Consider the following 42284-nt stretch of genomic DNA (forward strand, 5'->3'; position numbering starts at 1 on the left):
GGTTTACCGGACGGTTACAAAGCCTGGGGAGCCAGGGATATTGCCAACATGAACGGCATTACTACCAGGCTTCACTGGACTTCAGCCCTACAAATGGCATATCAACGACGGCGAAGAAGTGTTTGTTGTGCTCGATGGTATTGTTGAAATGAAATACAAGATTAGCGGCGAGGAAAGTTCAGCCATACTAAAAGCCGGTGATATTTTCTATGCATCTACAGGCACAGAACTGTGGCGTTGTCGCAAGGTGAGGCAAGAGTGCTGGTGGTAGAGGCTGAGGGCAGTGTATAAGATAAACAATCACAAACGGCCACACAATAATGTGGGCTGAACGCATTAACGCTTACCGGTGCAGGCAGCGTTATAGCTTTACAGGAAGGTCATTATGCAACGTACTTTTACTCAGCGAGTAGCGTCCTACGTCAGGGGTGAGCTGGAAAATGCCAATCGTGCAAGGGTAGACGGTGATATTCAACAAGAATTCATTCACCTGGAACGGGCACATGTTATCGGGCAGGAATCAACGTATTGGCACGTCAGGGTCCATGTGCTGATGTTGCTATGGGCTATCCGTAACGGGGCCATTCGGGAAACCCTTGGTCAGGTTTTTCGTATTGTTGGCGCTGCGACCAAAACCGCATTCGGGTTGGTACCGCAAGGCAATACTGGCGGCGCAGATGTCAGCCCATTCAAAAAAATGCCAATAGCGCCGGATTTGGCCGCTTTGATTCAAAAGGCAAAGTCCGGGGTATAAACATTTGCGCTGCCTGGCCGGGCTTTTCCTTTTTTTGTTGCGTAAAGTCTGCGGGTACGCGCTGCGTCAGGGATACTGAAGGTCAGCATCTTACTTTTTAATTAATTCCATCAGGCGTTGAAGGGAAAAATCATAACTTTCGCGTTGGCTGTGGGTAAGGCTGAAACGGTGAAAGTCCACTTCTTTCCAGAATTCAGGTTGCAGTAACCGTGAAACCGTTTCTGCATTTTCCCGGGTTGCCAGCCCCATCTCCATCTTCACGCTACCCATATTATAGTTTTTGCTCTCGCGCCGGGAAAAATTAAGGTGATCAGATATCATCACCATAGCCCAGGCTCCCATCATAAAGTGACCGCCAACACTCGCATTGACCTTCTGTTGCTTTATGGCATCCAACATTTCGGGTAGCCAGTCAAAACCACCAATGCAGAATTTTTGCTTAAATCCCCCATTAATCAAGGCGTCTGATACCCCCAGGGCCAGCCAGTCAGAGGCTGACCAGAAAATGCTGGTGTCAGGGTAGCGTTGCATCAGGGTAGCAGTTTGCTGCTGTGCCAGTTCCCTTTGCCATTTTGCATTTACCACCTGATTTAACCTGAACGCAGATTGCGCAGTGATTGCTTGTTTTAAACCCGCCTCTCTGGAATCCGCCTCATAGCCATGAAAGCCATTTAGTCCGACTACGCCATTACGGTTTTTTTCTGCCTGCTCTTTGCACACTTTAAGCAGATGCCTGCTGAGTTTTCTACTGGCTGTTTGATTATCAATATAGATCTCGCCAATCCAGTTGCGGTGTTTTTCTCCGGGCAATCCGATTGCGTCACTCTCATCTTTTAACAGCAAGCGCTCCAGAGTAATAACATTCATGTCAGGGTACTGCGACAACAACTCAAACAAGGGCTCTCCCGAGCCAGAGAAAATCTGCAGTACCAGATAATCCGGCCTGCTCACCTGTAACCTTTTATTCAGCTCCTGATGCTGATATATCCTGTGGCCACCGCCATAAATGGTTTCTACATGAAGGTTTAAACTCTCAGCGGCCATGTTCGTATAGAGTTCAACTCTGGAAAAAAAGGGGTCTTCGGGTGACGAGGGAGAGACAAAAAGAACTTCAACAGCGTTAAGCTCAGCGCAGAACAGTAATGCAAACAGGCAGTTTTTTGCATACATAGGGGTATCTCATACTTATAAGCCAACATCCTTGCTCCAGTATAGACAGGATCATGGTTTCTGACAGTCACAGTAAAATGAATTGCAAACGGGAGCTGGAGCAAGAGTGATGATCATGAGCGGCGCACAGAATATGTATTAGCGTGACAGAAAGGGCACTCTTCACCAGGTTAACCGGCGATATAATGTTGCTGTCAGAAGCGCTGTGATTGCCAGGGTTTGTTCACTTCTGCTGGCGATAAAGAGGGCAGAAAGGGGGTAAAACAAGGCGGGCTAAACCCGCCTTGACAGAAGAGCGCTAGTTACAGGCTCCAAGATTTTCCCAGACATCCCAGGTGCCGGAATTCTGCTCCGGATTGTCACCCTGAGACCACCATTTGGCGCGGTATTTGTTATTGTTATATTGCACCTGATCGCCACCGGTGTAGACACTACTGCTGTTCCAGGCCGGCAGACCACCACAACCCTGATTATTGTCACTGACACTGACCAGCTTGGTCACACTGTGACTCAGTCCTTCGGCGTCTTCCACGGTGAGCTCAACACTGTAATTTCCTGCCTGAGCATACTGATGTGTCGGGTTGGCTGACGTGGAACTCTGGTTGTCACCAAAATTCCAGTTCCAGCTTACAACGCCACTATCATCTGTGCTCTGGTCACTAAAGCTGACCGTCAGCTCTGAAGCGCTGTGGGAGAAATCAGCCACTGGTGGCTGATTAGTGCCGTTTCCACATGGGCCCTGATCCTGCCACACATTGCTGAACACGTCAGGGCGGGCGCCGGTTGACCACCAGGTCGCGGTATATAAACGACCGTTGTAACTGACATTATCACCGGATTGATACGATGTGGTCGCTGACCAGGCTGGTACGCCGTTACATCCGTTACCGGTACCGTCGCTGACGGTGACGCTCTGACTGGTGGTACTTTGCAGACCTTGCTGGTCAGCTACTGTCAGGCTGATGGTATAGGTGCCTGACTGAGCATAGCTGTGTACCGGGTCTTGTGCCGTGTCACTGCTGCCGTCACCAAAGCTCCAGTTCCAGCTTACAACACCCTGATCATCGGTTGACGTATCGGTAAGTGAAACCGTCAGGCCGTTCTGACTCACACTGAACGAGGCTTGCGGAGGGGTATTCTGATTGCCGCCGCCTTCGAGGAACTCCGTATTAACCAGGCGGTTAACACTGCCGTTGGTGCCACTGATTTTACCTGTTGCCGCATTGGTGTATAACGCCTGTGCCACACTGGCAGGTGAGCTACTGCCATTTTTATCCAGATAAAGTGCGGCAACACCGGCCACATGAGGGCTTGCCATCGAGGTTCCGCTAATACTGTTGGTGGCGTTACTGCCGCCAATCCAGGTTGACTGAATGCTTGAGCCCGGCGCAAAAATATCCACACAACTGCCCCAGTTAGAGAAATTGGAACGGCTGTCACTGCTGGTAGTGGACCCAACAGTGATTGCTGCGCTGACTCTGGCGGGCGAATACTGGCAGGCATTGGCGTTGTCGTTTCCTGCTGCAACCACAGTGCTGACACCAGACTGAATCAGTCGGTTTGTGGCCTGATCCAAAGCAGTGGAGGCGCCGCCGCCCAGGCTCATGTTGGCTACTGCAGGCAGGGTGGCATTACCCGCGACCCAGTCAATTCCCTGGATAATGGCGGTTGAGGTGGTTTCGCCACTGCAGCCAAATACCTTTACCGAGTGCAGGGTGACTTGTTTGGCAACACCGTAAGTGGTGGAGCCGATGGTTCCAGCCACATGGGTGCCATGGCCGTTGCAGTCTTCCGGGCTGTTGCCAATGGTGGTTATCGTACTGCCGATCCGACCTGAGAACTGAACATGGCTGGTGTTAATACCGGTATCGATAACGTAGGCATTAATCCCTGCTGCTGAGTAATCATGGCGGTAACTGTTATCGAGCGGACGATCCTGCTGGTCGATGCGATCAAGCCCCCAGGTGGGATTATTCTGCACCGCATTAAGACGGAAGATTTGCACGGGTTCAATGTAATCAACATTGTCTTGTGCAAGCAGTGTGTTCAGCCCCTGCTCATCTGTAGTAATGGCGTAGCCTTGCAACGCATGGTGAAACTCGGCGCTCACCGTGCCCTGCGTTGCAGCAACAGCAGAGCGGGCTTGCTGAGTGACAAAGGTTTCTGTCTGTTGCAGGCCGGATGATTGTGGTTTAAGTACCACAATATACTGATCCGCGACCGTGATTTCAGCGGGCGTGGAGAGTAGCCTGGCTTCGGCCCAGGCCTGGCCCAGGGGTATCAGCGCCAGTGCAAGACCGGCAACTAACCAGTGTTTATAGATTGTTTTTTTCATAATATTTCCTTGAATTTTTTTTTGTTCGACTACCTTGTTGCTCAACCACTTCAGAGCACATCAAAGTCAAGCCAAAAGCGATAGATATAGCAATGCGTTTGCTAGACCAAAATCCACTGGCTATTTATTAAACGATCTATATCAATTTGAGGTGGTCTTGTAACACAAAGTTAACTTTAGTGTAACGAAATGATAACGCTGTCATTCGCGGCCGGTAAGGTATTGACTTATTTTGTATCAACAGCATATGGGCCCGTGTGCCTTAATCCTGTCAATGGATAAGGCTGTTGCAGATGGACAGAAAGAATACTCGTGTAATACCGGATTTAGCATGCTGAGAGGCACTCAGATTGCCCGAGTCAGCCCCTCAGTGATGTTACTTTTTGATTCCGAAGCAATGTTCGGGAGCAGGAAAGATGCCTGTTCTTACTTCTTTTTCAAATTGCGCAAATACGTCTTTGAGCGTGGTACTGAGATCGACATATTGTTTGGTAAATTTCGGAACATAGTCGCAGAACAGGCGAGGCATGTCTTCTGTGACCAGTACCTGTCCGTCACACTCTGCAGAGGCACCAATGCCGATCGCAGGGATCGCAACAGACTCGTGATTTTCCTCGCAGCCTTCTCAAACACCCCTTCAATCAGTATCGAGTAAATACCAACTAAATATTGTTATTACCGAACAAATGGGGATTTTATGACGTTAAGTGCATTTTGTTCCACTTTAGTTACCGAAAAAGCTGATCTCAATAGGTTTTTTCTGTTTTTTATAACACCCGGGATGGTTGTTTCTATAGGCTCTGGTGGGTCTGAAAAGGAAGAAAATCCACTTTGCTTTTACAAACGTAGACAAGAATAATTTTCAGGTATATGCTCCGCAAAAATTCATCCGCTATGTTTATATATTAACCATCAGTAAAAAGAGGGTCAGCCATGTTATACGATAATAATCTCGTTACCGAATGCCCGATCAGACAGATGATCAGGGATTTTTATCGCATCGATGAAAATCTGGCTGTAGACCATATTTTACCTGATGCTGAAGTGAACATGAGTGCGCGCAGTCGTGCCTGGGAGCGGGCCCGCATGATGGTGTTGCAGATTCGCGATGAACAGCGGGGCAGCAGCGGTATCGATGCACTGCTGGAGGAGTACTCCCTGTCCAGTGATGAAGGCGTGGTGCTGATGTGTCTGGCCGAAGCCTTGCTGCGCGTGCCCGACAAGAAAACGCAGGATGAACTGATCCGTGACAAACTGTCAAAAGGTCGCTGGAGTAGCCACCTGGGCAGCAGTGACTCGCTGTTTGTTAATGCCTCTTCCTGGGGCCTGCTACTGACCGGCAGCATGGTCAGCTATGCCGATCATCGCCGTGCCGATCATTTTGGTTTGCTGAAACGCACCCTGGGCAGAGTCGGTGAGCCGGTCATTCGCAAGTCTATGAATATTGCCATGAAGATCATGGGCCGGCAGTTTGTAATGGGAGAAACCATCGAAGATGCGGTGGAGCGGGCCCAGAACAAAGAAAAAATCGGTTATGTGTATTCCTATGACATGCTTGGCGAAGGGGCCCGCACAATGCGTGATGCCAAGCGTTATTATGATGCCTACGCCCATGCCATTGAAGTGATTGGCCGTGCCGCTGGTGGCCGTGGGCCACGGCGCAGCCCCGGCATTTCGGTTAAGCTTTCGGCCATTCATCCGCGTTATGAATTTACCCACAGAGAGCGGGTGATGGCAGAGATCCCGCCACGGCTCAAAGCCTTGTGTTTATTAGCGAAAAAGCATGATATCGGGCTTACCGTTGACGCCGAGGAATCTGAACGTCTGGATATCTCCCTGGACATCATCGAAGCGGTCTTCACCGATCCGGAGCTGGAAAACTGGACCGGCTTTGGTATGGCCGTGCAGTCCTATCAGAAGCGGGCCATGTACGTGATTGACTGGTTGCGTGATCTGACTCAGCGAGCCGGGCGCAAAATGATGGTGCGGCTGGTCAAAGGGGCCTACTGGGATACAGAAATTAAAAACGCCCAGAAAGAAGGACTGGAGCACTTTCCGGTATTCACCCGAAAGTCATCTACAGATGTGTCATACCATGCCTGCGCCAATCGTCTGCTGGATTACCGTGACACCATTTATCCGCAGTTTGCCACGCACAACGCCTATACCGCGTCTGTCATCATTGAGCTGGCTGGTGACGATAAAGAAGGGTTTGAATTCCAGTGCCTGCATGGCATGGGCGACTCTTTGTATGATCAGATCGTCAGAACCGATCATATCCAGTGTCGTGTCTATGCGCCGGTGGGCCAGCATGAAGAGTTGCTGGCCTATCTGGTGCGTCGCTTGCTCGAAAACGGTGCCAACTCGTCTTTTGTGAATGCCATTGTGGATGACAGTAAGCCAGTGGAATCTCTGCTTGAAGATCCGGTGGAGAAAACTCAGCGACTGAAACGCAAATACAATGAACAGATCCAAAAGCCCATCGCTTTGTTTGGCGATGAGCGGGATAACTCTAAAGGGCTGGACGTCACCGATATCAATGCCCTGAGCCCGCTGAAAATTACGCTGGATCGCTGGATAACCGAAAACAGTTTTAGCGAAGCCGACATACCCGACGGTCACCACGCAGTGCGCAACCCGGCTAATCGCGACGAGATTATTGGTTATCATCAGTATGATACCAAAGAGACCATGCTGGAAAAGCTGGAAACGGCGCACAGCCACTTCCAGAGCTGGTCGCAAAAGCCCATGTCGGAACGTGCCGATATGCTGCGCCGGATTGCCGATATTCTGGAAAGACACAGTGACGAACTGATCGCCATTTGTATCAAAGAAGCCGGCAAAACCCTCAAGGACAGCGTTGACGAAGTGCGTGAAGCGGTGGATTTCTGCCGTTATTATGCTGCCCGTGGAGAGCTGCTGGCCGAGGATGAGCGTCTGTCTCCCCGTGGAGTGGTACTGTGTATCAGCCCATGGAACTTCCCTCTGGCCATCTTCCTCGGTCAGGTGGTAGCCGCACTGGTGACCGGGAATACGGTGGTGGCCAAACCTGCCGAGCAAACCAGCCTGATCGCCAAACGTACGATTACTCTGATGGAATCCGTTGGCTTACCTCCGGGTGTGGTGGTAAGCGTGATTGCTGAAGGTCCTTTGGTTGGCAGTACCTTACTGCCGGATGAGCGTATCAAGGCGGTGATGTTCACCGGCTCCACTCAGACCGGCTCTTTGATTGCCCGTAGTCTGGCAGCACGGCATGGGGAACAGGTGCCACTGATCGCCGAAACCGGAGGTCAGAATTGCATGATTGTGGACTCCACGGCGTTGCCGGAGCAGGTGGTGGACGATGTGATTGCATCGGGTTTTCAGAGTGCCGGTCAGCGCTGTTCAGCATTGCGGGTGTTGTTCCTGCAGGAAGATATCGCCGATCAGGTGATTACCATGCTTAAAGGCGCGCTGGCTGAATTGTCATTGGGCGATCCGGCGTATCTGTCAACGGATGTTGGCCCGGTAATTGATAATAAGGCACTGGCAAACCTGACCGCTCACGTTGACGCCATGCAGGGTAAAGCTGAGCTGTTGTTTGAAAGCAGCATTCCGGACAGTTGCGCACAGGGAACCTACTTTGCCCCGCGCCTGTATGAGATCAAAGACATAGACGTGCTGCAAAAAGAGGTGTTCGGCCCTTGTGTGCATATTGTGCGTTATAAAGCGGCAGAGCTTAACGAAGTGATGGACAAAATCAATTCCACCGGGTTTGGCTTAACCATGGGCATTCACTCGCGTATTGATGAACGGGCCATTGAGCTGGCCAGGCTGGCGCGGGTCGGTAATGTCTATATCAACCGCAATATGATTGGCGCAGTGGTTGGAGTGCAGCCCTTCGGCGGGCGCAACTTATCCGGTACCGGCCCTAAAGCCGGCGGGCCTAACTATCTGCCCCGCCTGATGCTGGAAAAAGCCACGCCTAAGCCGCCCAAAGAGGCCACCGGTAATGAGGTGGACGAGGCCCTGGAGAGCAATGACAGGGACCGTCAGGAAGCCCGGGAGGTGATGGACAATGCCGTGGCGGCCGAGCAGCAATGGCGGTTGATGGATTTAAACACGCGGACATCTTCGGTGCGCCAGCTACTGGCGAAAATCGCCAAAGTCGATATTGTCGAAGAGCTGGCCGATGACTTAAACAGCACGCTGGCGGTGGCACGCTCGCAGCTGTTCGCCATTGAAAAGCGTCTGAAAAAGCCAAAGGTACTGCCGGGGCCAACCGGTGAATCCAACGTGCTGTATCTGGAGCCACGTGGGGTGCTGGTGTGTTTTGCCGACAAAGACGTGACCTTTGAATACTGGACATTGTCTATCGTCACCGCACTGGCAACAGGGAATACGGTGATTTCGGTGGTGTCTGATGTGTTTTACGAGGAAGCGCTGGCGTTTCGTGACAAGTTTATGGCCACCGGTGCACCACACGGGGTGTTTCAGGTAGTGCATTTGCGCCATTTACAGGCACTACTCGAAGAGCCTAAACTGGCCGGGGTGGTCATTGACAGTAACAGCGAACGTAGCGCCTATATTGCCAACCTGCTGGCCCGGCGTGAAGGGGCAATTCTGCCGGTGATCACCGCAGAATATAACGATAACCTGATCCAGCGTGTGCTCTGTGAAAAAACCATTAGTATTGATACCACTGCCTCAGGGGGGAATACCTCACTGATGACCCTGGTCGAAGATGAAGAGTTGCTTTACTGACGACAGTGTCAGGACGTTTATCAAAAAAACAGCCCCGCTTTTGCTGGGCTGTTTCGTATCACTTATCAGGCTTTTTGGTGAGACACATCAATCAGCTCGACGGTACCGTCTTCGCGCACTTCGGCTATCTGGCCGCGGGGTTCATCCATAAAGATCAGGGTGAACAGGCCTACCAGCGCAGTGGCAGCGATCACATAGAAGAAGGTGTGATAATCCACAAATGACAGAATCGTCAGAAAGGTTACCGCCCCCACATTACCGTAGGCTCCTGTCATACCGGCAATCTGGCCGGTCATACGGCGTTTGATCAGCGGTACTACCGCAAATACCGCGCCTTCACCGGATTGCACAAAGAAAGAGCAGCCCATGGCAATGGCCACCGCCAGCCATAATGGCCACTGGCCGTCCACCATGCCCATCAATGCGTAACCTGCTGCCAGGCCGGCGGTGAGGATCATCAGTGTGGGCTTGCGGCCGAATTTATCTGAAATCCAGCCACCAGCGGGGCGTGACATCAGGTTCATAAAGGCATAGGCACCGGCTACCAGCCCGGCTAATACCGGGTCGAGCAGAAAAGTTTCTGCAAAGAACAGTGGCAGCATAGACACTACCGCCAGCTCTGAGCCGAAGTTGGTAAAGTACAGAATATCCAGCACGGCCACCTGTTTAAAGCTGTACTTATGCAGCTCCGGCACGTTTTCGGTAAACACCTGTTTGTTCACCTGCCAGACTTTAACCACTTCGAGCAGGTAGAGCAGGCCCATGCCCAGATAAATAAAATTCACTACCTGCTGGCTGAGCATATCCACGCCGGCAGGCGAGAGTTTCCAGGCCAGCAGCGCAATGGCGGCATACATGGGCAGTTTCATTATCAGCAGGAAGAAGAAATCCGGCACAGAAGTCACTTCCATGGCGCCGAGGTTTTTCGGCCGGAAATAGGTTGAGCCCTTGGGGGTGTTAGACACATTGGCATAGTAAACAAAGGCAAACAGCAGGCTGATCACCCCGGTAATGCCGATGGCCCAGCGCCAGCCGTCTTCGCCGCCAAACAGCACGGCGACGGTTGGCAGGGTAAAGGCAGCAGCAGCGGAGCCAAAGTTACCCCAGCCACCGTATATACCCTCGGCCGTACCCAGTTCATTGTGGGGGAACCACTCAGATACCATGCGAATACCAATCACAAATCCGGCGCCGATAAAACCCAGCAAAAAGCGCGCTATGGCGGCCTGTATAAAGCTGTCGGCCAGGGCAAACATAAAGCAGGGGATCGAACAGATAGCCAGCAGCGCTGAATACACCAGCCTGGGGCCGTACTTATCGGTCAGCATACCGATGATCACCCGCGCCGGTATGGTCAGGGCCACGTTCAGAATCAACAGGGTTTTGATTTCATCGCTGCTCAGCCCTAAGGATTCTTTTACCGCCTGAAGCATGGGGGCAAAGTTAAACCAGACTAAAAAGCTGATAAAAAAGGCCATCCAGCTAAGGTGCAGCACTTTCATCTTGCCGGTAAACGACAGCAGATTGAATTTCTCGGTTGCCATGGGAATCTCCACAGAGTTATTAAGGATTTTCCGCTATTGTCTGCCTAATTCGCGCGGAAAAATTGACCCAGGTCAATATTTGCCGCCAGCTATATCCTATGCTCCGAAGCTATCTATTAGGGGGTAGTAGGAAAAGCATTTACCGCGGAGACGCAGAGTACGCGGAGGTTTATAGAGTCTGTTCTTCTGCGATCTTTGCGACTCTGCGTCTTTGCGAGAATCGTAAAGGCTTTTGGGTAGGAGCTATAAAAGAATTGCACCACGGAGGCACAGAGAACACAGAGGTCTTAAAAATATTAATCCTTTAATCTCTGCGCTCTCTGCGACTCAGCGGTGAATAGCTGTAATCAGAGTTTAGCCGAGACCATCAGCCAGAGTTTATCGGTGTCGGTGGCAAACTCATCGGCCTGGTAGTTAGCGTATTTGACCAACAGGCTGACTTTGGCATTGAGCTTATATCCGGCGCTGAGATTCCATTCATCACCATAGTCGATGCTGCCCCTGTCACTGTCATACTGGTGCCAGGTCAGGTTAAGTTTGATATCGCTGAGGCTGCTACCCAGCCCCAGATACAGATCCTGAATGCCCTCTGGCGGGGTATTCAAAAACTTATCCGCAAAGCCCTGAAACTTATGTAATGTCGCCAGCGGCGTAATAAAGGCGCCGTCGTTATCGGCGCCAAGATTTTCCATCCCGGCTTTAAGATTAACCCCTGCCAGTATGGTGGACACTTCCAGCATCTTATAATCGGCAGAGTAATCCTTGCTGTTGTCGCCGTTATCCTGCTGCGTGGCATAACTGGCTTTAAGGGTCAGTCCGGCCAGTTTGCCCTGATAACTCAGGCCAAGGGTCTGGGTCGATAAGGCGTGAGCTTGATCAAAATCCAGCCAGTAGCCAAAGCCAGTTAACTGATGGCCCTCGGCCAGTTGGTAGTGGCCATGCAGCAGATGAAAATCCCCCTTAAGATTGCCATTGGCGCTGTCATCACCAAAGATGCGGTTGATGTTATAGATATAGCTGTAGTCCAGTTTCAGGGTGTTGGCGGCGTTATACTGGGCGCGATAGCCATCGAAGGTCTGTTCGTTCTGCCGCCAGCCTACACCGCCCACAAAACGCTGGTCACCGTGGTTAATACGATGGCGGCCCAGGCTGAGATTCATCCCATCCCGCTGCCAGGACAAGGTGGCGAGGTTGACTTCGGTGCCGGTGGGGTCGGCCACCACAGGTCGCTGGATATGGCCATTAACGGTGGAGTTATAGGTTTCTCCGCCAATGGCGGTGACATTGTCCACCTCCAGTGCCAGCTTAAGCCCCTGATAAGCACCACTTTGATAAGCAAAACGGGTTTTCAGGGTATTGGCCAGGGCATCTTCATCGATGCCCTGCTGGTCAACAAATTCAGAGCGGTATCGGAATGACAGATCCACATCGCCATTTTGTATTGCCCCTGACAGAGACTCCTGCGCCAGCAGCGTCTGCATGGGTGCCAGGCTGAGGCCAACGGATAACGCAATAACACAAGGTTTCATGGTGATTTCCCGTAGTTGAAAGGTACGGGGGTATACTAAGTAGCGTTACCGGTGTGGTTATTTGATATAAATCAAATTCTGGCGCTGGCTATTCCCAATGCCTGATCCTTGCTACTTTGGGGGTAGCGGGGATTTTTTGGCCTGTTCTGCAACTAAGAACATTGTTTTAATCCTGGTCGAGAAAATTATGCTCCCGCTCATATTGCCAGCGCTGTTGCAGCCTCTCTGTCTGGATGGCCAGGTACATGGCGATCATACAGGCAGCCGATACCCCGTAGAGCAGCATAAAGGTCACCGAATAAAAGCCGGTCCAGTCCACTAAAAAGCCAAATAAGATGGGCAGGGTGCAGCCACCCAGCGCCCCCATGGCACCAATCAGGCCGCCCGCAGTGCCCATTTGTTGTGGGTAGTAGTCATTCACCAGTTTATACACGCTGGCACGGCCAAAGCCCTGAGCAATACCCATCACAAACAGCAGCGCGGTAAACCACCAGATATTGATACCAATATGCAGGGTCACATCTTTACTGGTGCCGTGTATGGTCATGGTGGTGGGCGGGTAGCTTAAGAAAAACAGACACACCAGACAGATCCAGAATACCGACCAGCTGACCACCCGGCCACCGTAGCGGTCCGCAAACCAGCCGCCCACAGAACGCACCAGCGACGAGCCGGCTACAAACAGCAGGGTAAAAGCCATGGCCTGTTTGATACTCAGATCATAGGCATGCACATAGTAATGGGGCAGCCACATTAACAGGGCCAGAAAGGAGCCGAACACAAAGTAGTAATACAGCCCCAGCCGCCAGATCCGTAACTGCCCCAGTAGTGGAAAAAAGCCGTTATCAGTGCGCGCAGTTGCCGATGGGATTATCGGCTGGCGCGGGCCAAGCAACCAGAACAGCAAGCAGGTCAGCAGGATCCCGGCGGTATAGATCCAGCCGGTTAACTGCCAGTGCCAGCGCTCGTCGAGTATCGGCAGCAGAATCAGATTGATCGCGGCCCCGGCATTACCCGCACCAAACAGGCCAAGGGCGGTACCCTGCTGATTGCTGGGAAAGAAATCTGCCACATATTTAATTCCCAGGGTAAAGGCGCTGCCGGCCACGCCGAGCCACAATCCCAGCAACAGATAATGCTCAAAGGTCTTTGCCTGAGGCAGCAATAGCAAAGGGGGGATCAGCAACAGCATCTGCCATAACAGCAGAGATTTGGCGGAATATTTCTGCACCCAGATACCGGCGGGAACACGCAGCAGGGCACCGGTGAGCATGGGCGCGGAGAGTAATATACCCAGTTCGGTCAGTGACAGCCCCAGGCTTTGTTGCAACGGCTCCGTGAGCGCAGCATACAGGGTCCAGACCGAAAAATTGGCGGCAAAAACCAGCGTGGCGAGGATCAGTGCGCGTACGGAAGTCGTTGAATAGGCCTGCATTGTTCCTCTGCCCAGTAGTAAATATCTATAGTATGTTAATACCATAGAGCCAGATTCAGATGAAGGTCTTTGACTTGTATCAAGGCTGATGCCGATAAGGGTGGATTTATCAGGCTGATATCGGTCATGCTGGCATTTATACCAATCCCAAAGGGTAAAGATGGGCGAGTCCTTATTACAGCTTGGCAGCAGTGCGCAGACTCAGGCGGGTGTTAAACCGGTCAATGAGGATGCCGTGGCCATTTTCTGCCCGGACAGCGCCTATCTGCAACAGGTTAAAGGGCAGGTACTGGTTGTGGCCGATGGTATTTCTGCCGCCGAGGCCGGCAAAGAAGCCAGCGCCAGCGCTGTCAGCCGTTTTATTCTGGAGTATTACCAGACCCCGGATACCTGGTCGGTCAGTCATAGTGGCGAACAGGTGTTATCGGCCATCAACCTGCATCTGTACCGCAGGAGCCATGAGTTTACCGATGAGCACAAAGGCTATCTGACCACCTTCTCGGCTGCGGTGCTCAAGGGTCGGCAACTGCACTTTTTTCATGTGGGTGACAGCCGTATCTATCTATACCGAAACGGCGAGCTGCAACAGCTTACCCGGGATCATGTGGCTAACCTGGGTAATAATCACCGCTTTTTATCCCGCGCCCTGGGCATGGATAATCTGTTGCATGTGGATTACTCCAGCCAGTTACTCGAACAGGATGATTTACTGCTGCTGACCAGCGACGGCGTACATGATTTTTTATCCCTGCAACAGCTATCAGAGGTGCTGAGCGAAGACCGGGACGCTGACAATCTGAGCCAGCAGTTAATTCAAAAGGCCCTGAACGCAGGCAGTGATGACAATCTTTCGGCGGTGGTAGCAAAAGTGCAGGCCCTGCCGCAACAGCAGGTGGATGATTTTAATGCAGAACTGACCCGTTTGCCGTTTCCGCCAACCTTGTCTCCTGGCATGAAGCTGGATGGCTACGAAGTGCTGGAGGTGTTATATAACTCTGCCCGCAGCCAGCTCTATCTGGTTAAGGATCTGCAGGACGACAGCCAGTGGGTGATGAAAACACCGTCGCCGAATTTCAGCGATGACAGCCATTACATTGACAGGTTTATTCAGGAGCAGTGGATTGGCAGTCGAATTCATCACCCGAATGTGGTGAGTATTCTTGCCCAGCAGCGGCAGCGCACGGCATTGTATTATCTGATGGAGCCGGTCAGGGGGGTAGATCTCGATGGCTGGCGTGCCAGCAATCCCAAGGCCGGTCCAAAGCGCCGTATTCAGCTTATCCGGCAACTTGCGCAAGCACTGAAAGCTTTTCACGCCAATGATGCGGTGCATCAGGACGTAAAGCCCGGTAATGTACTGATTGATGATAACGACAAGCTGATGCTGGTGGATTTTGGCTCGGTATTTGTGGCCGGGGTGGCCGAATTGTACCGGCCTATTGAACACCTCGGTGCCCTGGGCACGGCTACTTATGCCGATCCGAATTATTTACTGGGTAAAAACCCCGGTTGTCAGGGCGATGTCTACAGTCTGGCAACCCTTTGCTATGAGCTGTTTACCGGCCAGTTACCCTATGGGGAAAAGATCGCCGATTGTCGCAACTGGGCCGACTATGACAAACTGCGCTATGTGTCTGCCAGTCGTCATAATCCGGTTATTCCGCTGTGGTTTGACCGTGCCCTGGAGCGGGGTGTGAGTTTTGATCTGAGCCTGCGCTATCAGACCATTGATCAGCTAATGGCCGATCTTAATCATCCCAATCCTGAATTACTCAAAGAACTGCCCCCACCCAAAGAAGCGGGTAAGCTAATGCTGTGGAAGCTGATCAGCGGGTTCTGGTTTATCACCCTGCTGGTAGTGATTTACCTGTTTAGTCAACAGTGACGTTGTTAGCAACACTACCCCCAAAGAGATAGCCTGCCACCCCCTATAATCCGCAATCCTACCCCCACAAGTGAATTGTCCCGAACAAGGCGATTGGTAATAGTGACAAGGACGAATTTTATTAACCAGAGGATGAGCCAATGGCCAATCTTGACAGATGGGAACCGGAAGACGAGGGGTTCTGGCAAAGCCAGGGCAAAGCAATAGCAAATCGCAACCTGTGGATTTCCATTCCCAGTTTGTTGTGTGGATTTGCGGTATGGTTGTACTGGGGGATTCTTACCGTACAGATGATGAATGCCGGCTTTGATTTTGCCGCCAGTGAGCTCTTTACCCTGACCGCTATCGCCGGCTTATCCGGTGCGACTTTGCGTATTCCCAGCAGCTTTTTTATCCGCTTCTGTGGTGGTCGCAATACCATCTTTTTTACTACCAGTTTACTGATAATTCCGGCCTTTTTTACCGGTGTGGCGCTGCAAAACCCTGATACGCCATTATGGCAGTACCAGTTGCTGGCACTGCTGTCCGGCATTGGTGGTGGTAACTTTGCCTCTTCCATGTCAAATATCAGTTTTTTCTTCCCCAAGAAGCAACAGGGCCTGGCATTGGGTTTAAATGCTGGTCTGGGTAACTTCGGTGTCACCACTATGCAGGTGCTGATCCCGCTGTTTATGACCATAGGCGTTTTTGGTGCACTGGGTGGCGATCCGGTCACTCTGGTGTCTACCTCAGGCACCCTGATCGGGAAGATCCCGGCGGGCAGTGATACCTGGATCCAGAATGGCGGATTTTTGTGGTTGCTGCTGCTGGTGCCACTGGCTATTGCATCATTTTTCGGAATGCATAATATCCGCACCGATGAAGTGACACCTGACTTGCCCGGGTTACCTAAAGCTATTGTGATGATCAGCGCCATGCTACTGATTGGTCTGATAACCTCAGCGGCCGGGTTATGGCTTATTCTTCCAGAAGCCGGTAATGGTTCTGGCTGGGAAGTGCCCAAAGAAATTGTACTGGTGCTGGTGGTTGCGGCAACGGTGTTTATTCTGAAAATGCTGCCGGGTGCCATAGGTAAAAGCCTCAGCCGTCAATATCAGATCTTCCGTAACCGCCATACCTGGGTGATGAGTGTGATATACACCATGACTTTTGGCTCCTTTATCGGATTTGCGGCAGCCTTTCCGCTGGCTATCAAGGTAATTTTTGGCTTTCAGCATCTCACTGTCGATGGAGTGATGACCCACGACACTGCCAATCCGAACGGCCCCAGTGCACTGATGTTTGCCTGGATTGCGCCCTTTATCGGCGCGCTAATCCGCCCACTTGGCGGCTGGCTGGCAGATAAGTTCGGTGGTGCGCTGGTTACCCAGTTCTGCGCGCTGGTGATGGTACTGTCTTCTCTGGGCGCTGCGTTTTATATGCAAATGGCCTATCAATCCGCCACCCCTGAGCAGTTCTTCTGGCCCTTCTTTGGTCTGTTTCTGGTGTTGTTTGCTGCCACTGGTATTGGCAACGGTTCAACTTTCAGAACCATTGCTATGGTGTTTCCGAAAGAACAGGCCGGGCCGGTGCTGGGCTGGACGTCTGCGGTGGCAGCCTACGGTGCATTTTATATTCCCAAGGTATTTGGTGAGCAAATTAAAGCTACCACGCCAGAGGTGGCGTTGATTGGCTTTGCCATCTTCTATGGTGTGTGTCTGGTACTGAACTGGATGTTCTACTTACGTAAGAATGGCCAGTTCTATAACCCTTAATCCTGACTTAATAATGCCAACCGAAGGCCGCCAGCTTAGTATCTGGCGGCTTTTTCTTTAAGGAGTTCACGGTGTTCAATTACGAGAAAAATCTCGGCATGGCCTATACTGAGCAGCTGCCCGAACTGGGTCAGACATTGGCCCGGTGTATTGCGCTTTTTGGTGGCAAACGACTCTATGGTGTGGGCGGTGACTTTGCCGCCAATTTAATCAGCGCATTGCAACCTCATCTTGAGTTGTGCCCTTCCAGCAATGAAATGCATGCCGGTTTCAGTGCCTGCGCTCAGGCAGAAACTGAAGGCATGGGATTTTGTCTGACTACCTATACGGTTGGTAGTCTGCCCTGTGTTTCTGCGGCGGCGCTGGCCATGACCGAGAGCCTGCCGGTGGTGTTTATCTCCGGTGCGCCGGGCGAACAGGAAGTGGGCAAGCAGGCCATTCACCATACAGTGCACGCGCGGGCAGCCTGGCGTACCCAGTATGATAATGCGCTGCAGGCCTTTGCGGCGCTGGGTATAAAGGCTGAACGTTTACAGGGCCAGCGCAATGATGGCCAGCCGAATATGGCCGGCGAGCGCTTTTTACAGCTTTTGCATTATGCCTGGCAGCATCGCCAGCCGGTGTTTATTGAAGTGCCCAGAGATCAGGTATTCAGTAAGACTCAGGCCTTGCAGTTACCCGACTCACCGGCTCAGTTAGGTTGTGGCTCTCAGTTGCTGGCAGGCAGTGAGCTGATTGCCGGGGAAATCAGCAATCGTCTTAGTCAGGCGCAAAAGCCGGTGCTGTTTATCGGTGACGGGGTGAAACATAATCCGCGCTTGCGCACGTTGTTGCTGAAGTTCGCACAAAAGCACCATATTCCCTTTGCCACCAGCTGGTTTGCCAAGGGCCTGTTTGATGAGTTTGATGCCCTATGTCTGGGCGCGTATAACGGTGTGTTCAGTGACAATCTCAGCCGCGATTATATCGAGCAGCACGGCGATTATGTGATTGATATTGCCAGCAGCATCTATGCCCAGGATACCAATACCGCCTTCGCCACCGGCAGTCATTTTATCGAGGGTTTTGCCAATAAAACGGTACTTAAGGGCACCGCGTTGCAGGAACAGGATCTGGTGGAGCTGTTTGAACAGTTGCTGTGCATGACCCTGCCGGTGTTTGAGAATGCTTTGCCGGTCAGATCCGACACGTCAGGGCCTTTGGCCAATACCGAGAAACTGGACTTTCATAATCTGGCACTGGCACTCAACCAGCTTCAGCAGCAGGATAGTTGCCCCTATCTGTATTTACCAGAGGTGGGCAACAGTTATTTTGCCAGCTACAGCCTCAAAACCCGTCTCGGCGGGGCAGGGCGGGGCTGGCTGACCAACCCCTGGTACGGTGCCATGGGCACCACGCTGCCTTATGCCCGCCACTGTGCCAAACTGGTGCAGGAACAGCAACTTGATGAGCGGGTGGTGGTAATCACAGGCGATGGTGGCCTGCATTTTCAGGCCAATGAGCTGATTGAGATCCAAAAAGATCGCACCGCCATCATCATAATCTATATGCGCAATAATATCTTTCATCTGGGCAAAAGTGGTGACGGGCCGATTTATCACTGTAATGATCCGGCCTTTGATATTCATAAATTGATCGCGGCCTATGGTGGGGAATCGGCCCATTGCCGCACTGTGGGCGAGTTTAACCAGGTGTTTAAAGACTATGCTCAGCAAAATAAAGGGCTGAAACTGATTGAGGTACCGGCCGATCCTGACGAGCAATATCAGTGCCGGGAAATCCGTTTGCTGAATCTGTATATCAAAGCTAAGAACGGCGATGCTGATGCGCTGAAACAATGGCAGCGAGTGAGTTAGTGTAGTGGGCGTTCAAGCGCACGTTCAGACAACCACAGCCGGCCGGGTGATAGTTTTCACTTAAACCGGAACCGTCAATCCTGTTGGCATGAGGTGCTAAAACAGCTTAAAGTAGAAGGTGATCAACCCAACACAGGTCAGATGATGAAGTGGTACTTGCTCTGGAGCGTTTTTTTCGTCTTACTACTGAAAACCCATCATTGTTTTTCCGACACACCATTACCCGATGAAGCGCGGCTTGAGTCATTAGAAATACTGACCAAGACTCAGCCTGCAGAAGCTTACCGGCAAACCCAGGTTCTCTATCAGAAAACTCAGCCGGATAATTGGCAACAGCGACACAGGCTGGTCAATATCATGGCCTACCAATTGTTAATCCTCTCGGATCTGGACAAGGCAGACAGCGTGTTACTGGAATGGTTGGAGGTTGTGCCTGAAAATATGTCGCATATGCGTACCCGGGCGATGGAATTGTTGGGTGTAATCGCTTATCGCCGGGGCAATATGAACACGGCCAGGGATTACCTGGAACAAGCCTTAGAACTGGCTGAAACGCATGATGACAAAGAACGCATTATTACCGTCAATATTAATACGGCGATTTTTTTACAGGGCCTGAGTTTATTCGAGCAATCTCACGAATTGCTGTTGCGGGCTGATGAAATCGCACAACAGGAAGGTGTCAGCGATCATCTGTTAGCGGTACTCAGAAACAATATCGCCGAGTCTTTGATTCGGCTTGAACGATACGACGAAGCTACGGAATATTTGCAGGATTCTCTGGATATGCCAGAGTTTCAGGCCGATGACATCGCCTATGCCCGGCGGTTACTGGTGGATACCCTGATGTCTAAAAATGCTTTTGCAAAAGCAAAGACCTATGCTGAGCAGGCACTGGAGCGATATCAACAACGGGGTGATTTATTCTACCAGGCGGAACTGCACGTTTATTTGGCCAGAATCGCGCGACTGTCAAAAGGTTTGAATCTGGCAGAGAAGCATATTAACCGGGCACTGGATCTGGCAGAGGAAGCCCAGGCCCATCAGATTAAAACGGATGCGTATCTGGAACTGAGCGAAATAAAGTCTGCGCTGTATGAACCGGCACCAGCTCTGGCCGCACTAAAACAGCATACGACGTTGTTTAAGTCTCTGCATCAGGAACAAGCCCAGATGCAACTGATCATGCTGCGTGAACAGTTAGATTACATTTCACATCAGCGAGAGATCTCAACACTGGAAGAGGAGTTGAAGATTACTGCGCTGAACAATGAATACAGCCGACGTCAGAGTTTACTAATTATCATATTTTTATCCGTTATCAGCGCCTTTTTGATCCTTTTCTTCTGGCAACAACAAAAGAAGCGAAGACAAGCAGAGGACTTTACCGGAAAACTGCACCACTCATATCGACAGCTGCAATCAGCCCAGAAACAGCTGGTTGAGTCGGAAAAAATGGCCTCTTTGGGTAAGTTGGTTGCAGGGGTCGCGCATGAGCTTAATACCCCCCTTGGCATAATGACAACAGCCGCGTCAGTGTTAAATGAAAGCATTGAACAGATGCAAACGGCAAATAATAGCAAAACGTTGACACAAAAAGGCTTCGCAAGGCTATGCGGGCAACTGCAAACGTCTGATCAGCTTATCCGAAACAATCTTTTACGCTGCAGTAAGATTGTTCAGAACATTAAACAGCTTGCCATTGAGCCCGATGATCGCGAATTACAGAGTTTTACTCTGAATGAAGCTATTGCGGCAACCCGGGCGGAGTTACGGGATGAACTCAAAGGTATTACGTTCGATTGTGTGAATACTGATCTCCGGATTGTATGCAATGGCCATTATATGCAAATGCTGTTGCAGGAATTGTGCTTGAACTCAGTGATACATGGCTTTAACAACGGAAGCGGTAAATTAAGGATTGTGGCTAAAGTCACATCCAATAACTGGCAGTTGCTATACAGTGATAACGGCAAAGGGCTGAATGAGAATGATCTTGGCCACATTTTCGAGCCCTTTTTTACCACCAAAAGAGGGGATGGGCAGACCGGGCTGGGGCTGAACTTTGTTTACAATCTGGTGGTACAAGCGTTCTCAGGCAGTATTGAAGTGGTTAAAACTGATACCCCAGGCTTGTCGCTAAAAATGACTTTTCCCTTGGCGATGTTGTCTTCTTCGAGCGATCCTTGAGACCATATAGATAATGACAACAGTCTTATCACACAGGGTAAAACACATCAGACTTTTCTGACAAACCTCATCAGCAATGCGGGTAACAGGGTCAGATCGGCCAGCAGCGCCAGCATCATGGTCAGACCCGTGAGCAATCCGAAATAGATACTGGGCACAAAGTCCGACAACCCTAATGTTGCAAAACCGAGGGTTATGATGATGGACGTATACAGCAGTGCATACCCCACAGTTTTAAAGGTTTTCTGGGCGGCTTGCTCCGGCGGGTTGTCTTTAAGGTGCTGCTTATAATGATGAGTGAAATGAATGGTGTCATCCACCGCGATGCCCATGGCGATAGCTGCAATGGTGATGGTCATAAGATCCAGCGGAATGGCCAGCCAGCCCATGATGCCAAGGATCAGCATCGTACAAAGCACATTTGGCACTAATGCGATCAGAGCCAGACGAATTGAGCGGAACACCAGCAGCAACACCAGCGCCAGCGCCACATACACCACGCCAAGGGTCTGGAACTGAGATTTATACAGCCGCGAGAGAATATCCTGGTAAAGCACAAAAAGATTGGTCAGCTCGATTTGCGCAGGGTCAACGCCCTGTTTGCCGATGTAGGTTTTAAGGCTTTGTAAAAACTCCGCACGGTTGAGCCCCTCGGTGCTGTCCTGAATGCGCGAGCTGATACGAAGCTGTTGGTCATTGGCGCTAAGATAGCTGCCCAGTAATCTGTCGCGCAGCGATCTATCCAGTAAGTGGTACAGGGAATTAAGCTCATATTCCGTCAGTGGCTGGCCCTGGTTAATCTTCTTGGCCAGTTCGGTAAAATTAAATACTGAGGTGACATTGCCGACGGCGTCATACTGGCTGAGCAGGTGCTGAATTTTCTGCAGGGTTTGTATTGTCTGGGCGCTTAATACCAAATCTTGTTTGCGCTCAGACTCGGGGATTTTATACTCGATATCCAGCGGTGTTGAGCCGCCAAATTGCTGGTCAATAAACGTCAGTTCCTTACGGATTTGGGTGGACTCGCGAAAATAGTTAAGGAAGCTGTTTTCCACATCCAGCCGGGGCAGGCCCAGGCCACCCACCACTGCAACAATCAGGGTGCAGATTACCACCAGCGTTTTATGTCTGTTGCTGAGGGCCATGCAAACATTGAGCAAGGGTTTTAATAGCGGATTGTGCTGTTGTGTTGGTTTCGGCGGCGAAAGGCTGATCAGCACCGGAAACAGCAACAGACTGACACTGATAGACACCAGCATGGCAACAATCATCATCCAGCCGAAACTGACCACAGGCTGGATATTGCTGATCAGCAGTGAGGCAAAGCCTACCGAAGTGGTTAAAGCGGCATAAAAGCATGGTGTGGATTTTTCAGAGAAGGTTTTTATTATCAGTTGCTTATGCTTAACATCCGGAGTGCTGGCGGCGAGTTGCCGGTAATGAACTATCAGGTGGATGCAGACCGCCAGGGTGAGGATGAGTTGCAGGGCAATAAAGTTCGATGAAATAACCGTGGTCTTAAAGCCCAGCAGTCCGAACATTCCCATGGTCAGCAATACGCTGGCACCGCAACAGACCAGCGGCAATAGTACAAATTGCCAGCGTCTGAATACCAGCCACAACATCAGGCCGATAAACACGGCGATGCCGGTGCCAAACAGCTTAAGATCCTGCTGGATGATGCGGATAAGCTGATAGCCCAGCACATGGGCACCGCCAAGGTAAATATCCGCCTGCTGTTCGTAGGGGGCGACCATGGCATAGATTTGCTCTATTTCTTTGGCCCGGATCCGGTTCAGATCCTGTAACAGCGGCTCGGCGCGGGCTTTGAGAGACTCAACCTGCTGCTTTTGTTCCTCAGTCAGTTCACTAGTGAGGGCCTGTTTCTGAATAGCGATAATCTGTTTGTCAATTTCAGCCAGTTCATGGTCTTGTTTAAACAGGATCTGAATGGCGGTCGCGTCCTGCTGTTGATTGACCAGTAAGTCTTCATACAAAGGGTGGTCGGTGAGGATGCTCTGCATTTGCTGTGCGGAATATTGCCGGCTTTGCCAGGTCCAGTCGTCGGGGTCGAGATCCGTCTGTAACCCCTCCATGGCCTGCAGCAACGGCACATTGAGGATCGAGGTCACCGCATCAACCCGTTCAAGCTGTTGCAGTTTTTCGCTGATCTCGCTGAGGTCACTAAAGGTCTTGTCGCTAAAAAGAGGATGATTTTCAGGTTTATAAGCCAGCAGAATAAATTCCTGCGGATTGAAGCGCTGGCTCATTATCCGGGATTTTATATACAGTTGATTGTCGTTGGTCAGTAGGGTATCGGCAGACGCATCGATACGAAAATCCTTGATAAAATAACCAATACCGCCACAGGCTAAGATAAAGGCCAGCAATACCCATATCGGATGACGAATGAGCCAGGAGGCAAAAATCTCGCGGTTATTCATCTTCTGTTCCGGGTTCGTATTGCTTATCTCTCAGGAGCCCTTGTAAGTACTGATTCCTGAAATAGCGATAAGGATCTTCGCTCTGGGCTTTCAGCTCTTCGTATTTGAGCAGGCTGGGCACGGACTGCTGATAGCCGTTAAACATTTGCCAGTAGCCGGTTTGTGGACGGTCAGCAATAGCTTCCAGAGGCGTGATCATACTTTCGGTAAAAGTAGAAAAGCCGCTGCGAAAATCACTTTGTCCGATAAACGGCAGCACCAGAAATGCGCCGTAACCCACATCATAATGGGCAAGGCTTTGCCCCAGCGTCGATTTGGCTGGCGGCAGTTCTAACCAGTGGGTTGCCGGGTCAAACAGGCCAAGCAAACCTACAGTGCTGTTGATCAAAAAGCGGCCGAGATTGCGACCGGCCAGCCCACCTTCGCCCTGCAGGGTATGGTTCAGGCTGTTCCAGGGTTCACGAATATTGGCAAAGAAGTTGGATACACCGGTGCGAACCGGAGAGGGAAGATAGCTGTAACCCCGGGCAGCAGGTATTAACGCATAACGGTACATCACATCATTAAAACCAAACATCGCCCGGTTAAAGCCTTCCAGTGGGTCTTCAAACTGCTGTTCTGAATAACCCACCACCGTAGGCTCAAGGGTGTCGGTGCCCTCTGGTGTTGCCACCACGACCGGATCGTGAGCCGTGTCGACACTCTGGGAAGAAGCCTGCTCAACAGGAGATTGGCTGGCACAGCCAATGGAAAAGAACAGAAAAACCACTACTGTCAGTGTCCGGGAACACTTTTCTGTCAGATAAGAGAGGGGAAACCCGTGTCCTGAATTTTCCATGCTCTGACCGGTTATAGTGTTTAGCTGTAATCCATCATGTCAGCAAAGGTCAAAATGGTCAAATTCCCAGTATTGACGGTAATCTGAAGGCTACGATTAAGGGCAGCTGGTTTGTAGACAGAGTGCAAAAACTCAGAGGTTACGGGTTAATCCGGAACCTGGCCATGCACTGTGATAACTATCGTTCGATCTGAAGCATGATTACGATGTTCGCACAGATAAATACCCTGCCATGTGCCCATATTGAGTTTACCTTTGGTGACGGGAATGTTCAGGCTGCTGCCCAGAATACTGGCTTTAAGGTGAGCCGGCATATCGTCACTGCCCTCATAGTCGTGCTTATAGTAAGGCATATTTTCCGGCACCATCTGGTTAAAATGGCTTTCAAAATCCTGACGCACGGTAGGGTCGGCGTCTTCGTTAATGGTCAGGGAAGCCGAGGTGTGCCTGATAAAAACATGCATCAGGCCCATCTCAAACTTTACCAGTTCAGGTATCTGGCGCAGGATTTCATCGGTGATCAGATGAAAGCCCCGGGATCGGGCTTTTAGCCGGATTTCTTTTTGTATCCACATAAGCGATATCGCTGTTGTCTTAATGATATCGCTAAGAGTGACGCAAGTGCACCGCTCAGACAAGGGCCTGCGCACTATATAGATTAAAACCGATAACCGGCCTGCAGCGTGATGCTGCGTCCCTGTTCTGTATAAACACTGTGCATGCCCACCGGTGCGAAAGACATATCTGTTGAATAATTGATCGTGGTTCTGTCGGTCAGATTTTTACCCAGCAAAGCCACAGACCAGCCGTCAATATAGTCTGCCAGGGCGATGCGCAAATTAACCTTGGCGTAACCAGGCTGAGCGGTAAACGGATTCAGATCATAGTTTGTAAAGTGCTGTGATTTAAACTGGGTTTGCAGGTTAACGTTCAGTTCCATGCTGTTACTGATTTCAAGAAAGTACTCCAGTTCAAGACTGCCAGACCATTTTGGTGCAAAGGCGCCGGTCTTGCCGGACATATCGCAGGACTGGCCATCGGCCGAGACGTTATCCGGGGTGTACATCAGGCTATAAAAGCACTTGGCGCCTTTAAATTCATCCCAGGTAAAATCCAGCCAGGCGAGATTGCCGGATAAACGCCAGTTGTCGGCAAACAACCAGCGACTGTCCAGCTCAATACCGCGGCTGGTAGATTTACCGCCGTTTTTAACAAAAAAACCCGCGCTGCCATCAAAAGTGGAGGTTTGCAAGTCTTTGAATGACATATTAAACAGGGCCAGATTCAAATCGAGGTTACCGTCATCAAGGGTTAGTTTGGAACCCAGTTCATAGGCAACAACGGATTCATCTTCGAATTCCCAGTCTCTGGCGACATTGGCTCTGGCGTCAAAACCGCCAGCTTTAGTGCCGGTGGACACCGAACCATATACCATACCGTTGTCGAATTTATATTTGATGTTTAATGCCGGTGAAAAAGCGTGCTCTGTGCGCTCACCGCTGACGGCATGCTGTTCCAGCTGTAGCTCATTGGCCAGAATGCCAAGGTACATTTGCGACGGCAGTTGCTCTGGCAGGCCCATTGCCCTCAACATTGGCGGCACATTGACCAATACCTGATCTGAAATGGCTTCACCGCTGGATAACTCGACCAGACTTAACTCACGGCTGGCGTGTTTGTCTTCTTCTGAGTAGCGCAGGCCCAGGGTCATAAGCCATTGCTGATTTAATGCGTAGTCAAACTGGCTGAACACAGCCCAGGTGTCTGCATCGTTTTGATAGTCTCTGGGTCCTAGGGCGTTAAGGGGGTATATCCGGTAGGCCTCAGCAAAATCCAGTTGTGCATCCTGAAAGTAGACGCCGGCGATAAAATTAGACGGTCCCTGCCAGTCGGATGTCAGTCTTAGTTCCTGGCTCAACTGGCGGTATTGTTCATTGTTGTACTGCCGGTATACCAACGGCGCAGGACTGTCGTCTCCATCACTGGTCAATGCCAGCTCATAGCGCTGCCAGCCGGTGATAGAGGTCAGGCTGAGATCGTCCATCTGCCAGTCAACCTGCAGTGTCAGATGATCGCCGTGGTAGTCTGTGCCTTCATCTTCACCGAGATCACGCAGGCCTTTTTGGGTTACCTCGTCAAGTACATACTGGCCGGGATCGCCAAAATACTCTGGCAACGGCTCACCGGATAAATACACCGGCTCTGCCACGGCCTGCGCATTGCGTACTCCTTTTGAGTCTTCGCGATCAAACTGGTAGCGCAACAAAACTTCAATCTCCTCACTGGGTTGCCAGGCCAGAGAGAGCCTGCCGAGTAAAGAATTACGGGCAACCTCATCCCTGTCCATCAGGGCATTATGCAAAAAACCGTCTTCATTGATGGTTTTTAAAGCGATGCGGCCCTGCAGGTTGTCCGCCAGGCTATTACCAACAGCTGTTTCCAGGTTATAACCGTTACCGAATTCCAGCGCGCCATTGAGGTAACCACGCAGATCATCACTGGGTTCGGCAGTGATAATGTTTAACGCACCAGCCGTGGTGTTTTTGCCAAACAGTATGCTTTGCGGCCCTCGCAACACTTCGATGCGCTGGATATCCAGAAAGCTGCTGCGCATCAGCTGAGCGCGGCCCCGGTAAATGCCATCCACATAGGTACCGACAGTTTGTTCAAAGCCCTGATTAGAGCCTGAGCCAAGGCCTCGCATATTGATGGCAAACCCCTGGCCGGTCTGGCCCACTGAAAAATTGGCAATATTGGCAGAGAGTTGCTCTGCAGTGGTTAAATTCTGTTCGATTAACGCACGGGCCGAAACAGTGGTAATGGAGATGGGAACCTCTTTGAAACTCTGGCTGCGTTTTTGCGCCGAAACCATGATCACTTCCAGACCATCCTCTGCGGCGGGTTGTATTTGCTCAGCCCAGGCGGAGCTCATTGCCATAGCGCTAGCCAGAGCAACTACAGTTCGTTTGGTGCGGATTCGCATAATTAATCTCCAGTTTACTGCTGGCCGGTATGGCCTGTAATGGTATTCATAGGACGAGTGTCCAATTTAGTTTTAAATGTTGGTAAATGTCAACAACATGTAAGTAATTTGTTGTAGACGGGTAAATGGAGGCAGGGCTTAAGCGACTTGACTGCTGTGCGGGCGTTGGATAACGTCCTCGTTTACCCAAGCCTGTAAGAGCTGACCAGCCAATGAGCAATACGGCAGTAAAAGACAAAAAAACCGCTAAGAGTGAAGCCACCCGCGGTAAGATCCTTGAGGCAGCCCTTGATCTCATCGCCCAGCGGGGGTTGCCATCACTTTCTCATCGGCTTATTGCCGGTCGGGCAGGGGTCAGGTTATCCCTGACAAGTTATTATTTTGGCTCCCTGGACAATTTGATCGAAGCCGCATTTGATGTATTTGTTGAACAGACGCAACCCTACCGGGATAACTTGCGCGACAGTATTGAGCAGCAGTGCCTGGTACCGGGAGACAATATCACCCAGCAACAGCAGGATAAGCTGACATCCCAACTGGCGGACTTTCTGACTGAACATATTTATCGTGGTGTCAGTCAGCGGCGCCGTGAGCTGGGCGTTGAAAGTCACTTTGTGTATGCTTTTAATCTGCCATCACCACTGGCTGCTAAAATCCGCTCTTTCACTACGATGCAGTTAAAGATGATTGAAACCTTCTGTGAACGTTTTGGCAGTGCGATGCCATGGCAGGATGCCCATCTTATTCTGGCAGCGATCAGCCAGATGGAGTTCGCTTATGCCAACAATGAACGCGATTTTGAACCTGAATTTGTTCATCAATGTCTTAAACGCCTGCTTAGCAGTTTATTCCGTCCTCTTGGTGACGTTCGTTAACAAGTTATTGACAAGCACCTGTGTTTTTTTGTAATTTGGACGCTCGTCCAAAAATACTGGTGTGTTGTGCACTTTTCTACTTTCAATGTTGCTATCGGTGTGGCTCTGGGGCTGATGGCGCCTCCTGCGACAGCCCAGGTCACGCCCCAACAGATGCAGTTGCTGGTGAATAATTGTCTGCAATGTCATGCAGCGGAAAATACCAGCGCGCCGCTGATGGGGGATAAGCAGGCGTGGCAGGCACGGCTGCAAAAAGGCCGGAATCAGATACTGCGCAATACCGTTGAAGGGATCAATGGTATGCCGCCTATGGGGTATTGCAGCGCCTGTACTGAACAGGATTTGAATGCGTTGATTGATTTGATGTTGGCGCCGGCATTGGAGGAGAGCAATGACTGATACCTTTGACACCTCCGATAAAATCAGTCGGCGCAGTTTATTAAAAGGGATGGCTGCCAGCGCGTCGCTGGCACTGACGGGGTGTGGGCGAATTCCACCGGCAATACCTCTGGCGGCCCCTTTTGTACCGGGTCAGCCGCTGCCCTGGATTAACTGGGCTAAAAACCACAGCTGTTACCCGACAACGCGTCTGATTCCACACAATGAAGCACAGTTAGTCGAGCAGTTGAACAATGCAAAGGGCACCATCAGGGCTGTGGGTTCGAGTCATGCCTTCAGTGCATTGGTACCCACTAAGGATACCTTATTAACCACGGATTATCTGTCCGGATTGATCCGTCATGACAAGCTCACCAGCCAGGCTGAAGTCTGGGCCGGTACTCGCCTGCATCGCCTGGGGCCCGAGCTGGAGCAGGTCGGGCTGGCAACACAGAATCTGCCGGATATGGATTACCCTTCGCTGGCGGGGGCTATTGCCACCTCAACCCATGGTACTGGTAAGCAATTTGGCTCTCTTTCCACTCAGGTTACCGGCCTGACGCTGGCAACGGTGGATGGCCGGTTACTGAATATCAGTGCCGACAAAGACCCGGAATTATTCAGTGCCGCGCGCAACCATTTAGGAGCGTTGGGTATTCTCACCCGGGTCAGACTGCAATGTCAGCCTGCCTATAACCTGACCGAAGTGAGCCGGGTTGAGCCGCTGGAGCAGATGCTCGATGAGCTGGAGAAGCGAATGGCTCTGAACCGTCATTTTGAGCTTTTCGCCCTACCTTATTCCCCCCTTGGCATATCTGTGACCACGAATGAAGCCGCGCCAGGTGATGTTAATCAGGGAGAAGAGGATGCGGATGCGCTGAATCAGTTGCGACAGGTGTTTGAGTCTGTAGCCTGGATACCAGGAGTGGGGGAACCCTTGTATGCCTGGTTGCTGGAAAAAGCCTTTGCCGGAAATACGCCTGTGGTGCGCACAGGAGCTTCCTATAAAGTGCTGGCTCACTCCAGGACTACCCGCTTTCGGGAAATGGAATACTCGGTGCCGGTTGCAGCCGGACCAGCTTGCCTGCGTAAAGTACTGAAAACTATCAAAGACGCTAAAATCCCGGCCTGTTTTCCGATTGAATACCGCCACGTCAAGGGTGACGATATTATGTTGTCTATGTATCAGGGCAGGGATAGTGCGGTGTTGTCGGTGCATCAGTTTGGCGATCTGGACTACCGGCCCTTCTTTAATATGATCGAACCGATTTTTCATGAGTTTGATGGCAGGCCGCACTGGGGCAAGATCCATAGCCTGGATGCCAGTCAACTGGCCAGGCTGTATCCCGCACACTGGCAAGACTTTCAGGCCGTCCGGGAGAGTCTCGATCCCCAGGGCCGGTTAATTAACCCCCATTTGCATAAGATTCTTGGAGTCTGATATGGCAAGCCGCCGTACGGTACTAAAAGGTGGGCTGGCAGTGGGTGCGATAGCCGCAACCTGGATGTTTAAGCCAGTTAGCAGGGCGTCGGTACAAAGCGACTATTTCAAAGGGCTATCTCGGTTTCTGGATCAACATGACATCAGTCGCCCGGCTCTGTTAGTGGATTTAAACCGTCTGGATCAAAACCTGACTAACCTGAACACGTTTTTTAATCGTCATCCACAGAAGACCTACCGCATTGTGGTCAAATCCCTCCCCAGTCCGGCTCTGCTTGACTATATTGCCAGGCGCACGAATACGCATGCTTACATGGTTTTTCATCTGCCGTTTTTGTTGTCGCTGGTAAGCACTACGCCTGATGCCGATATTCTGTTTGGCAAGCCGATGCCGGTAGCATCAGCCCGTCATTTTTACCAGATATGGCGCAAACAGCAACCGGCCTTTGTGCCGCAAAAGCAGTTACAGTGGTTGATTGATAGTGAGATGCGGCTGAAACAGTATCTGCAATTGGCGCAGCAGCAAGAGCAAAGGCTAAGGGTTAATCTTGAAATTGATGTGGGATTGCACCGTGGTGGTTTTAACCAGACACAGGAGTTTCGACGGGCGCTGGATATTATTGCCGCCAACCCGGAGCATTTACAGTTGTCAGGTTTAATGGGCTATGACGCTCACGTCAGTAAGTTACCGGGGTTTTTGGCTGGGCGTGAGTTTGCACGGGTGCAGCAGCGCTATCAGGACTATATTGCTCAGATCCGTAAAGCATACCCTGACTGGCTGAACCGACCGTTGTGCTTTAATGGCGCAGGCAGCCCAACGTTTTTGCGTTATGCCGACGTTGAGGCGGTGAATGACCTGTCGGTTGGATCCTGTTTGCTAAAGCCCTCTGATTTTGATCAGCCGATGCTGGACGAATATGTACCGGCCGCTGTGATTGCCACCCGCGTATTGAAAAAGCAATCCAACAAAGGCATTCCGACCCAGGAATGGTTGGGTACCGTGGCCGGTCACTGGGATCCGAACCAGCAACTGAGCTTTTTTATCTATGGTGGTAACTGGATGGCAACGCCCTGTTCGCCATCAGGGCTGGAGTTCAACGAACTCTACCGAAGCTCTAATCAGCAGGGACTGCTCGGCTCGGCTGATGTTCCGTTGGACGTGGATGACTGGGTTTTTTTACGGCCCATGCAAAGTGAAGCGGTATTGCTGCAGTTTGGCGATCTGCTGGCTGTACGTGATGGCCAGCTAGAAGGGCTATGGCCGATACTCAGGCAAGGGGCCAGCAGTTCGCCTGACATTACCAGTTAAAGCAGCACACGTCCGGAGCAATGGCATTATTTTAGCATTTTAAGCCATTTCAATTTCTTTGCATTAAAAGGCGGATAGCGCCAATTAATATCGAACCAGGTACTGCGTTTCATTACCGCTTTCAGATGGCTAAAGGTATCAAAACCCCATTGCCCATGATAGCGGCCCATACCGCTATTGCCGACCCCGCCAAAGGGCAGCTCAGGGTTCGCCATAAACATCATGCCATCGTTAACACAGACACTGCCCGCGCTGGTATTTTCGAGTACGTTTTGCTCAAGCGTTTTGGACTGGGTAAACAGGTAAAGGGCGAGGGGCTTTGCCCGCTGATTAATAAATTCCGGTGCTTCGCTGATATTTTCCAGACTGATTATTGGCAAAATAGGCCCGAAAATCTCTTCTTCCATTAAAGGGCTGTTTAAATCAGGATCCTTTACCAGCGTGGGCGACATATAATGGAGGGTTTCTTCAACTTCCCCGCCACATAACAGAGTTTGTTCCTGCAAGTACGATTGCAGCCGTGCCAGGTGGCGCTTGTTAATGATCTTGCAATAGTCCGGGCTGTGTTTGGGATCTGAGCCGTAAAACTGCTCAAGCTTGTTCTGAATGGCCTGACTAAGCTGGTCAGCGAATGCTTTTTCCACCAATACATAATCAGGCGCCACACAGGTTTGCCCGGCATTCATCCATTTACTCCAGACAATGCGTGCAGCGGTTACCTCAAGATCACAGTCACTGGCAACAATACAGGGGCTCTTGCCACCCAGCTCCAGTGTCACCGGGGTTAAATGCTCAGAAGCGGCTCTCATTACAATTTTGCCTACCGCTTCGCCGCCGGTATACAAAATGTGGTCAAAATGCTGCTTTAACACTTCAGTGGTCTCTTCAACAGCCCCCTCTACCACGGCAAAGGCTTGTTGATCCAGATATTGGGGTAGCAAGGTAGCGATTAACGCACTGGTATTTGGGGACAGTTCAGAGGGCTTAACCAGAGCGCAGTTCCCCGCTGCAATAGCAGCCACCAGGGGAGCAAGCAGTAACTGAAAGGGGTAGTTCCAGGCACCGATGATCAATACCGTTCCAAGGGGCTCTGGTTGTATCCAACTGCGCCCGGGTTGTGCGATTAAAGGCGTTGATGACGTGCGGGCCTGACTCCATTTCTTCAGGTGTTTCAGGCTGTGTCGTATTTCATCCTGCAGATACCCCACTTCAGCCAGCCAGCTTTCCTGCTCTGACTTGCCCAGATCCTGATGCAGGGCGTGATAAATCTCTTTTTCGTGGTTTTCTGTCATACGCAGCAATTGCCTGAGTTGCTGACGACGCCAGTCCAGATCCCTGGTGGCTGCTGTGTTATAAAATCGCCTTAAGCTTTGAACTTGTTGCGCAATACTTGCTGACATCATCTATCCCCTAATTCAAACAGCTGTTTACCGCTTTTTGAGTACAGAATATACGACAGCTTTAGTGAGTGCCAGCGACTTCAGGACCGATGTTCCTGACAAACTTCACAGTTGGGGTTTTTAGGAACTTTGATCTGTTGCCACTGGCCGGTTTTACCATCAAAAAGTTGTAACTTTCCGTCACCGTAATTACCACACTGACTAAGAATCTTAACCGCCTCCAGGGCTTGCATGACTCCTATGATGCCCACGACAGGAGCGAGAATACCGGACTCCACACAGCTTAACTGTTGTTCGCCAAATAAATGGGAAAGACAATGGTAACAGGGGCCTTGTTGAGAGGGAATATAACTGAACAACTGGCCTTCCATACGGATGGCCGCACCGCATACCAGCGGTTTTTGTTCGCTGACACATATTCGATTGATAAGATTGCGGCTGGCCAGGTTATCTGTGCAATCGAGCACCAGATCCTGTTCAGCAACAAGTTGTTTAAGTGCCTGCTCGTCAAGGCGCGTAGTCAGCGCGCTAAGCTGGCAGTTGCTGTTAAGTTGCCTCAGTCGGGTTACGGCAATTTCAGCCTTGTTGTAACCAATATCTGCCTCGCTAAACAGAATCTGTCGCTGCAGATTACTTAGTGCCACTTCATCATTATCGTTAAGGATCACCTGGCCCACGCCCGACGCCACCAGATATTGAGCAGCCGGGCAACCAAGTCCACCCATACCGATAATCAGCACTCTGGCATTGAGGAGTTGTTCCTGGCGCTGAAGATCAAAATCCGGTAGCAGAATTTGGCGGTTATAGCGCAGAGCTTGTTCTGTTGTGAGCTGCTGACTCAATACCTGGCCTCTGGTGTTGTGCGTTTTCTATTTGTAACGTCGTAGCACTATTAAGGCAATACCTACAGTAAATAACCAACTAACTCTTATGGTGTATGGTCCGCAGCACATGCTGATAAGTAGACTGGAGCTTTGTGGCCGACAGGTAGAGATAAATGGAGCCATTTGGGGTGATTGTGGCGCAGCTGACACCACGTGGCTGGCGACAGAGTGAACGTGGGCAGAGCGAAATCGATAAAGCCAGATCACTGCTTATACAAAGTGGGATTAATTCGGTAAAGATAAATGAGAACTGCTTCGAACAGGGACGACTACCCGACATTTACTCCGGTCATGGACTGCTATCAGCGGTACATGCTGCGGCTTTTCTCGACACAAAACGTCATGCAATGCTGGTGGCCGCAGATATGCCCCTGGTCACAACACAAATGCTCAGATGGCTATTGGCCACGGGCAGTAATCATCATTGCAGTTGTCATTTTCGCTCATCCACACTGCCGCTGTATTTTCACAATGACGATTTCAGCCGGGATTACCTTGAACAACATTTAACCAGAGGAGAGCCTGTAAAAGACGATTTGTGCGGTCTCAGCTGCCTGGAACTGGTGGCGCCGTGTGAGTCGCACCTGGCTCGCCTGAATTCAGGTGGGTCAATGGAATAAAGAAGGGTTAAATATACCCAGAGGGTTTAAAAAACCCCATGCGGGCAGGGTTAATAGTACCTTTTTTGATATTTATCTATTAAAAACAAGTAGATAATCTTGGTATCCCTCTTGCAGTTTGTCATATGTAGAAACACTTCCCTGAAACCTATTTTTGGACACACCGGAACACAATTTCGGAATACGACTTTTATTTGACTACTACTGGAGCTGTAATGGAAATATTAACCCAATCTTTAGCCAGCCTGGCGACACAAGTCCCGGGTGCAACACGTATCTTTCATCATTATAAGCTGGATTTTTGTTGTGGCGGACAGCGAACGCTGGGCGATGCGCTGAGAAAACGTGAGCAGGACCCTGGCCCTGTTGTGGCTGAACTGGTGCAACTGATGAATTCTGATAACCCCGAACAACAATGGCAACAGGCGTCGAATCCCGAATTAGTAGCCCATATCTTTGAGAATTTTCATCAGAAACACCGTCAGCAGTTACCGGAGCTTATTCGTCTTGCCCGCCGTGTAGAGCATGTGCATGGCGACAATGATGATTGTCCTCACGGTCTGGCCGATCATCTTGAGGCCATGCATCAGGAACTGGAAAACCATATGCAAAAAGAAGAACAGATCCTGTTCCCTATGCTGGTCAGAGATATCTTTCCTTCCGGGCCGATCTCGGTGATGGAGGAAGAGCATTTTGAACATGGTCAGGCGCTGGAAAAGATGCAGGCACTTGCTCATAACCTGGAGCTGCCTGTGGGTGCCTGTAATACCTGGACGGCGCTTTATGTGGGATTAAAGGAGCTGAAAGAAGACCTGATGGAGCATATCCATCTGGAGAATAATATCCTGTTTGTAAATCGTGCTGAAGGTGAGGGAAGCTGCTGCGGCTCCTGCCATTAACTTCATCCAATGGTGATTGTGTAAAAAAGAAATAACCACAGAGGCACAGAGAACGCAGAGAAGTAAAGGGGCTAAACCGTTAATACCTCTGTGTTCTCTGTGACTCTGTGGTGAAATTAGCTTTTTCGTGCTTTTTTGGAGTACGTCCTGAAAATATCAGCACCAGGTTAATCTGTTGTGCTGGTTGTTTCAGGTCGCCGCCATAGCCACAGTGCTACGCAAACTAAAATCAGGGTAACAGCCAGCTGCAGGTAAACAGGTGAAGCGGATATCCATAGCAATGTTGTGCTGAGTAACATCATCCCACTGGCCAGATATTTTGCACGGCGGGAGACTGCACCATAGCGGCGCCAGTTGGCAATGTCTTTACCGAATCTGGGATGCCTGAGCAGCCAGTCTTCAAGTTGCGGCCAGCCTTTGCTGCCAGACCAGGCGGCCAGTAAGATAAACGGCACCGTTGGTAACCCGGGAAGGGGAATGCCAGCCACTCCCAATAACAGAGACACTATAGCCAGAATCTTCCAGTGCAACGCGCGAACCCAGTCCAAGCTTTTTCCTTCTGAGCGTATTTCAATTCTATCGTTACTCAGTTTAGCCGAGTCACCCCTGCTCAGGCTACCTGAGTATTGGCTGAGTGGGCAGCGATATTATTGAGCAGATTACTGGTCATTCTTTCACAAAGCAGATGCTTTAGTTTTGCAATAATCATTCAGACCTCCATCTTGCGTTCATAGCGACCAATACAACGCAACACATAGGCAATTTTGAGCATGGTTGCGGCGAAAATGAGGCTGATATGGGCGGTGATCTGAATTGCTATGCTGAATTGTTCGGGCCTGATATAGCCAACCCAGATGGTTGTCAGCATTGCCAGTACGGCAAAGATAAGTAACGCATGTGCCAGATTAGTGATACGTTGATATTGCATTTTGCTTTCTCCGAAAAAGAAGTGGCAGGGCGTTCTCAGCCCCGCCACAGGTGTTACAAAGTCTCCTGAGTGGAAAGGGGTTGCTCGCTGCTTGCTGGAGTCCGCCAACCCATCAGACCTTTTACCACCTGCCAGCTCACAGCCAGTGCACCGATGATAAAGATCACATCACCAATGGTTCTCACCCAGCGAAGTGTCTGTAGCAGTGGCGTCTGCATAAAGGTTTCGCCGCGGGCATACCAGAAGCCATGTTCCAGGCTGGCCTGAAATTGCAGAATACCTACCGGTAGTAAGCTGGTGAACAGCATCAGTACCAGACCGCCGTTAAGCCACCAGAAGGCGGTTTTCATCAGTTTTTCATCAAACTGCAGAGTCGGGCGGATATAGCGAAGTACCAGCAAGGCAAAGCCCAGCGCCAGGAAACCATAAACACCAAACAGGGCTGCATGGGCGTGGGTTGCGGTGGTGTTCAGCCCCTGAATATAGTAGAGCGCGATAGGCGGATTGATCATAAAACCAAACACCCCGGCACCGAGCATATTCCAGAAGGAAACGGCAACGAAGAACATCATCGGCCATTTTATTTTCTGCATCCACGGCGCCCGCTGTTTCAGTCGCCAGTTCTCGAAGGCCTCATAACCCAGCACTACTAACGGGACAACTTCCAGCGCACTGAAGGTGGCACCTACAGCCATAACGGGTGTAGTGGTGCCGGAAAAATACAGGTGATGGAAGGTGCCGGGTACACCACCCAACATAAACAGTGATGCTGATGCCAGACTGGCCGTGGTGGCCATAGTGCGGGATACCAGCCCCATGGAGCAGAAAATAAAGGCCAGTGCGGCGGTGGCAAACACTTCAAAGAAGCCTTCTACCCACAGATGCACGATCCACCAACGCCAGTATTCCATGACCGATAAATGCGTCCGTTCACCGTAGAAGAAACCGGCACCGTAAAATAAACCTATGGCAACAACAGAGGCAGTCAGCAGTGCCAAAAGGTTTTTGTCGCCTTCCTGCTTTAATGCCGGAACAATGGCGCGCAGCATCAGTACCAGCCAGAACACGATGCCGGTAAACTTACCGATTTGCCACAGTCTGCCCAGATCGACAAACTCATAACCCTGGTGACCAAGCCAGAAACTGAGATTCTCCGGCATGATCTGCGCGATGGCCAGGTAATTACCCACAAAGGAGCCGACCACTACGACCACCAGTGCCCAGAACAGCACATCGACACCGAGTTTCTGCCATTTTGGATCTTTACCGCCATTGATGATTGGCGCCAGAAACAAGCCCGCAGTAAGAAATCCCGTGGCGATCCAGAACAGTGCCGCCTGGATATGCCAGGTTCTGACCAGTGAGTAGGGAAAATACTGTGACACATCCAGACCATAGAACTCCTGACCTTCAACGGTATAGTGCGCGGTAAAGCCGCCAAGGAAGACCTGAAAGGTGAACAATGCCACCACCAGAAATACGTATTTGGCCAGCGCTTTTTGCGAGCGGGTAAGGCTTACCAGACTGATAGGATCCTGCTCTGGTGCTGCAATTTCTTCTTCCTCTTTACGTAAAAAGGCCCAGGCCCAGACCAACGCACCGACACCGGCGATAAGCAACACCACAGAGGCAACAGACCAGAGCAGGTTTTCGCTGGTGGGTACATTGTCAATCAGTGGCTCATGGGGCCAGTTATTGGTATAGGTTGCACCGGAGTCCGGGCGCTCAGTGGAGGCTGCCCAGGCGGTCCAGAAGAAAAACTGGGCCATTTTTGCCCGCCGCTCAGCACTGGGCAGGGTATTTTCTTTCATGGCAAAGCTTTCACGACTGGACTTCAGATCGGGATGGTCACTGAACAGCTTGTCATAGTAGCTGGCCACGTCGCTGATGGCCCTGGCCCGGCGTGCAGACAGGGTAACAACATCATTATCGTCCAGCGAATTGGTGCGATATTCGCGTTTAAGACGCAGGGTTAGCAGGGCCTGTTGTTCTTCATTCAGTTGATTAAATGATTTTGAAAAGTCCTGCTCTGCGGCGATGCTTAACCAGGCGATCAGCTCACGGTGGAGCCAGTCGGCAGTCCAGTCAGGGGCCTGATAAGCACCATGCCCCCAGATGGAGCCTAACTGCATGCCGCCCACCGATTGCCATGCGGTCTGGCCATCGAGAATACTCTCTTTGGTCATCAGCTGCTGACCGTCTTCGGTCATTACCATTGATGGCAGGGGGGGCGCCTGACGATAAACCTCGCTGCCAAAATACGCGAGCAGTGTGAAAGTTACTGCTAATACTGCAATCAGAATAAACCACAGACGACGATATTTACCCATGAGCCGGCTCTCCGTTATCTGTGGTGAGATAAAATTCTGTCCCTGAGAGGGAATAGAGTGTTTTTTTCATATTGTGATACTCCGGGTGAGTGAATTAACAGGACGCACGCTGCACCAAAGGTGTGGTGTGCACAGAATTGCCAGAACCAGCAGTTCTGTCAGTACTGCTGTCAGTTCTATCTATCGCAATACTGATGCCAATACTTATCTCTATGAATTTATTGACTTATTGATATTTGTTGGTATTTTTAACCCTGATTAAATAGGGTTTTATTGACCGTTATAGGGTTTTATTTACCATGTTAGATAAAATGTTGGTGGCAGATCTGGCCACAAGCCTGCCGGAGCAACTGCGATTAGAGCGGCTGGTGCGAACCCTGAAGGCTCATTTTGATTGTGGGGCGGTGGTGTTACTCAGACTGGAGACGGATATATTAAAACCCGTTGCCGCCACCGGATTGGTAGAAGAGGCCATGGGCCGTCGGTTTTTACCCGCACAACATCCCAGGCTTGCCACTATTCTGAACAGTGAAAAACAACCGGTGTGTTTTGAACACAGCAGCGCGTTGCCCGATCCCTATGATGGTTTACTTAATCAATTAGCCGGTTCGCCATTGCCCGTGCACGATTGTATGGGATTGCGTCTTGAGCAGGACGGCAAGATCTGGGGAGTGATTACCTTTGACACCCTTAAGGCTGGCACATTTAATCAAACTGCAGCGCAGAATTTGCTGGAGTTTAAATTGCTGATTGAAGCGGCAATCCATACGACCATACTGGAATCTGAAAACCGTGGTTTGCGTCAGTCCAGAAGCAGTCACTTCGAGCCGGGTTTGCCCGGCGAGGAGGATGCAGAAATCATTGGCCGTAGTGCGGCGCTGGCCGGTATTCTGACTGAGCTGGATGCCGTGGCTGATTCTGAGTTGCCGGTGTTGTTGCTAGGTGAAACCGGGGTGGGAAAGGAGTTATTCGCCCGTCGTTTGCATCAGCACTCCCGTCGCCATCAGAAACCGCTGATTCATGTTAACTGTGCGGCTTTGCCTGAGTCGCTGGCGGAGAGTGAACTTTTTGGCCATGTTAAAGGCGCCTTTTCCGGAGCCCAATCAGAAAGAGCAGGCAAATTTGAAGCGGCCAACGGAGGGACCTTACTCCTGGATGAGGTGGGGGAGCTACCTCTGACAGTGCAGGCTAAGCTACTCAGAACATTACAGAACGGAGAAATTCAGCGTTTGGGTGCAGATAAGCCCCGTAAAGTGAACGTAAGGATACTGGCTGCTACCAACAGGCATTTAAAAGAATGTGTGAAAAGTGGCGATTTTCGCGCCGATCTTTATCATCGTTTATCAGTATATCCGGTACATATTCCTCCTTTGCGTGAGCGCGGTAACGATGTATTGCTGTTGGCGGGGCATTTTCTGGAGCAGAACCGGGCACGCCTGGGTTTGCGCAGCCTGCGTATTTCACCTCAGTCCGAGCAGGCACTGCTGGGTTATAACTGGCCGGGTAATGTCAGGGAACTGGAACATGTAATCAGCCGCGGTGCGATTAAGGCACTGACCCGCCATGGCGATCAGGGAATGCTGAGTATCGAACCGGAGTTGCTGGATCTGGAAATGTCTGAAGTACGGGTATCACCACAAAGTATCAATACAGATGCTCAGACGTTAATGCCACTTAAGTCGTCAATTGAGCATTGTCAGCGCCAGGCTATTATCTCTGCGCTGGATCATTGTCAGCAAAACTGGGCTCAGGCAGCCAGGTTACTGGAAGTAGACTCCAGTAACCTGCACAAACTGGCAAAAAGACTGGGGATTAAATAACCACTAACTCTTACGACCGAGTCTGACCAAGCATATAGCTGATATGTTGGTGGAAACGCACAATCATCTCATTACGCTGCGGATCCAGTTGCAGTGCTTTGGCTAAACTGTTGAGCGCTGCTTCTACCCGGTTCATAAAGTGCCCGTAACCAAACTCTGTGTTGTCTTCATCGCCGGCCACAATAATAAAATGCGCGGTTTCCACCAGGTTGTCTGCCTGCCAGTGATTGGCAAACTGGTGTTTGTCGTGCTCGGTATCAAAACTGATCTTTTGCAGTTCGGTGTTGTGCTCAGACTGATCCACCTGACTGTTGCGAACCAGTGGTGTCAGGCCATTTGCCACCAGAGCCAGCCTGTACAGACTCTTGTCTTCGCTGGCCTGTAAAAAGGATTTCTCCAGCGCTTCATATAAGGGGGAAAAGTCAGTGTCACCGGGCTTGAGGTAGCGCTGTTTGAGCTGCCGGGTGAGTGGCAGGTTGACCGTTACATAACTGATTGCAGAGTGATTCTCTGGCAAGTCACACTGGCGGGCACGGTATCTGGGGTAAAGACCACGCAGCTTATAGCCATAGGTTTCTTTTTTGCCTTTGGCACCGGCAAACAGGTCATAAGACAAATGCTGATGGTCGCGAATTTTTATCTGGGTTTGCGGATCAGGTAACAGGCCTTCAAAGCTTTCCAGCAACTGGCTCACTTTATTGTGGAATTCCGCCCCATGAGCGCGGATGTCTGTGCCGGTTGCCAGAAAAACCAGGCGAATTTTACGTGCCTGATAATCCGCTTCGGTGAACAGGTTTTGCGCCTCATGGTATTGGGGATCATAGAAAAACAAAATCTGTTTCTTCATTTGCAGGCAATACGCTTCATGGTGATAACGCACCACCGGAAGCTTATCGTTGGCAATCATATGTACATTGTGTAAGCCGAATTCGTCAGCCAGAGCAAAAAATTGCTGGCTGAGTTTTTGATAACATTCGTCCGGACTTGAGTAATGGCTATAAAACGCCTCATCAGGCTTAATTTCGGCGAGGATATATTGATTAGACTTGGCGTTAGCCGGTATATACACACGGTGTTTAGAATTAATTGCCATTATTGCTCCTTTGGTATCAGGTGGAGATAAAGTGTTGATACCAAAGATAGCAGTTGTGACAGATATTTTTATTGCGCCAGATCAGAGCGTGTTGAACTTTGCTGTATATTTTTTGCAACGAATTGCGCGGTATTTATACAATGAAGCGCGATTGTGGTGTAGTTGTTCTACATGAAAGAGCGCTGAAGCGGTAGAGATGCTGCGCAAACGTTGCCCGAAGGGTTCGTCCTAAACGCTTTTTACTCTTTATTGCTTATTTTTGACTTAATCCATTAGGCCTGCAAATAAGCGCCGCGATTACAAAGCGTTTAGTTAGAACAAAATTCATACAGCAAAGATCAACACGCTCTAAGTTTTGATGACTTTTGTGTTGCAGACCAACAGGCGTTAGTCTGCAAACACCAGATAAAGCATCTGTGTAATCAGCAATATCATTACCAAGGGCCAGACCCAGCGGCTGAAGTGCCCATTCCGCCTGGGAACCGGGCTACAGCCTGTTCTTTATTGACTGTCAGAAATAGCAACGGTTTGAGCGGGTAAACAGCGTTATGGTTGTGCAGAAACTAACTAACGCTGATAGAGCAATTGTACTGATATGATTGTCAGAAAGTATAGGAGCATGCATGCTCTGTGTTTAGTGCTTTAGAGGGGCATCGCCAATCTGATAGTCCGCTTAGTGCCAGGAGCGGTCATTCAGCACAATGTAAAACTTGACCCGGCATCTGTATCAGGTGCAAAGAGTGTCACAGCTTCCTGCCGTCTTCGTGGTTGGAGGCTTTTGGACCACGAAGCGCACGAAGAAACCTGCTGCGAGACTGTAAAAATATCTGTGTAAATGGCACTCTTA

At 50.7% G+C, this 42284-nt stretch carries 30 protein-coding genes and 1 pseudogene; 15 read left to right on the forward strand and 16 right to left on the reverse strand.

Annotation, left to right across the window (positions count from 1 at the left end; genetic code table 11):
* Together CDA54_RS19885 and CDA54_RS18525 are read left to right on the forward strand one after the other, a co-directional pair.
* Window positions 1–291 (forward strand): annotated as a pseudogene (locus tag CDA54_RS19885) (cupin domain-containing protein); the annotation flags it as partial.
* 94 nt (window positions 292–385) lie between these two features.
* Complete coding sequence (locus CDA54_RS18525) at window positions 386–754, forward strand: DUF3703 domain-containing protein (protein WP_099036537.1); 369 nt, start codon at window positions 386–388, stop codon at window positions 752–754.
* A gap of 90 nt (window positions 755–844) precedes the next feature.
* On the opposite strand, the gene CDA54_RS18530 is transcribed toward CDA54_RS18525, so the two are convergent.
* The 3 genes from CDA54_RS18530 to CDA54_RS20020 all read right to left on the reverse strand — a co-directional run bounded on the left by CDA54_RS18530 (window position 845) and on the right by CDA54_RS20020 (window position 4851).
* A complete protein-coding gene (locus CDA54_RS18530; RefSeq protein ID WP_099036538.1) occupies window positions 845–1924 on the reverse strand; it encodes an ABC transporter substrate-binding protein in 1080 nt (359 codons plus the stop codon).
* 298 nt (window positions 1925–2222) lie between these two features.
* On the reverse strand, window positions 2223–4259 hold the full coding sequence (locus CDA54_RS18535) for a S8 family serine peptidase (protein ID WP_099036539.1): 2037 nt from the start codon (window positions 4257–4259) through the stop codon (window positions 2223–2225).
* A gap of 376 nt (window positions 4260–4635) precedes the next feature.
* The gene (locus tag CDA54_RS20020; RefSeq protein WP_218962433.1) at window positions 4636–4851 is read right to left on the reverse strand and encodes a 3-methyl-2-oxobutanoate hydroxymethyltransferase; all 216 of its coding nucleotides are present in this window, start codon (window positions 4849–4851) and stop codon (window positions 4636–4638) included.
* 341 nt (window positions 4852–5192) lie between these two features.
* Between CDA54_RS20020 and putA the strand changes: the two genes are divergently transcribed.
* On the forward strand, window positions 5193–9002 hold the full coding sequence (gene putA / locus CDA54_RS18545) for a bifunctional proline dehydrogenase/L-glutamate gamma-semialdehyde dehydrogenase PutA (protein ID WP_099036540.1): 3810 nt from the start codon (window positions 5193–5195) through the stop codon (window positions 9000–9002).
* A 65-nt stretch (window positions 9003–9067) separates the two neighbouring features.
* Here putA and CDA54_RS18550 read toward each other — a convergent pair whose 3' ends face one another.
* From CDA54_RS18550 to CDA54_RS18560, 3 genes are all read right to left on the reverse strand, one after another.
* On the reverse strand, window positions 9068–10546 hold the full coding sequence (locus tag CDA54_RS18550; protein WP_099036541.1) for a NarK family nitrate/nitrite MFS transporter: 1479 nt from the start codon (window positions 10544–10546) through the stop codon (window positions 9068–9070).
* Between the two features lie 347 nt (window positions 10547–10893).
* Complete coding sequence (locus CDA54_RS18555) at window positions 10894–12075, reverse strand: porin (RefSeq protein WP_099036542.1); 1182 nt, start codon at window positions 12073–12075, stop codon at window positions 10894–10896.
* Window positions 12076–12241: 166 nt separating this feature from the next.
* Window positions 12242–13510, reverse strand: a complete 1269-nt coding sequence (locus CDA54_RS18560; protein WP_099036543.1) for an MFS transporter — start codon at window positions 13508–13510, stop codon at window positions 12242–12244.
* 160 nt (window positions 13511–13670) lie between these two features.
* Here CDA54_RS18560 and CDA54_RS18565 point away from each other — a divergent pair, with 160 nt between their 5' ends.
* The 4 genes from CDA54_RS18565 to CDA54_RS18580 all read left to right on the forward strand — a co-directional run bounded on the left by CDA54_RS18565 (window position 13671) and on the right by CDA54_RS18580 (window position 21195).
* Window positions 13671–15395 (forward strand): bifunctional protein-serine/threonine kinase/phosphatase, encoded by a 1725-nt coding sequence (locus CDA54_RS18565; protein WP_099036544.1) that lies wholly within the window; start codon window positions 13671–13673, stop codon window positions 15393–15395.
* Window positions 15396–15535: 140 nt separating this feature from the next.
* On the forward strand, window positions 15536–17149 hold the full coding sequence (locus CDA54_RS18570) for an MFS transporter (RefSeq protein ID WP_099036545.1): 1614 nt from the start codon (window positions 15536–15538) through the stop codon (window positions 17147–17149).
* A 71-nt stretch (window positions 17150–17220) separates the two neighbouring features.
* Window positions 17221–19005 (forward strand): thiamine pyrophosphate-dependent enzyme, encoded by a 1785-nt coding sequence (locus CDA54_RS18575; protein WP_229748214.1) that lies wholly within the window; start codon window positions 17221–17223, stop codon window positions 19003–19005.
* 141 nt (window positions 19006–19146) lie between these two features.
* Window positions 19147–21195, forward strand: a complete 2049-nt coding sequence (locus CDA54_RS18580; protein WP_143452328.1) for an ATP-binding protein — start codon at window positions 19147–19149, stop codon at window positions 21193–21195.
* A 47-nt stretch (window positions 21196–21242) separates the two neighbouring features.
* Here the strand turns inward: CDA54_RS18580 and CDA54_RS18585 are convergent, their stop codons facing one another.
* The 4 genes from CDA54_RS18585 to CDA54_RS18600 all read right to left on the reverse strand — a co-directional run bounded on the left by CDA54_RS18585 (window position 21243) and on the right by CDA54_RS18600 (window position 27460).
* On the reverse strand, window positions 21243–23639 hold the full coding sequence (locus tag CDA54_RS18585) for an efflux RND transporter permease subunit (protein WP_099036547.1): 2397 nt from the start codon (window positions 23637–23639) through the stop codon (window positions 21243–21245).
* On the reverse strand, window positions 23632–24477 hold the full coding sequence (locus tag CDA54_RS18590; RefSeq protein WP_099036548.1) for an MlaA family lipoprotein: 846 nt from the start codon (window positions 24475–24477) through the stop codon (window positions 23632–23634). Before CDA54_RS18590 ends, CDA54_RS18585 begins: the two co-directional genes overlap by 8 nt.
* A gap of 146 nt (window positions 24478–24623) precedes the next feature.
* Window positions 24624–25052, reverse strand: a complete 429-nt coding sequence (locus tag CDA54_RS18595) for a secondary thiamine-phosphate synthase enzyme YjbQ (RefSeq protein WP_099036549.1) — start codon at window positions 25050–25052, stop codon at window positions 24624–24626.
* Between the two features lie 83 nt (window positions 25053–25135).
* Window positions 25136–27460, reverse strand: coding sequence for a TonB-dependent receptor (locus CDA54_RS18600; RefSeq protein ID WP_099036550.1), 2325 nt, complete (start codon window positions 27458–27460; stop codon window positions 25136–25138).
* Between the two features lie 212 nt (window positions 27461–27672).
* On the opposite strand from CDA54_RS18600, the gene CDA54_RS18605 reads away from it, so the two are divergent.
* The 4 genes from CDA54_RS18605 (at window position 27673) to CDA54_RS18620 (ending at window position 31463) form a co-directional block, all read left to right on the forward strand.
* The gene (locus CDA54_RS18605) at window positions 27673–28335 is read left to right on the forward strand and encodes a TetR/AcrR family transcriptional regulator (protein ID WP_099036551.1); all 663 of its coding nucleotides are present in this window, start codon (window positions 27673–27675) and stop codon (window positions 28333–28335) included.
* Between the two features lie 66 nt (window positions 28336–28401).
* Window positions 28402–28734, forward strand: a complete 333-nt coding sequence (locus tag CDA54_RS18610) for a c-type cytochrome (RefSeq protein WP_099036552.1) — start codon at window positions 28402–28404, stop codon at window positions 28732–28734.
* Window positions 28727–30154 carry a D-arabinono-1,4-lactone oxidase gene (locus CDA54_RS18615; protein WP_099036553.1) on the forward strand — a complete coding sequence of 476 codons (1428 nt, stop codon included), beginning with the start codon at window positions 28727–28729 and terminating at the stop codon, window positions 30152–30154. The genes CDA54_RS18610 and CDA54_RS18615 overlap by 8 nt, the downstream gene beginning before the upstream one ends.
* Window position 30155: 1 nt before the next feature.
* Window positions 30156–31463 carry an alanine racemase gene (locus CDA54_RS18620; RefSeq protein ID WP_099036554.1) on the forward strand — a complete coding sequence of 436 codons (1308 nt, stop codon included), beginning with the start codon at window positions 30156–30158 and terminating at the stop codon, window positions 31461–31463.
* 26 nt (window positions 31464–31489) lie between these two features.
* On the opposite strand, the gene CDA54_RS18625 is transcribed toward CDA54_RS18620, so the two are convergent.
* Entirely contained in the window at window positions 31490–32863 is a 1374-nt protein-coding gene (locus CDA54_RS18625) for an aldehyde dehydrogenase family protein (RefSeq protein ID WP_218962431.1), read from the reverse strand.
* Between the two features lie 80 nt (window positions 32864–32943).
* On the reverse strand, window positions 32944–33705 hold the full coding sequence (locus CDA54_RS18630) for a HesA/MoeB/ThiF family protein (protein WP_099036556.1): 762 nt from the start codon (window positions 33703–33705) through the stop codon (window positions 32944–32946).
* A gap of 155 nt (window positions 33706–33860) precedes the next feature.
* Here CDA54_RS18630 and CDA54_RS18635 point away from each other — a divergent pair, with 155 nt between their 5' ends.
* On the forward strand, window positions 33861–34367 hold the full coding sequence (locus CDA54_RS18635) for an NTP transferase domain-containing protein (RefSeq protein WP_099036557.1): 507 nt from the start codon (window positions 33861–33863) through the stop codon (window positions 34365–34367).
* Window positions 34368–34582: 215 nt separating this feature from the next.
* The gene (ytfE, locus tag CDA54_RS18640; RefSeq protein WP_099036558.1) at window positions 34583–35266 is read left to right on the forward strand and encodes an iron-sulfur cluster repair protein YtfE; all 684 of its coding nucleotides are present in this window, start codon (window positions 34583–34585) and stop codon (window positions 35264–35266) included.
* Between the two features lie 167 nt (window positions 35267–35433).
* On the opposite strand, the gene CDA54_RS18645 is transcribed toward ytfE, so the two are convergent.
* The 3 genes from CDA54_RS18645 to CDA54_RS18655 form a co-directional block, all read right to left on the reverse strand.
* Complete coding sequence (locus tag CDA54_RS18645; protein ID WP_218962432.1) at window positions 35434–35814, reverse strand: YbaN family protein; 381 nt, start codon at window positions 35812–35814, stop codon at window positions 35434–35436.
* 161 nt (window positions 35815–35975) lie between these two features.
* Entirely contained in the window at window positions 35976–36194 is a 219-nt protein-coding gene (locus CDA54_RS18650; protein WP_099036559.1) for a hypothetical protein, read from the reverse strand.
* 53 nt (window positions 36195–36247) lie between these two features.
* The gene (locus CDA54_RS18655; protein WP_099036560.1) at window positions 36248–38524 is read right to left on the reverse strand and encodes a nitric-oxide reductase large subunit; all 2277 of its coding nucleotides are present in this window, start codon (window positions 38522–38524) and stop codon (window positions 36248–36250) included.
* Window positions 38525–38651: 127 nt separating this feature from the next.
* On the opposite strand from CDA54_RS18655, the gene CDA54_RS19985 reads away from it, so the two are divergent.
* The gene (locus tag CDA54_RS19985; protein ID WP_268235351.1) at window positions 38652–38786 is read left to right on the forward strand and encodes a hypothetical protein; all 135 of its coding nucleotides are present in this window, start codon (window positions 38652–38654) and stop codon (window positions 38784–38786) included.
* Window positions 38787–38823: 37 nt separating this feature from the next.
* Entirely contained in the window at window positions 38824–40344 is a 1521-nt protein-coding gene (norR, locus tag CDA54_RS18660) for a nitric oxide reductase transcriptional regulator NorR (protein WP_099036561.1), read from the forward strand.
* A 10-nt stretch (window positions 40345–40354) separates the two neighbouring features.
* Here the strand turns inward: norR and CDA54_RS18665 are convergent, their stop codons facing one another.
* Window positions 40355–41437, reverse strand: coding sequence for a DUF3083 family protein (locus tag CDA54_RS18665; RefSeq protein ID WP_099036562.1), 1083 nt, complete (start codon window positions 41435–41437; stop codon window positions 40355–40357).
* Between the last annotated feature and the right edge of the window lie 847 nt (window positions 41438–42284).

Source organism: Lacimicrobium alkaliphilum (assembly GCF_002591895.1).
GTDB lineage: Bacteria > Pseudomonadota > Gammaproteobacteria > Enterobacterales > Alteromonadaceae > Lacimicrobium > Lacimicrobium alkaliphilum.

Excerpts from the sequence above, each read along its gene's own strand:
- CDA54_RS18525 (WP_099036537.1), top strand. The coding sequence starts at position 386 with ATGCAACGTACTTTTACTCAGCGAGTAGCGTCCTACGTCAGGGGTGAG.
- CDA54_RS18530 (WP_099036538.1), bottom strand. The coding sequence starts at position 1,924 with ATGTATGCAAAAAACTGCCTGTTTGCATTACTGTTCTGCGCTGAGCTT.
- CDA54_RS18535 (WP_099036539.1), bottom strand. The coding sequence starts at position 4,259 with ATGAAAAAAACAATCTATAAACACTGGTTAGTTGCCGGTCTTGCACTG.
- putA (WP_099036540.1), top strand. The coding sequence starts at position 5,193 with ATGTTATACGATAATAATCTCGTTACCGAATGCCCGATCAGACAGATG.
- CDA54_RS18550 (WP_099036541.1), bottom strand. The coding sequence starts at position 10,546 with ATGGCAACCGAGAAATTCAATCTGCTGTCGTTTACCGGCAAGATGAAA.
- CDA54_RS18555 (WP_099036542.1), bottom strand. The coding sequence starts at position 12,075 with ATGAAACCTTGTGTTATTGCGTTATCCGTTGGCCTCAGCCTGGCACCC.
- CDA54_RS18560 (WP_099036543.1), bottom strand. The coding sequence starts at position 13,510 with ATGCAGGCCTATTCAACGACTTCCGTACGCGCACTGATCCTCGCCACG.
- CDA54_RS18565 (WP_099036544.1), top strand. The coding sequence starts at position 13,671 with ATGGGCGAGTCCTTATTACAGCTTGGCAGCAGTGCGCAGACTCAGGCG.
- CDA54_RS18570 (WP_099036545.1), top strand. The coding sequence starts at position 15,536 with ATGGCCAATCTTGACAGATGGGAACCGGAAGACGAGGGGTTCTGGCAA.
- CDA54_RS18580 (WP_143452328.1), top strand. The coding sequence starts at position 19,147 with ATGATGAAGTGGTACTTGCTCTGGAGCGTTTTTTTCGTCTTACTACTG.
- CDA54_RS18585 (WP_099036547.1), bottom strand. The coding sequence starts at position 23,639 with ATGAATAACCGCGAGATTTTTGCCTCCTGGCTCATTCGTCATCCGATA.
- CDA54_RS18590 (WP_099036548.1), bottom strand. The coding sequence starts at position 24,477 with ATGGAAAATTCAGGACACGGGTTTCCCCTCTCTTATCTGACAGAAAAG.
- CDA54_RS18595 (WP_099036549.1), bottom strand. The coding sequence starts at position 25,052 with ATGTGGATACAAAAAGAAATCCGGCTAAAAGCCCGATCCCGGGGCTTT.
- CDA54_RS18600 (WP_099036550.1), bottom strand. The coding sequence starts at position 27,460 with ATGCGAATCCGCACCAAACGAACTGTAGTTGCTCTGGCTAGCGCTATG.
- CDA54_RS18605 (WP_099036551.1), top strand. The coding sequence starts at position 27,673 with ATGAGCAATACGGCAGTAAAAGACAAAAAAACCGCTAAGAGTGAAGCC.
- CDA54_RS18615 (WP_099036553.1), top strand. The coding sequence starts at position 28,727 with ATGACTGATACCTTTGACACCTCCGATAAAATCAGTCGGCGCAGTTTA.
- CDA54_RS18620 (WP_099036554.1), top strand. The coding sequence starts at position 30,156 with ATGGCAAGCCGCCGTACGGTACTAAAAGGTGGGCTGGCAGTGGGTGCG.
- CDA54_RS18625 (WP_218962431.1), bottom strand. The coding sequence starts at position 32,863 with ATGTCAGCAAGTATTGCGCAACAAGTTCAAAGCTTAAGGCGATTTTAT.
- CDA54_RS18635 (WP_099036557.1), top strand. The coding sequence starts at position 33,861 with ATGGAGCCATTTGGGGTGATTGTGGCGCAGCTGACACCACGTGGCTGG.
- ytfE (WP_099036558.1), top strand. The coding sequence starts at position 34,583 with ATGGAAATATTAACCCAATCTTTAGCCAGCCTGGCGACACAAGTCCCG.
- CDA54_RS18650 (WP_099036559.1), bottom strand. The coding sequence starts at position 36,194 with ATGCAATATCAACGTATCACTAATCTGGCACATGCGTTACTTATCTTT.
- CDA54_RS18655 (WP_099036560.1), bottom strand. The coding sequence starts at position 38,524 with ATGGGTAAATATCGTCGTCTGTGGTTTATTCTGATTGCAGTATTAGCA.
- norR (WP_099036561.1), top strand. The coding sequence starts at position 38,824 with ATGTTAGATAAAATGTTGGTGGCAGATCTGGCCACAAGCCTGCCGGAG.
- CDA54_RS18665 (WP_099036562.1), bottom strand. The coding sequence starts at position 41,437 with ATGGCAATTAATTCTAAACACCGTGTGTATATACCGGCTAACGCCAAG.